Genomic DNA, 48,495 nt, shown 5'->3' on the forward strand with positions numbered 1-48,495 from the left:
ACGGCCGCCGCCACCGCGTGCGGCCAGGCCGCCCCCTCCGGGCCGACACCGGGGACGGCGGTCCAGACGGCCCGCGGCGAGCGGCCCTCGGCCAGCGCCGACAGGAACGACGCGCCCGTGGGGTAGCCGTCCCAGGCGCCGCCCCCGACGGCCTGCCGGTACAGCCCCCAGGACTCCGCGTCGGGGCCGTGGCGCACGGGCTCGTCGACCTCCTCCTCCGCTTCGCCGTCCGCGTCCGGGCCCGTCCCGGGCTCGGACTGGCGGGCGTCCGCACGGCGGACCAGGGAGCGCCCCTCGGCCTCCACGCGGGCGTGGCGGGGCGGCACGGCCAGGCGCAGGACGTCGGACATCGTCCCGGCGTACCGGTCGGCCACGGCCCGGGCCAGCCCGGCGATCTCCGGGGTGAGGACCGGCTCCGGCGAGACGACCCGGTCGAGGAACGCCAGCCGCCCCGTGTGCTCGCTCGCCTCGGCCCGCTCCAGCAGGAACCCGTCGGCGAGCTGGCCCGCGAAGCGGACCCGGACCCGGCAGCCGGGGACGGCCTCGGCGTCCATCGAGGCGGGCACGAGGTAGTCGAACGGGCGGTCGAGGTGGGGCAGCGGGGTGTCGACCACGACCCGGGCGACGGGCAGCCGCTCTGCGGCCTCCCGCGCCCCCCTGGCGGCGCGCGCCCGGGGACGGCCGGGAGCGGGCGCGGGGGCCTGCTCCGGCACCGGGAGGAGCGCCTCCTGCGGGTAGGGTGCGCTGGTCGGCTCGGTCACGTCTACGTCCTACCAGACCCGGCCGACCGCGAGGGCACGGGAACCGGTTGGCGGTGGACGGACGATGGACGGTCGAGGGAGATGACGGGCGACGAGGTGCCCGTCTGGCTGCGGGAGACCGAGGCGGAGGGACGGTGGACGGCCGCGGGCGCGGTCATCCTGGTGATCCTCATCCACATCTGGCTGCCGGACACGCTCGACGTCCAGCCGCCCTGGCTGATGCCGGTCCTGGAGTCCGCCCTGCTTGTCGGCCTGGTCGCGGCCAACCCGATCACGCTGACGCGGGAGAGCCGCCTCACCCGGGCGGCCAGCCTCACGCTCATCGGCGCGATCAGCGCGGCCAACGCCTGGATCATCCTCCGCGAGGTCGTCCGGCTCGTGGACGGGGTGGAGCACGACGCGATGCGGCTCCTCACCACGGGGGCGGCCGTGTGGGCGGTCAACGTGCTGCTGTTCGCGCTCTGGTACTGGGAGCTCGACCGGGGCGGCCCGGTCGCCAGGTCCAGGGGCGGGGCCACGGGAAGGGGGCTCTACCCCGCGTTCCTGTTCCCCCAGATGGACGAGCAGACCCTCGCCCGGCCGGGGTGGCGGGCGACCTTCGTCGACTACCTGTACCTGGCCTTCACGAACGCGACCGCCTTCAGCCCCACCGACGTGATGCCGCTCACCCGCTGGGCCAAGGTCATGATGATGCTGCAGTCGGCGCTGTCGCTGGTCGTCGTGGCCCTGGTGATCGCCCGGGCCGTCAACGTCCTCGGATAGACGCCGGCCCCCGGGAACGGCGGACGGCGCCCGCCGCGGGGGCGGGCGCCGTCAGGAGCCGCGAGGAGTGTCCCCGGCTCAGAGGCCAGCGGCCTGGCGCAGGGCGTCGGCCCGGTCCACCGACTCCCAGGAGAAGCCGTCGCGGCCGAAGTGGCCGTACGCGGCGGTCTCCGAGTAGATGGGCCGGAGCAGGTCGAGGTCGCGGATGATCGCGGCCGGCCGCAGGTCGAAGACCTGGAGCACGGCGTCCTGGATCTGCTCGATGGAGACCTTCTCGGTGCCGAAGGTCTCGACGAACAGGCCGACCGGCTGGGCCTTGCCGATGGCGTAGGCGACCTGGACCTCACAGCGGTCGGCGAGGCCGGCCGCGACGACGTTCTTGGCGACCCAGCGCATGGCGTAGGCGGCCGAGCGGTCCACCTTGGACGGGTCCTTGCCGGAGAAGGCGCCGCCGCCGTGGCGGGCCATGCCGCCGTACGTGTCGATGATGATCTTGCGGCCGGTGAGGCCGGCGTCGCCCATCGGGCCGCCGATCTCGAAGCGGCCGGTCGGGTTCACCAGCAGGCGGTAGCCGTCGGTGTCGATGGACAGCTCGGCCAGCACGGGCTCGACCACGTGCTCGCGGATGTCGGGGGTCAGCATCTCCTTGAGGTCGATCTCCGGAGCGTGCTGGGTCGAGACGACGACCGTGTCGAGGCGGACCGGCTGGTCGCCGTCGTACTCGATCGTGACCTGGGTCTTGCCGTCGGGGCGCAGGTACGGCACGGTGCCGTTCTTGCGGACCTCGCTCAGCCGCCGGGCCATGCGGTGCGCGAGCGTGATCGGCAGCGGCATCAGCTCGGGGGTCTCGCGGCAGGCGTACCCGAACATCAGGCCCTGGTCGCCCGCGCCCTGGCGGTCGAAGTCGTCGGCGCCTTCGCCCTCGCGGTGCTCGTAGGCGTCGTCCACGCCCTGGGCGATGTCCGGCGACTGCGCGCCGATCGAGACCGAGACGCCGCAGGAGGCGCCGTCGAAGCCCTTGTGCGAGGCGTCGTAGCCGATCTCCAGGATCTTCTCGCGGATCAGGGCGGGGATGTCGACGTAGGTCTCCGTCGTCACCTCGCCGGCGACGTGGACCTGGCCAGTGGTGATCAGCGTCTCGACGGCGACCCGGCTCTTCGGGTCGTCCTTGAGCATGGCGTCGAGAATCGCGTCACTGATCTGGTCGGCGATCTTGTCCGGGTGGCCCTCGGTGACCGACTCGGAGGTGAACAGGCGACGGGACAACTCAGGGCTCCTCATGCAGCGGCTGCTGACGTGTCGGGAGTGGCGGCGATATGCCCTATCGCGGCCACTCCCATGCTCAGGCGAGTGTAGCCTCACCGGCTGCGGCGGGGCGAAGCCGTCCGCATTGCGGCGCGACGTTGAGCAACCTGGGAGTGCGGCAATCGGGGATTGCGGACGCCCTCACAGGTCCGGTAAGGGGTCCCTCGGGAGGTCGCCCGGCGAGAACGCCTCCGCGTCGGCCGCGGCGATCACCGCGATGTACTCGTCGTCCACCTCGAACACCATCCCGCCGAGCTCGATCCGCGGCCCGGCGCCGAACTCGATCGGGCCCAGCCGCGTACGGCGGGGGTAGGTGGCCCAAACCCCGGACGGCTCGTCGCGCCGGAACATCTTCGTCGACAGCAGCGTGATCGAACGGTCGGTCACCACGACCAGGAACCCGATCGTCGCGGGGGGCGGCAGCGACAGGGCGGGGAAGACGTAGCGGATGTCCTCACCCGGGCCCAGCATCGCCCGGCAGCGCTCCCTGATCGCGGCGGACACCGGCATGGCGATCGCTCCCTCGCAAAAGCCCGACCCGTGATGGCCGGCGGCGGCTCGCCGAGAACCGTGCGGGGAGACGCGGGGGTCAGGCGAGGCGCTCGGCCACCAGGTCCCACACTACGTCGGCGAGATCCTCTTTGGGACCCCGCGGAACGTCCACGCTCCCGCCACCGGCCAGGAGCACCACGGCCGCGTTGTCGGGCGTGCCGAAGGCGAGCCCCTCGCCCACCTGGTTGACCACGAGCAGGTCGCAGCCCTTGCGCTCCAGCTTGGCCCGCCCGTTGGCGAGGACGTCGTCGGTCTCCGCCGCGAACCCCACGATCACCCGCGGGTACGGCCCGCTGTCCGCCGCCCGCCGCTCCCGGCGGACCTCGCCGAGCTCGGCCAGCACGTCGGGGTTCTTCGCCAGGCGGATGGGGTCGGGCTCGGCCGCCGACTTCTTGATCTTCGTGTCGCTCGTCCGCACGGGCCGGAAGTCGGCGACGGCGGCGGCCATCACCACCGCGTCGGCGTGGTCGGCCGCGGCCAGCACGGCGTCGCGCAGAGCACGGGCCGACTCGACCCTGACGACCTTCGCGCCCGCCGGGTCGGGCAGCGCGACGTTGGCCGACACGAGCGTCACCTCGGCGCCCCGGGCCACGGCGGTGCGGGCCAGGGCGTACCCCTGCAGGCCGGACGAGCGGTTGCCGATGAACCTGACCGGGTCGATCGCCTCGCGGGTGCCGCCCGCGGAGATCACCACGTGCCTGCCGGCGAGGTCGGCGGGACGCCCGGCGAGCACGCGACGGCAGACCTCGAAGATCTCGGCCGGGTCGGGCAGCCGTCCCGGGCCGGAGTCGGCGCCGGTGAGCCGGCCGACGGCGGGGTCGACGACGATAGCGCCGCGCTCGCGCAGCGTCGCGACGTTGGCGCGGGTGGCCGGGTGCTCCCACATCTCGGTGTGCATGGCCGGCGCGAACACGACCGGGCAGCGCGCCGTCAGCAGGGTGTTCGTGAGCAGGTCGTTCGCCAGGCCGTGGGCGGCCCGCGCGAGCACGTCGGCGGTGGCGGGCGCGACGACGACGAGGTCGGCGTGCTGCCCGATGCGCACGTGCGGGACCTCGTGGACCGACTCCCAGACCTCGGTGGTCACCGGGTTGCCGGACAGCGCCGCCCACGTGGGCTCGCCGACGAACCGCAGCGCGTCCCTGGTGGGCACCACGCGGACGTCGTGGCCGGACTCCGTGAACAGGCGCAGCAGCTCGCAGGACTTGTAGACCGCGATGCCCGCGCTGACCCCCAGCACGACGGACGTCATCGCAACGAATCCCTCACCGGTTCAGACGCGGCCCCGACCGGCCGTCTCCAACGAACGGGGTCAGCCCTCGATGGGCTCGGAGGTGAGCAGGCCCTCGGCCACCTCGCGCAGCGCGATGGACAGCGGCTTCTCCTGCGCGTGGGTCTCGACGAGCGGGCCGACGTACTCGAGCAGGCCCTCGCCGAGCTGGGAGTAGTAGGCGTTGATCTGGCGCGCCCGCTTCGCACCCATGATCACGAGGCTGTACTTGCTGTCGACGATGTCGAGAAGCGTGTCGATAGGCGGGTTGGTGATGCCTTCCGCGTAAGCGGAGCTGCTTGCCACGTCGTGATTCCCCTAGCTAGGTGAGTTTCCCATCAAGGTTATCAGCCGGCGGCACACGTCCTTGACGGAAGTGTTGACCAGGGTGAGGTCGAATTCCTTTTCCGCCGCCATCTCGTCGCGGCCGACCTCCAGCCGGCGGGCGATGACGTCGGGCGGCTCGGTGCCCCGGCCGCGCAGCCGCCGCTCCAGCTCCTCCCAGCTCGGGGGGGCCAGGAAGACGAGCAGCGCCTCGGGCATGGTGGCACGCACCTGCCGCGCGCCCTGGAGGTCGATCTCCAGCAGCGTCGGCGTCCCGGCGGCCAGCATCTCCAGCACCGGGCGGCGGGGAGTGCCGTACCGGTTGCCGGCGAACTCGGCCCACTCCAGAAGCTCTCCCGAGGAGATCAGCCGGTCGAACTCGGCGTCGTCGGCGAAGAAGTACTCCACGCCGTGCGTCTCCCCCGGGCGGGGCTTCCGGGTTGTCACCGAGACCGACAGCCACACCTCGGGGTGGGACCGCCGGAGCTCGGCGACGACCGTGGACTTCCCGACGCCCGACGGACCGGACAGGACCGTCAGGCGCCGGCTGGGGGGCGAGGGGTCACCGCCCGCCGCCCGGGATCCGCTGGTAGCGGCTGCCTCGTGGGCCCGATCGCCAGCGGACCAGGACGTGTCGGTCACTCTCTACCCCCGTGGAACGTTCGCGCGTTGCCGAGATCAGCTCTCGGCGCCGCCGAACTCGCGCTCCAGGGAGGCGCGCTGGTTGGCGCCGAGACCCCGCACACGGCGGGATTCGGCGATACCAAGGCGCTCCATGAGCTGCTTGGCGCGGACCTTGCCGACGCCAGGGAGCGACTCCAGCAGAGCCGAGACCTTCATCTTGCCGATGACGTCGTCGGTCTGCCCATCCTTCAGCACCTCAGCCAGAGAAACCGCGCCGTGCTTGAGCCGGTTCTTGACCTCGGCACGCTCCTTGCGTGCCTTGGCAGCCTTCTCAAGAGCTGCGGCGCGCTGCTCGGGGGTCAGGGGAGGAAGAGCCACGCCGGGTCACCTCGAATTTCTTGTCGATGTACTCGGACGGGAGGGGAAACTAGCTGGTCCATGCCCCGTCCGGCAACGTCAAGGCACGTTTCTCTGACTACAAAATTGATTTTACTACTTTTGGTAATGGAAAAGTCACTCGTTGTCGATCAAAACGGCCTCATCAGCGGCTCGACCACATGACGCTTGGTAACCGGCTGAGAGCGCGTCCCCGGCGGGTCAGGGGCTCACGCGCCGCAGGGCCGCGGCGATCCCGGCCGCGGCGGCGCCGGGATCGGGGGAGCCGGTGATCGGCCGGCCGATCACGAGAAGATCGGCCCCGTGCGCGATCGCCTCCTCCGGAGTCGCTACCCTTGCCTGGTCCTGGGAGTCGGCGCCGACCGGCCGCACGCCCGGGGTGATGAGCGTCACGCCGGGGCCCACCTCCGCCCGTACGGCGGCCACCTCGCGGGGCGAGCACACCAGCGCCTGCGCGCCCGCCCCCACGGCCACGGCGGCCATACGGCGCACCGCGTCGGCCGGGGGTCCCTGGATGCCGATCCCGGCGAGATCGGCCTCCGACAGCGACGTCAGGAGCGTCACGGCCGCGATTTTCGCGTTCGGGGCCGCGTCGACGGCCGCCCGTATCATCGCGGGACCGCCCGCGGCGTGCACGGTCAGGATCCCCGGCTTGAGCCGCGCCACCGCGCGGGCGGCGGCGGACACGGTGTTCGGGATGTCGTGGAGCTTCAGGTCGAGGAACACGTTCACGCCGCTGGCGCCGCGCACCGACGCGATCACGTCCGGCCCGTACCGGAGATAGAGCTCCAGCCCCACCTTGACCGTGGAGACGTGGGGCGTCACCAGGCCGGCCCACCGGGCCGCGGTCTCCAGGTCGGGCGCGTCCAGGGCGACGGCGATGGGAGCGGGCGTGGTCACAGGGAACTCTCCTCGAGATCGGTTCTGGTGCGCGGCTGCGCCCCCGCGGGCCTGTGAGCCAGTCCCACGGCGTCGGCGAGCCGGTCGAAGCCGCGCTCCTGCAGGAGCTCCTCGAGCTCCCTCAGGACGCGCTGGCACGCGTAGGGGTCGTGGAACAGGGCGGTGCCCACGGCGACGGCGCAGGCGCCCGCGAGGACGAGCTCCAGCGCGTCCCTGCCGGACGTCACGCCGCCCATGCCGACGAGGGGGACGCCGGGGAGGGCCGCGTGCACCTGCCACACGCAGCGGACCGCCAGGGGCCGCACGGCGGGCCCCGACAGGCCGCCGGTGCCGGCGGCGAGCGCGGGGCGCATCGTGTCCACGTCGATGCTCATCCCCACGGGGGTGTTGATCAGGGCGAGGGCGTCGGCGCCGCCGTCCACGCACGCCCGGGCGACCGCCACGACGTCGGCCACGTCCGGGGACAGCTTGGCGATCACCGGCACGTCGTACCGGGTGGCGGCACGCACGGACGCGACCACCTCCGCCGCGGCCGACCCCTCCCGGGCGAACACCCGGCCCCGGTCCTCGACGTTGGGGCAGGACAGGTTGACCTCGACGGCCGTGATGCCGGTCTCGGCGGCCAGGCGGCGGGCCAGCGCGGTGTACTCCGCGACCGTGCCGCCGCCGATCGACACGACGGTCCGCGCGCCGCGCTCGGCCAGCCAGGGCAGCTCCCGCTCCAGGAACGCCTCGATTCCGGGGCCCTGGAGCCCGACGGCGTTCAGCAGGCCGGAGGGCGTCTCGGCCATCCTGGGCGTGGGCCGGCCGGCCCGCGGCGCCATCGTGACGGACCGCGTGGTGAACGCGCCGAGCCGCGCCACGTCGGCGAACTGCGCGAGCTCCCGCCCGGTCCCCCCGCAGCCGCTCGCGGTCAGCACGGGGTTGGGCAGCTCCACGTGTGCCAGGTAGGTCCGGAGGTCGGCCGCTATCGCCGCTCACCCCGCTCAGGGTCAGGCATGCCGTCCCCCCGGCGCCCCGAAGGCGTCGAACGGGATCGTCCCGACGTCGTCGAACCGGACCCGCTCCCCCCGGAAGACCGGGCCCTCCACGCAGGCCCGGACCATCCGGGTCACGCCGTCGTCGCCGATCACGGGGACCACGCACGTCATGCAGACGCCGATCCCGCAGGCCATGGCCTCCTCGACCGCCACCTGCACCGGGATGCCGAACTCCGCGGCAACGGCGGTGACTCCGCGCAGCGTCGGCATCGGCCCGCACGCGTAGACCACGTCGGCCCGCGCGTCGGCGATCACCCCGGGCAGCACATCGGTCACCGTGCCGCGCATGCCCAGCGAGCCGTCCTCGGTGGTGAGCGTCGTGGTCTCGCCCATCCGGCGGGCGCGCAGCGCCCCGAACACGCGGTCGGCGCTCGGCGCGCCCAGCACGAAGTCGATCCGGCAGCCCCGCTGCTGCAGGGCGTCCGCCAGCGCGAACAGCGACGCGGAGCCGTACTCCCCGCCGACGAGCACGCAGGTGCAGGGGTCGCGCGGCAGCGGGAACGGCCGGCCGAGCGGGCCCACCAGGTCGAGCGTGTCCCGCGCGCGCAGGTCGGCCAGCCAGGCCGTGCCCCTGCCGCGCACGCCGAAGACCAGCTCCACCGTGCCACCGTAGTCGGGCTTGACGTCGTGCACGGCGAAGGCCCGCCGGGTGAGCATCGAGGTGGTCGGCCCCCCGACGGCGACCGTGACGAAGTGGCCGGGCCTGGACCGGTCGGCGATGGCCGGAGCCACGACGGTGAGCGCGTGGTAGGCGTCCACGCGGCGCGTCGTCAGCACCGTTCCCGTCACCTGAACCGGACTCCCGGCCACTCCCTTCCTCCTTGCTCGATGGCGCCCCGGCCGGCGGGCGCGCCGCCGGCGCGCCCGCCGACGCTCAGCTTCGCAGCATCCGGGCGTGTTCCTGGAGCGAACGTACGCCAATGTCGCCCCGGACGATGTGCTGGATGCCCTGGACGGCGGCGGCGAGCCCCTGGACGGTGGTGATGCAGGCGATGCCCCGCAGGACGGCGGCGGTGCGGATCTCGTACCCGTCGAGGCGCGGGCCCGACTGCCCGGGGCTGCCGAACGGCGTGTTCACGATGAGGTCCACCTCGCCGTCGAGGATGCGCCGCACGATCGTCGGCTCCCCGTCGGGACCGGCGCCGTCGCTGTGCTTGCGCACGATCTTGGCATGGACGCCGTTTCGGCGCAGCACCTCCGCCGTGCCCTCGGTGGCGAGGATCTCGAACCCGAGGTCGGCCAGCGCCTTGACCGGGAAGACGGCCGCCCGCTTGTCCTTGTTCGCGATCGACACGAACGCCCGGCCCTTGGTCGGCAGCGGGCCGTACGCCGCGGCCTGCGACTTGGCGTACGCGGTCCCGAAGAACTCGTCGATGCCCATCACCTCGCCGGTGGAGCGCATCTCCGGCCCGAGGACGGTGTCCACCCCCCGGAACCGGTTGAACGGCAGCACGGCCTCCTTGACCGCGATGGGCGCGTCCAATGGGAGCGTGCCGCCGTCGTAGTCCGCCGGCAGCATGCCCTCGGCCCGCAGCTCGGCGATCGTCGCGCCGAGCATGAGACGGGCCGCGGCCTTGGCCAGCGGCACCGCCGTCGCCTTGGACACGAACGGCACGGTGCGGCTGGCCCTGGGGTTGGCCTCCAGGACGTAGAGGACCCCGGCGGCCAGGGCGTACTGGACGTTGAGCAGGCCGCGCACGCCGACGCCCCGGGCGATGGCCTCGGTGGCCGCGCGGATCCGCTTGATGTCGAAGCCGCCCAGCGTGATCGGCGGCAGCGCGCACGCCGAGTCGCCGGAGTGGATGCCGGCCTCCTCGATGTGCTCCATGACGCCGCCGAGATAGAGCTCCTCCCCGTCGAACAGGGCGTCCACGTCGATCTCGATGGCGTCGTCGAGGAACCGGTCGACCAGGACCGGGTGCTCGGAAGCCGCCCTGGACATGTACGTGTCGAGGGTGTCCTCGTCGTACACGATGGCCATGCCGGCGCCGCCGAGGACGTACGACGGCCGGACGAGCACCGGGAAGCCGATCTCCGCGGCCACCGCGCGCGCCTCGGCGACGGTGCGGGCGGTGCCGTGCTTGGGCGCGGGCAGCCCGGCCTCGGCGAGGACCCGGCCGAACGCGCCGCGCTCCTCGGCGAGGTGGATCGACTCCGGCGAGGTGCCGACCACGGGAACCCCGGCGTCCTTGAGCGCCTGGGCGAGGCCGAGCGGCGTCTGGCCGCCGAGCTGCACGATCACCCCGACCACGGGGCCGGCCTGCTGCTCGGCGTGCACGACCTCAAGGACGTCCTCCAGCGTGAGCGGCTCGAAGTAGAGCCGGTCGGAGGTGTCGTAGTCGGTCGAGACGGTCTCCGGGTTGCAGTTGACCATGACCGTCTCGTAGCCGGCCCTGGCCAGCTCGAACGACGCGTGCACGCAGGCGTAGTCGAACTCGATGCCCTGGCCGATCCGGTTGGGCCCGCTGCCGAGGATGATCACCTTGGGCCGGTCGCCCGGCGGCACCTCGGTCTCCTCGTCGTAGGTCGAGTAGAGGTACGGCGTGCGGGCGGCGAACTCGGCGGCGCAGGTGTCCACGGTGTTGTAGACCGGCCGGACGCCGAGGGCGTGCCGCGCCTCGCGGACCCGGGCCTCGCCGACGCCGAGGATCTCGCCGATCTGGACGTCGCTGAACCCGTGCCGCTTGGCCGCCGCGAGGCTCGGCCCGTCGAGCGCCGTGATCGAGCGGGCGGCCTCGTCGATCGCGAACAGCTGGTCGACGAACCACGGGTCGATCGAGGTGGCCTCGTGGAGCTGCTCCGGCGTGGCCCCGGCACGGATCGCCTGCTGCATCGTGCGCAGCCGGCCGTCGTGCGGGGTGCGGCAGGCCCTGAGCAGCTCGGAGAGATCTCCCGGCTCCCCCGTCCACGTGAAGGAGGATTCCTTCTTCTCCATGGATCTGAGGGCCTTCTGGAGAGCCTCGGGGAACGACCGGCCGATGGCCATGGCCTCGCCGACCGACTTCATGTGCGTCGTCAGCGTGCGGTCGGCCCCGGCGAACTTCTCGAAGGCGAACCGAGGCACCTTGACCACGATGTAGTCGAGCGACGGCTCGAACGACGCCGGGGTCTCCTTCGTGATGTCGTTGGGGATCTCGTCGAGCGTGTACCCGATGGCGAGCTTGGCCGCGATCTTCGCGATCGGGAAGCCGGTGGCCTTCGACGCCAGGGCCGAGGACCGGGACACCCGCGGGTTCATCTCGATGACGACCATCCGGCCGGTCGCCGGGTCGACGGCGAACTGGATGTTGCAGCCGCCGGTGTCCACGCCCACCTCGCGGATCACCGCGATCGCGACGTCCCGCATGTTCTGGTACTCGCGGTCGGTCAGGGTCAGCGCGGGGGCCACGGTCACGCTGTCGCCCGTGTGGACGCCCATCGGGTCGATGTTCTCGATCGAGCAGACGATGACCACGTTGTCCGCCCGGTCCCGCATGACCTCGAGCTCGTACTCCTTCCAGCCGAGGATCGACTCCTCCAGGAGCACCTCGGTCGTGGGCGACGCGTCGAGCCCCGCGCCGGCGATGCGCCGCAGGCCCTCCTCGTCGTGGGCGAAGCCGGAGCCGGCGCCGCCCATCGTGAAGCTCGGCCGGACGACGAGCGGGTAGCCCAGCTCGCCGGCCGCGCGCAGGCACTCGTCCATCGTGTGGCAGATCACGCTGCGGGCCGACTCGGCGTTCAGGCCGCGCTCGGCGGCGACCTTGGTCACGATCTCCTTGAACCGCTCGCGGTTCTCGCCCGCCTGGATGGCGTCGATGTTCGCGCCGATCAGCTCCACGCCGTACCGGTCGAGCACGCCGGCCTCGTGCAGCGCGACCGCCGTGTTGAGCGCCGTCTGGCCGCCCAGCGTGGGCAGCAGCGCGTCGGGACGCTCCCTCGCGATGATCTTCTCGACGATGTCCGGGGTGATGGGCTCGACGTACGTGGCGTCGGCGAACTCCGGATCCGTCATGATCGTCGCCGGGTTGCTGTTGACCAGGATGACCCGGAAGCCCTCGCTGCGCAGGACGCGGCAGGCCTGGGTGCCGGAGTAGTCGAACTCGCACGCCTGCCCGATCACGATCGGGCCGGAGCCGATCACCATGACGGACCTGATGTCCGTACGCTTAGGCACCCTTCCCCCCCTTTGTCTCCATCAGCTCGCAGAACTCGTCGAACAGGTACGCCGCGTCGTGCGGGCCGGCCGCGGCCTCCGGGTGGTACTGGACGCTGAACGCCGGCCGGTCCAGCAGCCGCAGCCCCTCGACGCAGTCGTCGTTGAGGTTGACGTGGCTCACCTCGGCCCGGCCGTACGGCGTCTCGAACGGGCCGTCGAGCGGCGCCGCGACGGCGAAGCCGTGGTTGTGCGCGGAGATCTCGACCTTGCCGGTCCTGCGGTCCTGGACCGGCTGGTTGACCCCGCGGTGGCCGTACCGCAGCTTGTACGTGCCGAGGCCGAGCGCCCGCCCGAGGATCTGGTTGCCGAAGCAGATGCCGAAGAACGGGCGGCCCTCGGCGAGCACGCCGCGCAGGGCCTCCACCGCGTAGTCGGCCGTCGCCGGGTCGCCCGGGCCGTTCGAGAAGAACACGCCGTCCGGCTCGACCGCGAGGATGTCCGCCGCGGTCGCGCCGGCCGGCAGGACGTGCACCTCGCAGCCGCGCTCGGCCATCCGCTGCGGCGTCATGGCCTTGATGCCGAGGTCGACCGCCGCCACCGTGAAGCGCCTGCGGCCCACGGCCGGGACGACGTACGGCTCGGCCGTGCTCACCTCGCGCGCGAGGTCGGCGCCCTCCATCCCGGGCGAGCGGCGCACCCGCTCGACCAGGTCCTCCACCGGGCCGGCGGCGTCGCCGGAGAAGATCCCGGCCCGCATGGCGCCGCGCTCGCGCAGATGGCGGGTGAGCGCGCGGGTGCCGGGCATCGCGATGCCGACGACGCCCTGGTCGCGCAGGTAGTCGTCAAGCGTGCGGGTGGACCGCCAGTTGGAGGGGACGCGCGCGGGCTCGCGGACCACGTAGCCGGCGACCCACACGCGCCGCGACTCCGGGTCCTCCTCGTTGACGCCGGTGTTGCCGATGTGCGGCGCCGTCATCGCGACGATCTGGCGGTGGTACGAGGGGTCGGTGAGGGTCTCCTGGTAGCCGGTCATGCCGGTGTTGAAGACCATCTCGCCGAGCGTCTCGCCCACGGCGCCGTACGGCGTCCCCTCGAAGACGCGGCCGTCTTCGAGCACGAGCAGGGCTGTCATACGAGCTTCCCTTCCAGAACGGTGGGGCGGCCGCGCAGGAACGTGGCCACGACCCGGCCGGGCAGGGCCATCCCCTCGTACGGCGTGTTGCGACTGCGCGACGCCATCGAGGAGGGGTCCACCGGGAGCCGGACGGACGGGTCGTACAGGGTGATGTTGGCCGGGGCGCCGGGCTCGATCGGGCGGCCGTGCCCGGGGAGGCGCCCGATCGCCGCGGGCCTGGCGGACATCCGGTCGGCGACGCCGGCCCAGTCGAGCAGCCCGGTGTCGACCATGGCCTCCTGGACCACGGACAGCGCCGTCTCCAGCCCGATCATGCCCATCGCCGCGGCCGCCCACTCGGTCTCCTTGTCCTCGACCGGGTGGGGGGCGTGGTCGGTGGCCACGCAGTCGATCGTGCCGTCCGCGAGGGCCTCGCGCAGCGCGCGCACGTCCTCGGCGGTCCGCAGCGGCGGGTTGACCTTGTAGATCGGGTTGTACGGCCCGAGCGGCGAGCGCTCCGCGCAGGAGTCGGTCAGCAGCAGGTGGTGCGGGGTGACCTCGGCGGTGACGTCCCAGCCCTTCGACTTGGCCCAGCGGATGATCTCCACCGAGCCCGCGGTCGAGACGTGGCACACGTGCAGCCGGGAGCCGACGTGCGCCGCGAGCAGGCAGTCGCGCGCGATGATCGCCTCCTCGGCCACCGCCGGCCAGCCCGTGAGGCCGAGCCGCGCCGACACCTCGCCCTCGTTGAGCTGGGCGCCCTCGGTCAGCCGGGGCTCCTGGGCGTGCTGGGCCACCACGCCGTCGAACGCCTTGACGTACTCCAGCGCCCGGCGCATCAGCACCGCGTCGGACACGCACCTGCCGTCGTCGGAGAAGACCCGCACGCGGGCCGCGGAGTCGGCCATCGCCCCGAGCTCGGCGAGCTGCCTGCCCTCCAGCCCGGACGTCACCGCGCCGACCGGCTGCACGTCGCAGTGGCCGTACTCCTGGCCGAGCCGCCAGACCTGTTCGACCACGCCGGCGGTGTCGGCCACCGGGGAGGTGTTGGCCATCGCGTGGACGGCGGTGTATCCGCCCCGCGCCGCCGCCTGGGTGCCGGTCTCGACGGTCTCGGCGTCCTCCCGGCCGGGCTCGCGCAGGTGGGTGTGCAGGTCGACCAGGCCGGGCAGGGCGATCAGTCCGCCGGCCTCGACCGTCTGGCCGGCGGCCGTACCGGTCAGGTCGCCGACCTCGGCGACGACGCCGTCGCGGACGAGGATGTCGCGCGGCTCGCCCCCGAGGATCCGGGCGCCGGTGATGAGGATGGTCGTGCTCACAGCTCTCCCCCGGGGACGGTCTGGACGGCGGGGTCGGCGGCGCTCGTCCCGATCGCGGGCTCCGAGCCGCCGAGCAGCAGGTAGAGGACGGCCATCCGGACCGTCACGCCGTTGGCGACCTGCTCGGTGATGGTGGAGCGCGGCGAGTCGGCGACCTCCGCGGAGATCTCCATGCCGCGGTTCATCGGGCCGGGGTGCATGACGATGGCGTCGTCGTGCAGCCGGCCGAAGCGGTCGCGGTCGAGGCCGTACCGGCGGCTGTACTCGCGGGCCGACGGGAAGTAGGCCGCGTTCATCCGCTCCAGCTGGACGCGCAGCATCATCACCACGTCCGACTTCGGCAGCACGGCGTCGAGGTCGTACGACACCTGGCAGGGCCAGGTCTCGACGGCGACCGGCAGCAGGGTCGGCGGCGCGACCAGCGTGACCTCAGCGCCCAGCGTGCCGAGCAGCAGGACGTTGGACCGGGCGACCCGGCTGTGCAGCACGTCGCCGACGATGGCGACCTTCAGTCCGTCCAGCCTGCCGAGGCGCCGGCGCATGCTGAACGCGTCGAGCAGCGCCTGCGTGGGGTGCTCGTGGGTGCCGTCGCCGGCGTTCACCACGCTCCCCCGCACCCAGGTGGCGAGGCGGTGCGGCGCGCCCGAGGCGGCGTGCCGGATCACCACGGCGTCGGCGCCCATGGCCTCCAGGGTGAGCGCGGTGTCCTTGAGCGACTCGCCCTTGGACACGCTCGACCCCTTGGCCGAGAAGTTGATGACGTCCGCCGACAGGCGCTTGGCCGCCGCCTCGAACGAGATGCGGGTGCGCGTGGAGTCCTCGAAGAAGAGGTTGACCACGGTGCGTCCGCGCAGCGTGGGGAGCTTCTTGATGGATCGTTCCGAGACCCTCGCCAGCTCCTCGGCGGTGTCCAGGATGAGCAGGGCGTCGTCGCGGGACAGGTCGCCGGCCGAGATCAGGTGCCGCTTCACTGGGCGTCCTCCTTGATGAGCAGGACGGCGTCGCGCCCGTCGGTCTCCTGCAGGTAGACCTTGACCTTCTCGGTCTTCGCGGTCGGGAGGTTCTTGCCGACGTAGTCGGCGCGTATCGGCAGCTCGCGGTGGCCCCGGTCGACCAGCGTGGCGAGCTGGACGGCGCGGGGGCGGCCCACGTCGTTCAGCGCGTCGAGCGCCGCGCGGACGGTCCGGCCGGAGAAGAGCACGTCGTCGACCAGCACGACGGTGCGGCCGTCGACCCCCTCCGCGGGAAGCTCGGTGCGGCCGAGCGGGCGGGCGGGACGCAGGCGCAGGTCGTCGCGGTACATCGTGATGTCGATCGCGCCGACGGGGACCTCGACCCCCTCGAACTGCGCGATGCGCTCGGCGAGCCGGCGGGCGAGCGTGGCGCCGCGGGTGGGGATGCCGAGCAGGACGACGCTTTCCGCGCCCTTGGTGCGCTCGAGGATCTCGTGTGCGATCCGGGTCAGCGCCCGGTGGATGTCAGGGCCTTCCAGGACCGCGCGGGCCTGATTTCGGGCATCAGACATGGAAAAGTCACCACCTTTCCCGCCTCACGGGACGGGTCTTAAAAGGGTGTGCAGCCGCTCAAGCGTATCAGCAGGGCCGGGCACCCCCTCCCGCCAGCGGCGATGCCGGGGCGAGACCCCCGCGAGGGGTAGGGAAGCCGCATCCCAGGGGGTGTCGGTGATTTCGGGGAGAGCACTGTTTGACGCTCTTTTTTCCAATCAGCTTGACCTTTGGGAGTGACGGCTTTACCGTCACTGTCCGTAACCACAACACGCGACCTTCCTGGGTAAAACCCGACGCAGTGGTCACCGAAGGTGCCTGTCGGGGCGCCAACCCCGGTGTTCGGAACACTTAGGACAAGGACGCACAATCAGGTGAGAAGAGACATAGAAAGCCGGGGGCCACACGATGCCGTCTGACTACGCCAAGTCGCTGGGCGCACGCCTGCGCGCCATCCGGACCCAGCAGGGGCTGTCCCTGCACGGTGTCGAAGAGAAGTCGCGGGGCCGGTGGAAGGCCGTCGTCGTGGGCTCCTACGAGCGTGGCGACCGCGCCGTGACCGTGCAGAAGCTCGCCGAGCTGGCCGATTTCTACGGGGTGCCGGTGTCGGAGCTCCTCCCGGGCGGAGCCGCCCCCAGCCCGCTCGCCCCCGCCCCGAAGCTTGTCATCGACCTGGAGCGGCTGTCCCAGCTGCCCAAGGACAAGGCCGGCCCGCTGGCCCGCTACGCGGCCACCATCCAGAGCCAGCGCGGCGACTACAACGGCAAGGTGCTGTCGATCCGCCAGGAGGACCTGCGCTCCCTGGCCGTGATCTACGACAAGTCGCCGGTGGAGCTGACCGAGGAGTTCATCAGCTGGGGCGTGCTCGACGCGGAGGCCCGCCGCGCCGTCGAGTCCTTCTGATCCGGCCACGCCCTTCTCGCCCGCGTCCCGGTCCGTTCCCGGCTCGTTCCGCGTCCGTTCCGGGCTCGTCCCGTGTGCGCCTGGGCCGGGCTCGCCCCGTGTCCGCCCCGGGCCGGGCTCGCCCCGCCGCGCACGCGTCCCGGCGAGCCCGGCCCGGCCGGCGGTGAACGTGAGATCCGCGACTGAATCCTGCTTTGTGGGGATATGCAGGAGATGACGTTCTACGTGGGATCCGAGGTGGGCCGGCTTCGCCAGGTCCTGGTTCACGTCCCCGAGCTGGCGCTCAAGCGGCTCACCCCGAGCAACAAGGACGACCTGCTCTTCGACGACGTGCTGTGGGTGCACCGCGCGCTCGAGGAGCACCAGGAGTGGCGGCAGACCCTGGCCGCCCACGGGGTCCGGGTCCATCTGCTGGGCGACCTGCTGGAGGAGACGATCGCCGTCCCCGAGGCCAGGAAGCACATCCTCGACGGGACCGTCGACGAGCACTGGTTCGGCCCGGTGGCGGCCGACGCGATCAGGAACACCCTCGACTCGCTCGACGGCGCCGAGCTCGCCCCGTTGCTGACCGGCGGGGTCACAAAGCGCGAGATCATGGAGTTGGGCTGCGACCCCGACTCGGTCACCATGCACACGCTCGGCATGGACGACTTCGTCCTCCCCCCGCTGCCCAACCACCTGTACTCCCGCGACACCTCCTGCTGGGTGTACGACGGGGTGTCCATCAACGCGATGCGCAAGAAGGCCCGGCGGCGCGAGACCGTCAACTACGAGGCCGTCTACCGGTGGCACCCCCTCTTCGCCTCGGGGTACGACCGTCCCGGCGACGGAGGCTTCAACGTCTGGTACCGCGGCACGCAGATGGCCCCCGCCACGATCGAGGGCGGCGACGTCCTCGTCCTGGGGGGCGGCGCGGTCCTGGTCGGGATGAGCGAGCGCACCCAGCCGCAGGCCGTCGAGATGCTCGCGATGAACCTGTTCCGGGCCGGCTCCGCCACCCGGATCGTCGCGCTCGACATGCCGAAGGCCCGGGCGTTCATGCACCTCGACACGGTGATGACCAACGTCGACGTCGGGGTGTTCACCAAGTACGCCGGTCTCGGCATGCTGCCGTCGTACACGATCGAGCCCGGCGACACCGAGAAGGAGCTCAAGGTCACCGACCACCCGCCGGAGGACATGCACAAGGCCATCGCCCGTGCCCTGGACCTCGACGACATCAAGGTCCTCACCCCGACCCAGGACGTGCACGCGGCGGAGCGCGAGCAGTGGGACGACGGCTGCAACGTGCTGGCGCTGGAGCCCGGCGTCGTGATCGCCTACGAGCGCAACACGACGACCAACAACCACCTGCGGCGGCACGGGATCGAGGTCGTCACCGTGCGCGGGAGCGAGCTCGGGCGGGGCCGCGGCGGCCCCCGCTGCATGAGCTGCCCCCTCGAACGCGACCCCGTCTGATCCTCACGAGATCCCCCGCCCCCGGCGGGTGGCGGGCGGGACGCCTCCCCCGGCGGGCGTCCGGTAGGGTGCCGCTGTGGCGATCTTCCTCGTCGGGCTCACCCGTACCGGCCCGCTGTGGGACTCCTCCCGGCCGATGGAGGAGCAGGCGGACTGGACGGCGCACGCCTCGTTCATGGACGGGCTCGTCGACACCGGCTTCGTGATCCTGGGCGGCCCGCTGGCCGACGAGATCCGCGTCGTGCTCGCCGTGGAGGCCGGGTCGGCGGACGAGGTGCGCGCCACCTTGGGACGCGACCCCTGGAGCGGGACGCACCTGGTCGTCGACACGATCGAGCCCTGGACCATCCGCCTCGACGCCCGCGAGGCGCGCAGGTGAAGCCGAACGGCGATCGACCCGGGCGGCGGACGAGCCGGATGGCGGGCGGCGCGAGTGGCGGGAGCCGGCGCACGGGGCCTGACCACGGCCACTTCATGATTGGGGCGGCCGGAGCGTCGACCATGCCCGGCCTGATCCGGCCGGCGTGCGAGATCGGCGGTTCGGCCGGCGTCCGTCCGCTCTTGGCGGGACGCGGGGTGGGACCCGGCGCGCCTCCCGTAGGGCGGGCTGGTCCGGGGGGAGGGCGGCCTCAGCCGGCCATGGGAAGCGTCGGCTTTCCGGGGACGCCGAGGATGGACTCGACCTCGCCCACGAACTTGTCGGCCTCGGCGATCAGCTCCTCGGCGTCGGTGGGGGTGACGACGCGCACCATGCCGGCCTCGGCCGCCGCGCGCTTGGTCGCGCTGACCGCGAAGTAGGCCGCCCAGTCGGCCAGCTTCGGCTCGGCCTCGGGCAGCAACTCCCACGCGCTGCGCAGCCGGCGCCTGCGCCCGTCCATCGGACGCGGCCGGGCCGCGAGGATCCCGGCCGCCGCGCGAAGCGCCGCCAGATGGGCCGACACGTACCGGTCGGCGGGGGTCGGCCCCACCGACGCGTCCGCGAGGCACGCCCTGGCGTCCGCGAGATGCGCCAGGACCGTCTGCGAGAGCCGTGGCCCGTTCCGCTGCTCTCCGCTCTGTTCCGTCATGCCCGCCTCCTCGAGTCGTGGCATCCGGCGAGGCTCGCCGGTGACATCACAGTCGCAGACCCCACCGACAATTCCGCCGGACGGACGATCCCGTGGTGCCGGCGAGGGACCGCCCGATGCTTCAGGCTCCCGTGGGCGGCCGGACGAGGAGCTTCCCCTCTCCCCGTCCGGCCCACGCCGCGGGCCGTGCCGCGTTCGTCTCCGCCGACGACGAGGGCACGGTTCCAACGGGGTGGGCGCAGGCCGCGAGTCCCGCGCCCACTGCATCGAACATAGATTCGATCATGCCTCACTGTCAAGACTGTCAACGAACAAGGGTTCGAGGACCGGCCCCAAGAACGGTCCCGGAACAGCCGAAACCCCCGCACGACGGATCGTGCGGGGGTCTCACGACGACTCCCGGCAGAGGCGCCGGCGTTCTACGCCGCCCCGGGTTCGCGGCGCGGCCTCAGGCAGGCGGGGCTCCGTACCGCGGTCCCGGGATCGCCGGCGTCACGCACCGCGCCGGGGCGCACCTGGCGGAACACGGCGGCCTGGGCCGCCCCCGGCGCCGTACGGGTCAGCGGACGAACCGGCCGCGGACGTGGACGGGGACGCCGGTCCCGAGCAGGCCGGGCAGGATCTCCGCCACGTGCATCGGCAGCCGGACGCAGCCGTGCGACGCCGGGTAGAGCGGCACCGACAGGGCGCCGTGCAGGGCGATGCCGCCGTTGAAGAAGATCGGGTTGTAGAGCTGGCCCAGGTAGGACCGGTGCCAGCCGCTGACCCGCCAGGTGGTCGCGAAGTCGCCGGTGGGCGTGCGGGCGCTGCCGCTGAAGCGCTGCCGCTTGCCGTTCCACATCGCGTACTCGGTGTACGGGATGCCGCTGCCGCTGGAGATGTGGCTGATCAGCCGGGGCACGCCGTTCCGGTAGAGGACCATGACCTGCTTGGTCAGGTTCACCTCCACGCGGTCTGGCCTGCCGCGGGGGACCAGGACCGCGGGCGCCTTCGGGTTCTCCAGCGCCTTCCAGGTCCTCTTGGCCACGGTGCTCGTCGGCGTGATGCCCTGGATCTTCTGGAAGGCCCACACGGCCGTCAGCGTGGCGCCGCCGTACCGGCCGTCGATCGAGCCCGGGACGTATCCGAGCTGCTTCAGGCGGGTCTGCAGCGCCTTGACGGCCGAGCCCTTGGCGCCCAGCTTCAGCGTCTTGTACGGCGCGGTGAACGGCGGGTAGGCCGCCGCCGCGACGGCGGACGACACCGGGACGGCGCCCGTACGGACCTGCGTGCTCGCCTGCGCGGCCTCCGGGACCCCTGCCGTGGCGAGGGCTAGCGCCCCCGCCATCACGAGCGCGGCGACCGCCTGCCGTCGACCCCCCATCGTGACCAACCCCTCATTCTTCCCAAGCACGGACCAAAGGACCTTAGCGTACGGCCCTCGTGGTCAAGGAGAAGGCAATTGACCGGCCTCGTCCTCGCCATCCGTTTAGAGTGTCCGCGTGCCGGAAAAGTTGCATCCCAACATCGCCCGGGTGGAGGCGGCCCTGCGCGCGCAGGGCGTGACGGGCGAGATCGTCGTGCTCGACGAGGCCACGCCGACGGCGGCGACGGCGGCCGCGCGGCTCGGCTGCGAGATCGGGGCGATCGCCAACAGCCTGATCTTCGACGCCGACGGCGCCCCGCTGCTCGTGCTGACCAGCGGCGCCCACCGGGTGGACACGGCCCTGGTGGCGCGGCTCGTCGGCGTCGCGAAGGTCAGGCGCGCCACCCCGGAGTTCGTGCGCGAGCACACCGGCCAGCCCATCGGCGGCGTCGCCCCCGTGGGTCACCCCGCCCCGGTCCGGACATTGGTGGACGCCTGGCTCGGCAAGCACGAGGTCGTATGGGCGGCCGCGGGGCATCCGCACTCGGTCTTCCCCACCAGCTTCGACGAACTGGTGCGGATCACCGGCGGTACGCCGGCCGAGGTGGAGTGACCCTCCGGTGGCCGCCTCGCCTCCGGAACGCTTTGCTAGTCTCCGATGAGTGATCCAGCTGCGACGCGTGGGGCCAGACACGTTCATCACCGTCATCGACACGGTGCTGGACATCTACACCGAGGCCATGCGCCCGCCGACGGACCAGCTCACCGGCCGCCTGGCGATAATGCGCAACCACGCGACGTATCCCGACTTCGTCTGCCTGCTCGCGGAGTCGCCTGACATCGTCGGGTTCGCGTACGGCTTCCATGGCGCGCCCGGGCAGTGGTGGCACGACGTGGTCCGCCGCGCCCTGCAGGACCAGGCGGGGACGCGGGCAGCGCAGAGGTGGTTCGGCGACGCCCTGGAGATCGCCGAGGTCCACGTCCGGCCCGACTACCAGGGCAAGGGCATCGGGCGCAGCCTGATCCACGCCATCTGCGAGGGCCGCCCGGAGCGGACGGCCGTGCTGTCGACCCACGACGCCCCGACGGCGGCCCGCCACCTCTACGGGGACGTCGGGTTCGTCGACCTCCTGACGCGGTTCGTGTTCCCCGGCGGCTACGAGAACTACGTGATCGCGGGCGTCCCGCTGCCGCTGCCGCCGCAGCGGTGACCTTCCCGATCCTCGGGAGCACCCGCCCGCTGCCAGTGCAGCCACCTGCTCCGGCAACCCCCGTTGATCGTCACCCCACACCGGCATGAACGTGCTGCACATCGACGTGCCCCTGCATCCGTTCACCACGGCTCTTCGTTGTCCTGAGGACGCCGGCGGAACGGGTGGGGCAAGATGCGCTCATGGCTGTCCGACCCACCACTTCCAGCGCCCGCACGGCCCCCGGCGTCCACCGGATCAAGGTGACGCTGGCCGGATCACGGCCGCCGATCTGGCGGCGGCTGGAAGTCCCTTCCACCATCACGCTGCGCGAGCTGCATGAAGTCCTGCAGGCCGCCTTCGGCTGGGAGGACTACCACCTGTGGGTCTTCGAAAGCCCGCTGGGCCGCTACGGCGTCGCCGACCGCGAACTGCAGATCACCAGCGCCGCCGCCAAACGGCTCGGCCATGTCGTCCCCGCGCCGAAAGACCGGCTCGGCTACACCTACGACTTCGGTGACAACTGGGAGCACGCCATCCTCGTCGAGGCCGTCGCCGCGGCCGAGCCGGGCGTCGCCTATCCGCGCTGCCTCACCGGCCGACGCGCCTGCCCCCCTGAAGACTGCGGCGGCATCTGGGGCTACGAGTATCTGCTGGAGATCCTCGCCGACCCCATGCACGAAGAGCATGAGGATCGCCTGGAGTGGCTCGGCCTCGACTCAGCCGACCAATTCGACCCCGCCGCCTTTGACCTTGCCCAGACCAACGCCGCGCTCTCCCACCTGGCGACCGTCCTTGTCAAGGAGTGACGTAGCCCCACCGGTCAGCACGCACCCACAGGATCAACGCGATGCAGCACCAGGAGGCCTGCGGTCGTTTCAGGAGCCCGCGGGCGCCGGCGTCTGCTGCAGCGCCTGGAACACCTCGCGCGTCGCGCTCGACCGGTTGAACGTGATGAAGTGGATGCCGGGCGCGCCCTCCTCGAGGAGGGTGCGGCACATGTCCACGGCGTGCTCGATGCCCAGGCGCCGCACGGCGACGGGGTCGTCGGCGACCGCCTCGAAGCGGGCCGCGACCTCCGGCGGGAACGGCGCCCCCGACAGCTGCTCGGACCGGGCGATCGTGCTCATCTGGGTGACCGGCATGAGGCCCGGGATGATCGGGGTGTCGCAGCCCTTGGCCGCCACCCGGTCCCGCAGGCGCAGGTAGTCGTCCGCGCGGAAGAACATCTGGGTGATCGCGTAGTCGGCGCCCGCCCGGCACTTCTGCACGAAGAACTCGGTGTCCGACTCGATGGACGGCGAGCGGGGGTGCTTGTAGGGGAAGGCCGCGACCCCCACGCAGAAGTCGCCGGCCTGCCGGATGAGCCGCACCAGCTCCTCCGCGTACAGGACGCCCTCGGGGTGCTTGATCCAGTCGTCGAGCGGGTCGCCCCCGCGCGGGTCGCCGCGGACCGCGAGGATGTTGCGCACGCCGGCGTCGGCGAACCTGCCGACCAGATGGCGCAGTTCGCGGATCGAGTGGTCGACCGCGGTGAAGTGGGCGACCGGCGTGAGCGTCGTCTCGTGGGCGAGGCGCTCGACGATCTGGACGGTGCGGTCGCGGGTGGAACCGCCGGCGCCGTACGTGACGGAGACGAACGTCGGGCGCAGCGCCTCCAGCTCGCGGATGGCGCGCCAGAGCTGACGCTCGCCCTCGTCGGTCTTCGGCGGGAGGAACTCGAAGGAGAACGACCGCTCGCCCGCCGCCAGGAGCTCGCGAACGGTGGGGACGCGATCGGGGCGGCGTGAGGGCAGACCGAGAGCCATGGTTACAAGGGTACAGGGCCGATCCTTTTCGCCGAAGTCCGAGATCTCAACATGTGGACGTAAAGCGGTCCACATGGCGATCGCGAAGCTGGGGCCCCTTCCCCCATCGGCGGCGGGATCACCGCCCCGTAAGCTCAAGACATGACCACTTCCGTCGCCCCGCTCGACCTCGTCCGCCAGGAGGTGGACCGCTCGCTCCGGGAGTTCCTGGACCGGCAGCGCCCGATGTTCGGCGACCCCCACCTGGCCGCGCTGCTGTCGGCCGCGACGGACTTCCTGGCCGGCGGCAAACGGCTGCGTCCCGCCTTCTGCTACTGGGGCTGGCGCGCGGCGGGCGGCGGCGAGGAGCCGGGCCTGTACGCCGCGGCGGCCTCGCTCGAACTGCTGCAGGCGAGCGCGCTGGTCCACGACGACGTGATGGACGCGAGCGACGTGCGGCGCGGGATGCCCTCGGCGCACCGGCGGTTCGAGCGGATGCACGCCGACGCCGGCTGGCACGGGTCGGCCGGGCAGTTCGGCGAGGGCGCCGCGGTCCTGCTGGGCAACCTGCTGCTGGTGTGGTCGGGCCAGATGTGGCGCGGCAGCGGGCTCGACCCGCGGGCCCTGGCGGCGGCCCAGCCGGTGCACGACCACATGCTGACCGAGCTGATGTGCGGCCAGTACCTCGACCTGCTGGAGCAGGCGCGGGGTGAGAACACCTTCGACAGCGCCCTGCGGGTCGCCCTGTACAAGAGCGGGAAGTACTCGGTGGAGCAGCCGCTGCGGCTGGGGCTCGTCCTCGCCGCCCGCGGCCCCGACCCGTATATCGACCGGCTCTGCGCCCAGTACGGCCAGCAGGTGGGCATCGCCTTCCAGCTGCGCGACGACGTGCTGGGGGTGTTCGGCGACCCGGCCGAGACCGGCAAGCCGGCCGGGGACGACCTGCGCGAGGGCAAGCGCACCATGCTCATCGCCCGGACGCTCGCCGAGGCGTCGCCCGCCCAGGCCGCCGCCGTACGCGACCTGCTGGGCGACCCGGCCCTCGACGAGGAGGGGGTCGAGCGGCTCCGCACGGTCATCGAGGAGACGGGCGCGCTGGCGGCGTGCGAAGGAATGATCAAGCAGTACCTCGACGAGGCCCTGGCCGCCCTCGACCACGCCCCGATCGAGGAGACGGCCCGCGCGGCCCTGGCCGCCCTGGCCGTGGCCGCCACCGCCCGCCGCACCTGACCCGCGGGAAGGGGCGCGGCGCCTGACCCCGCGAGAGGGTCAGAGCGGGACGGCGGCCAGGCGGGCCGTGAGCTCGGCGGCGGCGGCGCCGGGGTCCGGCGCCTCGGTGATGGCGCGCACGACCACCACGCGGCGGGCGCCGTGCGCGACGACCTGGTCGAGCGTGCCGAGGTCGACGCCGCCGATGGCGAACCAGGGCCGTCCGGAGCCGAGGCGGGCGGCGTGCTCCAGCAGGGGCGTCCCGGGCGCGGGACGCCCGGGCTTGGTCGGCGTCGGCCAGACGGGACCGCAGCAGAAGTAGTCGACGCCCGGCTCCCTGGCAGCGGCCGTCGCCTCGGCCTCGGCATGCGTCGACCTGCCGATGAGCACGTCGGGGCCGAGGATCTCCCGGGCCACGGACACCGGGAGGTCGTCCTGCCCGAGGTGGAGGACGTCGGGGCGGGCCGCGTACGCCACGTCGGCCCGGTCGTTGACGGCCAGCAGGGCGCCGTGCCTGTCGCAGGCCGCGCGGAAGACCTCGAGGAGCTCCAGCTCCTCGCGGGCCTCCAGGCCCTTCTCCCGCAGCTGGACGATGTCCACACCGCCGGCGAGGACCGCGTCGAGGAACTTCTCCAGGTCGCCGCGGTCCCGCCTGCCGTCCGTGCAGAGGTAGAGCCTGGCACGCGCCAGTCGCTGTCGCCGGGTGTCGCTCACCCGACCACAATGCCATGCGCCCGCGGCTCAGAAGCCCAGGGCCTGCGCCCTGCGCTTGACCTCGGTGTGCCGACCGGCGGCGATGGCGTCGATCGGCGATCCGGGGAGCGAGTCGTCGGCCGTGAACAGCCAGCGGATCGACTCGACCTCGTCGTACCCGGCGTCCGCCAGGACGGTGAGCGTGCCGGGAAGCCCCTTCAGCACGTCGCCGCCGGCGATGAACACCGCGGGGATCTGGGGCTCGCCGCCGCCGCGGCGGACGCCGACGAGCTTCTTGTCCTTGAGGAGCTGCTTGACCCGCCCGATGCTGATCTCCAGCCTCTTGGCGGCCTCCGAGATGGGGAGCCATTCCCCTACGAGCTGGTCGGTGTCCCGGTCGATCTGCGCAACAGTAAGCGTCACGGAACCACCATTACCACAGGCGAGCAGCCGGGAAACACCTCGATTACGTCATAATGCAGTCGCGGAGCGGCACGGACGGGTCGGTCAGGCGGGCCGGGTCGAGCCGGTGCCCGGCCTCGACGATCCGCCGCCCCTGCACCACGTCGCGCGGCCGGTCGACGGTCAGGATGGCCGCGAGCCGGTCTCCGGCCGTGAGCCAGCAGGCCGCCCACTTCCCCTCGCCCCGCGGGTCGCCGCGCAGCAGCACCCGCTCCGCCGCCGGGTGGTGCCCCGCGAACTGGACCATGTGGCCGAACTGCTCCGACCAGAAGTACGGCACCGGGTCGTAGACGGCGTCCTCGCCCAGCAGGGCCGCGGCGGCCGTGTCGGGCGCCTGCAGGGCGGTGTCCCAGTGCTCGACCCGCAGCCGCGTGCCGAACCTGCGCGACCACCAGTTGGCGCAGTCGCCGACCGCCACGACGCCGGGCAGGCGGGTGCGCAGGTGCTCGTCGACCACGACCCCGTTGTCCACCTCGACGGCGGAGCCCTTCAGCCACTCGACCGCGGGCCGCACGCCGACGCCGGTGACCACGACGTCCGCCTTCACCCGGGCGCCGGACATGAGCGTGAGCCCGTCGGCGTCGATCGTGCCGACCTTCGCCCCGAGCCGCAGCTCCACGCCCGCCTGGGCGTACCAGGGGATGGTGTGCCCGCCGACCGCCCCCAGCGCGGCGGCCAGCGGGGTCTCGCCCGCCTCGACCACGGTGACCGCGCATCCGGCGCGGGCGGCCGCGGTGGCGACCTCGGCGCCGATCCAGCCCGCGCCGATCACGGCGACCCGGGCCCCGGGGACCAGCCGCTCGCGCAGCGCGAGCGCGTCGTCGATCGTGCGCAGCACGTGCTGGCGGCCCTCGCCGCGCAGCCGCACCGGCGTCGCGCCGGTCGCGATCACCAGGCCGTCGTACTCCAGCTCGCCCTCGGTCGTCTCCAGCACGCCCTCGCGCAGGCCCTTGGCGGCGGCGCCCAGGCACAGCCGTACGTCGAGGGCGTCGAGGTCGGAGTCGACCACGGTGGAGTCGGTCTCGCCGAGCAGCACCGCCTTCGACAGCGGCGGCCTGTCGTAGGGGCGATGACGTTCCTCGCCGATCAGCGTGATCCGGCCCGCGAAACCGTGGGCCCGCAGAGCCTCGACACTTCGCACGCCGGCCAGGCCGGCCCCCACCACCACGACGTGATCCACCACCTGACCATAGATTGCCCACCGGGCATGCCGCCAATGGAGGTGCCATAACGACTTGGGCAACTACTGCGCACACCGGCCGTGCCGCCCGTTGTGCGTGACGCAGGGCCGCAGGGCTAGGCTGAGGGGCGTAAGACGCGCGGGAGCCCGGCGGCCGGGCTGAGAGGAGAGCGGAGGCTCTCGACCGCCAGACGACCTGATCCGGGTAATGCCGGCGAAGGGAGCGCTGTGTCAGATCCGCACGGAGCCCGTGCCGACCTCGTCTGCGACGTCGTGGTCGTCGGCGGAGGGGTCGCGGGACTGTCCGCCGCCTGGCGGACGGCCAGGCAGGGCATGTCCGTGGTCGTCGTCGACCCGGCCCCCGGCACCGGCGCGACCCACGCCTCCGCGGGGATGCTGGCGCCGGTCAGCGAGGTGACCTACACCGAGGAGCCGCTGCTGCGGCTCGGCCTCGCCTCCCTCGCCGCCTGGCCCGGCTTCCGGGCCGAGCTCGACGACGAGAGCGGCGTGGAGGTCGACCACCGGCGCGAGGGCACACTGGAGATCGCCTACAGCGCCGACGACATGGCGTACTTCGACCGGCTCGCCGCGTTCGAGGAGACGCTCGGGCTGCGGGTCGAGCGGCTGACCGGGCGGGAGTGCCGTGCCCTGGAGCCGATGCTCTCCCCCGCGGTCAGGGGCGGCCTGCTCGCCCGCGACGACGCCTGGATCAACCCCCGCAGGCTGGTACGGGCCCTGCTGGCCGCCGTACAGCGTTGGGACGGCGAGATCCTGTACGACCGGGCGACCGAGATCGTCCCCCTGGGCGACGGCGGCGGCAGCGGTGTGGGCGGCGGCGTGGGCGTGCGGCTGGGCTCGGGCGAGCTCGTGAGCGCCGGGCACGTCGTCGTGGCGGCCGGCTCGTGGTCGCCGTCGCTGCTTCCCGGCCTGCCCGTACGGCCGGTCAAGGGGCAGATCCTCCGCCTGCGCGGGCCGCAGGGGTTCCTCACCCGGTGCGTGCGGGGCCTGGTCCACGGGTCGCCGGTGTACCTCGTCCCGCGCGGCGACGGCGAGATCACGCTGGGCGCGACCGTGGAGGAGCTGGCGTTCGACGCCCGGGTGACGGCCGGCGGCGTCTACGAGCTGCTGCGCGACGCCAGGGAGCTGGTGCCCGGCATCAGCGAGCTGGAGCTGGCCGAGACCACCGTGGGCTTCCGCCCGGGCACCCCCGACAACCTGCCGCTGATCGGCCCGGCCGGACCGCCCGGTGTGCTCGCGGCGACCGGTCACCACCGCGCGGGCGTCCTGCTGGCCCCTGTCACGGCCGAGGCCGTCGTCGCCCTCGTCACGGGCGCCGGCGCTCCGGAGGTCGTGAAGTCCTGTGATCCTGGGAGATTCAGCCGATGAAGGTTGTGATCAACGGCACGGCCGTCGAGCTGCCCGACGGCGCCACCGCCGGCCACGCCGTGCGCGCCCTCACGCCGCTCACGTCGGGCGTCGCGGTGGCGGTGAACGGCGAGGTGGTCAGCCGGGGCAGCTGGGAGTCGACCCCGCTGGCGGGCGGCGACACGGTCGAGGTGCTGACGGCGGTGCAGGGAGGATGACGATGAAGGACACCGCGGCGGCGCCGGACGACGACACGTTCCTGCTGGGCGGCGAGAAGTTCTCCTCGCGCCTGATCATGGGGACGGGCGGCGCGCCCTCCCTGGAGGTGCTCGACGAGGCCCTGGAGGCGTCGGGCACCGAGCTGACCACGGTCGCCATGCGCCGGCTCGACCCGTCCGCGGGCGGCTCGGTCCTCGACGTGCTGCGCCGCCGGGGCATCAGGGTGCTGCCGAACACGGCGGGCTGCTTCACGGCCGGCGAGGCGGTGCTGACGGCCCGGCTGGCCCGGGAGGCCCTGGAGACCGACTGGGTGAAGCTGGAGGTCATCGCCGACGAGCGGACGCTGCTGCCCGACCCCGTCGAGACGTTCGACGCGGCCGAGCGGCTGGTGGCGGACGGCTTCGTCGTCCTCCCCTACATCGGCGACGACCCGGCGCTGGCGCGGCGGCTCGAACAGGCCGGCTGCGCGGCCGTGATGCCGCTGGGCGCGCCCATCGGCTCCGGCCTCGGCATCCGCAACCCGCACAGCATCGAGCTGATCGTGGAGGCCGCCGGGGTCCCGGTCATCCTCGACGCCGGGCTGGGCACGGCCAGCGACGCCGCGCTCGCCATGGAGCTCGGCTGCGACGCGGTGCTGCTGGCCAGCGCGGTGACCCGCGCCCAGCGGCCCGGGCTGATGGCCGCCGCGATGCGGTCGGCCGTGACGGCGGGACGGCAGGCGCGGCTGGCCGGACGCATCCCGCGCCGCCGGTACGCCGAGGCGTCCTCCCCCGGCCGTCCGACCCCGGCGTGACCCCGGACGTCCGACCCCGGCGTGACCCCGGCCACCCGACCCCGGCCGCTGCGGTGGAGGCGGAACGGCGGCATCCGGTAGCTCCGGTTATCGGATTCCCCGGGGCTTTCCGATGGTACGGAAAGCTCCGCGAATAGGTCTCGGTTTGGGATTCCGTAACACTGCGGGTGGCAAATCACCCGTAAACTCGGGCGAGTGGACACGACGCTAACCGACCCGCTCGTAGGGCAGGTGCTCGACGGGCGCTATCGCGTCGAGTCCCGGATCGCCCGGGGCGGCATGGCCTCCGTCTACCTGGCTCTGGACGTCCGGCTCGACCGCACGGTCGCCGTCAAGGTGATGCACCGCTCGCTCGCCGAGGACCCGCAGTTCGTCCGGCGCTTCATCGGCGAGGCCAAGTCCGTGGCCAGCCTCTCCCACCCCAACATCGTCCATGTCTTCGACCAGGGCACCGACGGGGCGCACGTCTACCTCTCGATGGAGTACGTGCCGGGCAAGACCCTGCGGGACGTCCTGCGCCTGCGCGGCCGGCTCCCGGCCCGCGAGGCGCTGGAGATGGTCATCCCGGTGCTCGCCGCGCTCGGCGCGGCCCACCAGGCCGGGATGGTCCACCGGGACGTCAAGCCGGAGAACGTGCTGCTCACCGACGACGGCCGGGTCAAGGTCGTCGACTTCGGCCTGGCCAGGGCCGTCGAGGCCACCAACCAGACCAAGACCGGCATGATGATCGGCACGATCGGCTACATGTCGCCCGAGCAGGTCACGACCGGCACGGCCGACGTCCGCAGCGACGTCTACGCCACCGGCATCATGCTGTTCGAGCTGCTCACGGGGCGCCAGCCGTACGCGGGCGAGACCCCGATGTCGGTCGCGTACCGGCACGTGCACGAGACCGTCCCGGCGCCGTCCTCGGTCGTGCCGGACATCCCGCCGTCGATCGACGCGCTGGTGGCGGCGGCCACGGACAAGGACCCGGCCCGCCGCCCGGCCGACGCGACCGCCATGCTGGTCGCCGCCGTCGACGCCCACCGGTCGCTGCCGAGGACCGGGAACACCGGCTCCTACACCGGGCCGACCGGCCTGCAGCCCGGGTCGCTCAGCGGCCCCACCGCTCCCCCGCCGGCCGCCGCCGCCGGGACGGCCCCGCCGTACGGGACGGGGCAGTACCTGTCGCCGGGCGCGCAGCCGGGAGCGGCGCACACGATGATCCAGCCGCGGTCGGACCTGCCGATCGGGCACGACGGCGAGCCCGCGGCCCGGCGCCGCCGCTTCCGGCCCAACTGGCTGGTGCTCGGCCTCGCCCTCGTGATGGTGGCCGGCGTCGCCCTGACGGGGTGGTGGTTCTCCCAGGGCCGGTACGTGAAGGTGCCCGACCTGGTCGGCCGGAACATCAAGGTGGCCAGGCAGCAGGCGCAGCAGGCCGGGTTCGAGGTGCGGATCGGCAAGGCCCGCTTCGACGACAAGGCCGCGAAGGACACGGTGCTCGACACCGACCCCGGGGCGGGCGCCGAGATCGCCCGGGGGGCGGTGGTGACCCTGATCCCGTCGGCGGGCCCGGAGACCATCCCGGTGCCCAAGGTCGAGGGCCTCACCGAGGCCGACGCGCGGGCCCAGGTCGCCGCGGTCGGGCTGGTCGTCGGCCGGGTGAGCAAGAGCGCGAGCGACACGGTGCCGCGCGGCCAGGTCATCCGCACCAGCCCGATGGTGGGCAAGCGGATCAAGAAGGGCGGCACGGTCAACCTCGTCGTCAGCGCCGGCCTGCTCATGCCGGACGTGACGCAGATGATGCGCGACCAGGCCGAGAAGTTCCTGCGGGACAAGGGCTTCAACGTCCAGATCGACGAGACGGCCGACAACACCCCGCCCGGCACCGTCATCGCGCAGGACCCGTCGGGCGGCTCCGAGGTGGCGGCCGGCGCGGTCGTCCACCTGACCGTCTCGAAGGGGCCCGACACGGGCTGGCACTGGCCGTGGGAGAACGACAACTCCGAGGCCCCGCCGGACTTCGTGGTCGTCCCCGACGTCCGGTTCAAGGACGTGAACGACGCGGTCAGCGAGCTGAAGGCCGCGGGGTTCCAGGTCAAGGTCCGCAACCTGGTCGGGACCCGGCGGGTGGTCGGGGAGAACCCGCTCGGCCAGCAGCCCATGGGCACCCGCATCACCATCTGGCACTGAACCGTCCGGCACCGAACCGTCCGTGCGGGCCGGCGGGCCTACGAGCGGGCCGGGGCCGGGTCGCCCCGCGCCGCTCAGGTGGTGAGCCTGCCCAGGAGGCGCAGCCGGGCCATGCCGCCGTCCGGGTAGACGTCGAGCCGGGCGTGGGTGACCGTACGGTCCGAGTCGAGCCGGAACCGGTGCCGGGTGTCGGGCTGCAGGCGCGTCCGCGGCAGCAGCGGGAACCAGGCGTCCCGGTCGTCCGGCGACGCCTTCCTCGCGTCGACGCCGCTGACCGCGGCCCAGCCGGGGGCGTTGAACAGCAGGTTCGAGGTGTCCAGCTCCGCCACCGCCACCGTGCCCGGCCCGGCGAGGGCCACCACGAGCCAGTCGTTGCCGCCGCCGCGCCGCCGGGCGGTCTCCCAGCCCTCCGACTGGTTGCGGGCCGCCCCGGGAGCGATGACGTTGTTGGGCGAGGAGTAGAACTCGTCGGAGCACGCGACCACCAGCCCGCCGTTCTCCAGGGCGGCGAGATCGACGGTGAGCCCGTCCAGGAACGCCGGGTCGGGGACCACCTCCCCGTGGACGCGCAGCCGGGCCACGCCGCCGTCGGGGAAGATGTTGAGCCGCACGTGCGTGAACCGCCGCTCGCCGGTCACGGCGAACTCATGCGCCGCGTCCCCGGTGAGCGGGCTCCTCGGCACGATCTCCACCCAGCCGTCCAGCTCGCCCGGCGCCGGGTACCCCTCGGCCTCGCACGCCTCCACCGACGCGTACGGCGGGTAGTTGCCCCTGAACCACGCCGTGTCGACGACCACGCCCCGGATCACACCGGGCAGGCCCAGCCGCACGATCGCCCAGTCGTGGCCGGGCTCGCGCCGCCGCCGGGTCTCCCACCCGTCGTACACCTGGCCCTTCGCGCCGAACGTGTGCGGGCGGAACTCGGGGGGCCCGGGCCGGATGAGGGCCTCCCGCTCGGCGAACGACTCGTCGTTGGCCGCCACGACCGAGCCGCCGTACGCGCGCAGGGCCAGATCGGGCAGACGGGTGAACGCGCTCATCGGGACGCTCCTTCCAGCAGCCGCCCCCGTGGGGTGGCGAAGTCGACCGGGACGCCCCGCAGCCAGGTGCTCCGGACGACGCCGGTCAGGGCGTGCCCGTCGTACGGCGACACCGGGTTGCGGTGGTGCAGGGCGGCCACGTCGACGGTGAACCCGGCGTCCGGGTCGAAGGCCACCAGGTCGGCGTCGGCGCCCTCCCTGATCACCCCCTTGTACGGCAGGCCCGCCAGCCGGGCCGGGCCCGCCGCCATCCACCGCACCACGTCGGCCAGGCCGTGCCCGCGCTCCCGGGCGGCCGTCCAAACCGCCGGCAGCCCGAGCTGGAGCGAGGAGATCCCGCCCCAGGCCGCGGCGAAGTCGGGCACCTTGAGATCGGGCGTCGAGGGCGAGTGGTCGGAGACCACGCCGATGAGGACGCCCTCGGCCAGGGCCCCCCACAGGGCGTCGCGGTTGGCCGCCTCCCTGATCGGCGGGCAGCACTTGTACGCCGGGCCGCGCACCTCCTCCGCGCTCAGCGTGAGGTAGTGAGGGCAGGTCTCGGCCGTGACGCGCACCCCGTCGCGCTGGGCCCGCCGCAGCGGCTCCAGGCAGGCGGCGGCCGACACGTGCACGATGTGGGCGCGCGCGCCGGTCTCCGCGGCCAGCTCGACGACCTGCTCGACGGCCCGCCGCTCGGCGTCCTGCGGCCGGGACCGCAGGAAGTCGGCGTACGTCGGACCGGCGGGCTCGGCCAGCAGGCCCGGGTCCTCCGCGTGCGCGATCAGCAGGCCGTCGAACGAGGCCACCTCGGCCAGCGCCGCCCGCAGCCCCTCCCGGTCGAGCGCCGGGAACTCGTCCACCCCCGACGGCGACAGGAAGCACTTCACGCCGATCACACCGGCCTCGTGCAACGGGCGCAGGTCCGCCAGGTTGCCGGGGATCGCGCCGCCCCAGAACGCAACGTCGACGTGGCACCGGCCCTCGGCGGCCCGCCGCTTGGTCTCCAGCGCGGCGACCGAGACCGTCGGGGGCAGCGAGTTGAGCGGCATGTCCACGATCGCCGTCACGCCGCCGGCCGCCGCCGCCCGGGTGGCCGAGGCGAACCCCTCCCAGTGGGTGCGGCCCGGCTCGTTCACGTGGACGTGGGTGTCCACCAGGCCCGGCAGCAGCGGGAGGTCGCCGAGGTCGGCGGTCTCCCGGGCGGGCAGGGCGTCGTCGTACGCGCCGACCTCCGCGATCCTCCCGTCCCGCACGGCCACGGCCGCCGGCCGCTCACCCTCGGGCGTCACCGCACGCCGCGACCGCACCACCAGGTCGTAGACGTCACTCATGCCACCTCCTCGCCTGACGGCTCGGAGCCGCATTCGCGAAACGCGCTGTGCCCACTGATTCGCTCGCTCCGCTCGCTCATGCCACCTCCTCGCCTGACGGCTCGGAGCCGCATTCGCGAATCGCGCTGTGCCCACTGATTCGCTCGCTCCGCTCGCTCATGCGCGACCGCCGGGTGCGGGGGGCGGCAGGTGCGCGGCGGCGACCCGGCGGGCGAGCCGTTCGAGCAGCGGCCCGGCCTCCGCCATGCATCGCCGGGCGTCGGGCTCGATGTCGGTCAACGCGTACGCCGCCTCGATCCCGGCCGCCCGCAGATCGTCGTCGCCGATCGCACGCCGCCCGCACACCGCGACCACCGGCACGCCGTGCTTGGCCGCCGCCGTCGCCACCCCGACCGGGGTCTTGCCGCGCAGGGACTGCTCGTCGAGCGACCCCTCCCCCGTGATCACCAGCCGGGCGCCCTCGGCGTGCCGGTCGAAGTCCTGCAGCTCAAGGAGGTACTCGATGCCCGAGCGGATCTCGGCGTGGAGGAAGGCGAGCGCGGCGAAGCCCACGCCGCCCGCCGCGCCGGCTCCCGGCGTCCCGGCGACGCCCATGCTCCGGACCACCCCGTCGTGCTCGGCCGCCCCGGCCAGGCCGTGGGTGTGCGCCGCGACCGCGGCCAGCCGGGCCAGCCCCGCCTCCAGCACCGCCACGTCGCCGGGGGCCGCGCCCTTCTGCGGGCCGTACACGGCCGCCGCGCCGTACGGCCCGAGCAGCGGGTTGTCCACGTCGCTCGCGACGATCACCTCGGCCCCCCGCAGCATGCCCGAGGCGTCGATCCTGTCGAGCGCGCGCAGGGCGGCGCCGCCGTGCGGCACGTCGGCCCCGCCGGCGTCGAGCAGCCGCGCCCCGAGGGCCTGGACCATGCCGGCGCCGCCGTCGGTGCAGGCGCTGCCGCCGAGCCCCAGGACGACCCGGGTGGCCCCGTGCCGTACGGCGTGGGCGATCAGCTCTCCGGTGCCGTAGCTGGTCGCCGTGAGCGGGGACGGCCCCTCGCCCTCCGGCAGCCTCCGCAGCCCGGACGCCTCGGCCAGCTCGACCACGGCCACGCGCCCGCCGCCCGGCTCGTCGCGCACCGCGTACGAGGCGTGGACCGGCCGGCCCGTCGGCCCGGTGACTTCGACCTCCACCCGGGTGAAGCCGCAGGCGACGACCGCGTCGACGGTGCCGTCGCCGCCGTCGGCCACCGGGAGCCGCACGACCGGGACGTCCCCCAGCCCGGCGGCCACGTGCTCGGCCACCTCCGGCGAGGTGAGCGAGCCGCGGAACTTGTCCGGCGCGATGACCACATGCCCGGTCACATGCCCGGTCACCCGCCCGGCAGCGTGCCCCGCCGCCTGCTCGGACGCGTGGCCGGCCGCCTCCCTGGCCCCGTGATCGGACGCCTGCCCGGCAGCGTGCCCGCTCATGCCCGCTCCCCGCCCGGCCGTAGGGCGCCGCGTCCGCGCGTCGCCCCCCGCCTCGTCATGGGCTGCCTGTCCATGTCCCGTCCCTCCGTGCCGCGACCACGACCCTGTCGTCTAGAAATGATCGCTGGCCAGGAGACGGCGGTGGGCACGGGCCCCCGCTTCGGCTGCGGCCTGGTCGGAGACGGTGCGCAGCTCGCCGTCCGCGACGACCGTGCGGCCGCCGACGAGCAGCCGGGCCAGCGGCGGGGTCTGGCCGTAGGCGAACGCGACGACCGGGTCGTCGACGCCGTCGTAGTAGCCGCCGAGCCGCCACAGGGCGACGTCGGCCAGCTTCCCCGGCTCCAGCGAGCCGATCTCTTCGGCGCGTCCGAGGCAGCGGGCGCCGCCGAGGGTGGCCATCTCCAGGGCCTGGCGGGCCGTGAGAGCGCGGGGGCCGTACCGGGCGCGCTGCATGAGCATCGCCATCCGGATCTCCCCGGCGAGCGGGGTCATCTCGCTGGAGGCGGCGCCGTCCACGCCGAGCCCGACCGGCGCCCCCGCCCTCAGCAGGTCGCTGACGCGAGCGATGCCGGCGCCGAGGCGGCCGTTGGACGAGGGGCAGTGGGCGGTCCCGGTCCCGGTGTCCGCGAAGCGGCGCACGTCCTTGTCAGTCAGATGCACGCAGTGGGCGAGCCACACGTCGGGGCCGAGCCAGCCGAGCCGGTCCATGTATTCCACGGGGAGCATGCCGAACTGCTCCCGGCAGTGCTCGTCCTCGTCGGCCGTCTCGGCGACGTGCGTGTGCAGGCGGACGCCGAGAGACCGGGCCAGCTCCGCCGACCTGACCATCAGGTCTCCCGTGACCGAGAACGGCGAGCACGGCGCCACCGCGATCCGCAGCATCGACCCGAACGACGGGTCGTGATATTTCCGGACGGCTTCCTCGGTGGCCCGGAGGATCTCGTCGGCCTCCTCCACCACCTCGTCGGGCGGGAGGCCGCCCCCCGAACGGCCCCGGTCCATCGACCCCCGGCAGGGGTGGAACCGCAGGCCCACCTGCCGGGCCGCCTCGATCTCCGCCTCGAACAGGTCGCCCCTGCCCTTCGGGAAGACGTAGTGGTGGTCGGTCGAGGTCGTGCAGCCGGAGCGGGCCAGCCAGGCGAGCCCGGCGGTGGCGGCGCCCCCGACGACCTCGGCGTCCATCCGCGCCCACAGCCGGTAGCTGGCCACCAGCCACTCGAACAGCGTGCCGTCCGGGGTCACCCCCTGAGAGGCCCACTGGTAGAGGTGGTGGTGGGTGTTGACGAGCCCGGGGGTGGCCAGGCAGCCGGCGCCGTCGACCCGCTCCGCGCCCTCCGGTGCGGACGGCGCGGGCCCGGGGCCGACCGCGGTGATCCGGTCCCCCTCGATCACGATGTGCCCGGACGGGATCTCCTCCCCCGCCACAGGCACGATGTAGGCGTTCTCGATCACCACGGGCTCGATCACCACGGGCTCGATCACCACGGGCCGGGTCGTCGCATCAGGCACGGAAGCCTCCGGAGCGGGCGCGGGCGGCCGCAATGCGGGAGCGGGCGGCCGGGGTGCGGGGGCGGGCGTTCACGCCGACTGCCCGGGGGACGGCGTGGCCGTGCGGCGGTTCCCCGTTCACGCCGACTGCCCGGGGGACGAGGCGGCCGTGCGGGCGGCGGCCAGGCGCACAGCGTCGAGGATCTTCTCGTATCCGGTGCAGCGGCAGAGGTTGCCCGCGAGGGCCTCGCGGATCTCGGCGTCGCCCGGGACCCCGTCCGCAGCGGCGATCAGCGCGTGCGCCTGGACGACGAGGCCCGGCGTGCAGAACCCGCACTGCACGGCCCCCGCCTCCACGAACGCCCGCTGCACCTCGTCGAGGTCGTCCCCGGACGCCAGGCCCTCGACCGTGACGACCTCCCGGCCCTCGGCCTGCCCGGCCGCGACGAGACAGGCGCACACCGGGGTGCCGTCCAGGTAGACCGTGCAGGAGCCGCACTCGCCCTGCTCGCAGGCGTTCTTCGCGCCGGGCAGGCCGAGCCGCTCCCGCAGGACGTAGAGCAGGCTCTCCCCCTCCCAGACGTCGTCGGCCGCGGCCGGGCGGCCGTTGACCGTGAGGCTCACCCTCATGCCGCTGCCCTCCCCGTGTAGTCGTTCCAGGCCCAGCCGAGCGTCCGGCGGGCCATGACGGCCAGGGCGTGCAGGCGGTAGTCCGCCCGGCCCCGGACGTCGTCGATGGGCGACGCGGCCCCGGCCACGAGCTCGCCGAAGCGGCGGGCGAGGCCGGGGTCGAGCGGCCCGCGGCCCTCCCAGTCGAGCCCTCCGGCCAGCAGCTCCTCGGCCTCGGCGGCCCGCCGGGGCGTGGGCGCGGCCGAGCCGATGCCGGTCCCCGCCCGCCGCTCCCCCGGGTGCAGCGCGACCGCGAACGAGCACACCGCGATCACCATCGCGTTCCTCGTGCCGATCTTGGAGAAGTACTGCGGGCCGGCGGCGACGGGGACGCGCACCGCGCGGATCAGCTCGTCGGGGGCCAGCGCGTTGCGCTTCACACCGGTGTAGAACGCGTCGATCGGGATCGTGCGCGTGCCGCGGACCGACGCCGCCTCGACGACGGCGCCGGAGGCGAGCAGCGGCGGGTGGCTGTCCCCGGCCGGGCTGGCCGCCCCGAGGTTGCCGGCGACGGTGCCGCGGTTGCGGATCTGCGGCGAGCCCACGGTGCGGGACGCCTGCGCCAGCCCCGGCAGCTCGGCCCCCAGCTCGGCGATCAGCCGCGCGTACGTGAGCCCGGCGCCGAGGCGCACCTCGCCGCCCTCCCGGGTCCAGCCGTCCAGGCCGGCCACGGCGGTGAGGTCGAGCAGCGCGGCGGGCCGCCCCTTGTCGAGGTTGATCTCCACCATGACGTCGGTGCCGCCCTGGATGGGCGTCGCGTCGGGCCGCTCGGCCTTGAACGCGAGCGCCTCGTCCCAGGTGCGGGGGCGGAGGAAGTCCATGGTCACTCCCAGGCCGGTCCGGCGTCGGGCGCGTCCTCGCGCAGCACGGTCCCCTCGATGAGCCCGTACGGCCGGTCGGCGGCGAAGTAGACCTCGCCGTCGTTGTCGAGGCCGAAGGGCGTCAGGTCCACCACGAAGTGGTGCTTGTTGGGCAGCGAGAGCCGCACCTCGCAGACGCCGGGACAGTCCCCGAGCACCCGGCTGCCCATGGCGTACAGGGTCTGCTGCAGCGAGAGGCTGTAGGTCTCGGCGAAGGCGGCGAGCAGGGCCTGCCTGGCCCTGTCGTACGCCTTGTCCCAGTCGCCCGAGGGCCACGCCTCGGACGGGCCGGCGGGGGCGGCGTGCCGCCAGGACACGTTGACGGCGGTGGCGAGCATGCGGTCGCGGGTCTCGGGCAGCGTCGTGTACTCGTCCTTGATGTAGCCCCAGAACTCCGAGTTCGTGGTGTTGAGCACCACGAGGTCGCGCAGCCCGGAGACCACGTGCGCCCGTTCGCCGTCGTAGTGGGCGACGCACGTGCGCACCTCCCCTCCCGCGCGGACGAACGAGTGCCCGGACGCGCCGTTGCGCTCCCAGGCGTACTCCTCGATCGCCACCCTGGCGTGGCGGACGGTGGGCTGGGAGTCCGCGAAGTGGCGGGCGAGCAGCAGCGCGAAGTCCTCGATCGCCCCGATCCCGTGCCGTTTGGCCAGCGCGTAGACCGCGTTCTTCTGACTGTCGGTGGGGAGCACCGCGGAGTTGTCGCCGCTGAGGTGGACCTCGTCCATGTCCCCGGACAGCGCCGTGCTGACGTTGAGGTCCTTCACGCGATGGGCGTCCCCGTGCCGGGTGACGCGGACGATCCTGGTCTCGGCCTTGCCGTATCTGTTGGGTCCGAGGACGACCACTGCTAGCTCCCCCGGTAGGTCGAGTAGGCGAACGGGCTCAGCAACAGGGGCACGTGGTGGTGCTCCCCCGCCGCGCGGACGGTGAAGACGACGCTGACCTCGGGGAAGAACGCCTCGTCCCCGAGGTAGCCGGCGGTGTCGAAGACGAGCCGGTAGGTGCCCGGGCGCGGGTCCTCCTCCGCGATCCACTCCCGGCCCAGCGGCGTCCAGGCGCGGATGCGGCCGTCGTCGTCGGTGCGTCCCTCGGCCACCGGCACGAAGCCGTGCGCGGCCCGGCGCGACAGGCGGACGAACACGTCCGGGGCGGGCCGTCCCGCCGCGGTGTCCAGCACGTGCGTCGACAGGCTCACCGGCCCTCCCACAGCTTGGCCAGGCGCAGCGCCACGATCTTCGCGAGCTCCTCGCGGACGACCCCGCGCTCGGTCTCGTCGTCGTTGTCCAGCCGGGCGCGAAGCAGCGCGAGCATCTCCCCGGCGCCGCGCCCGGTGGCGCACACGAGGTAGACGTGGCCGAACCGCGCCTCGTAGGCGGCGTTGCCCTCGCGGATCGCGTCGAGGACGGCGGTGCCGGCCCCGGCGGCGCCGGACTGCTCCGACCGCGACCAGGCGCCCTCCCTGCCGCCGCCCGCCGGCCGCTCGCCGATGCGGGGGTGCGCCGCAAGGGCCTCCTCCACGTCGGCCCAGCCGAGCCCCGCGAGCGCCGTCCGCCCCGCGTCCAGCAGCGCGCCGAGGTCCGGGTACGGCCCCCGCGCGGCCACCGCGTCCGCCCAGGCGGCGGACGCGCAGCAGGCGCGCAGGTCCTCCCGGCCGAGTTCTCGCATGCCCGCCAGTCAACCCCCGGCCGTACGGCGAGGTCTATCAGCGCGAGGTCCGAACCGCGCGCGTCCGGCGCCGCGCCGGTTTGTACGTTGGCACAAAGGGCGGCCAACTACTCTGGAGGTCACCATGACTCCTTCCACTCTCGTCGGCGGCCACGTGTTCGTCGCGGGCGGCCTGGCCAAGGGCGGCCTGAAGTACGCCGGGGACATCGGCGCCGAGGTGATCCAGGTCTTCGTGACCAACCCGCGGGGCTGGGCGCTCAGCGCGGGCGACCCGTCCGAGGACGCGAAGCTGCGGGAGTCGGGCGTGCCGGTCTTCCTGCACGCCCCTTATCTGGTGAACTTCGGGTCGCCCACGGCGGCCACGCTGGACAACTCGGTGGCCGTCGTCCGCCACACGCTACGGCGCGGCGTGGAGACCGGGGCGCGCGGGGTCGTCGTCCACACCGGCTCGGCCGTGAGCCAGCCCCGGGAGGACGCGCTGCGTCAGGTGCGGGAGCACGTGCTGCCGCTGCTCGACGAGCTTCCCGGCGACGGGCCCGACCTGCTGCTGGAGCCGATGGCCGGGCAGGGCCAGATGCTGTGCGCGACCGTCCAGGACCTCGGCCCGTACCTGGAGGCGCTGGAGGGTCATCCGAAGGTCGGCGTGTGCCTGGACACCTGCCACGCCTTCTCCGCCGGGCACGACCTCGCGTCGCCGGAGGGTGTGCGGGAGACGTTCGACGCGCTGGGCGAGCTCGCGCCGGGCCGGCTGAAGCTGATCCACGCCAACGACTCGAAGGACGCGTGCGGCTCGAAGAAGGACCGGCACGAGAACATCGGCTCCGGCCACATCGGCGCCCAGGCGTTCGGCGAGATCATGCGGCACCCGGTCGCGGCCGGGGTGCCGGTCTGCATCGAGACGCCCGGCAAGGTGGAGGCCCACCGCCAGGACATCGAGACCCTCAAGAAGCTGCGCGGCGCCTGAGGCCGGCGCCCGGGTCACCCGGACCGCCTGGGACGCCGGGGGTCCGCGGCGATCCGGCGCCCCCGTTCGGCCGGATCGCTCCGCGGACTCCCCCGTCACGCGGGGCGGGGCCCTTCCCCCCCGAGAGGGCCCCGCCCCGGTAACCCTGAGGTGAGACTGTGCTCACCTTCGAGGCTACCCCGCGTGTCTTTCGACGGGCCAAACACTACGAGGAGTAATCGCGGGGGCGGATGGGGCTTCGGACGAGCGGTCCCTAGTTAGCGCCATGCGGACCGCTCCGGCGCGACGAGCGGAGCGTGGACGCCGACGAACGGTCGCCCGGGGGGCACACCGGCCCGCGGGGGCGGTTCCCGCGGGCGGTCCGGGCGCGCCGCACGCCCGTCCGGCGGCGGGCATCCGGCCCGTCCTGTGATCACGAAGAGTGACCACCCGGCGCCTCGTACGGCTCCTGGGCGGCCGTCGCCTCCCGCCCGCCCCGAGGAGCCGGTCCGGCCCTTCCGTCGCCGCAGCGGCGCGTACAGCGTGCGCCACGGGTCCCGTGGCATGACGCGGCGAACCGCCGGCCGCCGGATCGCCCGCAGGCGCGCGGGTTCAAGGCGGGAAGGGGGCCCGGAACGGGGGTCAGGCGCCCGGGGCGCGGAACTGGCGCACCAGCTGCTCGCGCACCTGCCGGGTGTGCCGGCGGCTCACCGGCAGCGTCTCGGTCCCGACCTGGAGGACGACGCGACCGGCGTCGAACCTGAGCTCGCTCACGTGGCGGGCGTTCACGAGCGTGCTGCGGTGTGCGCGGATGAAGCCCGAGCCGCCCCAGCGGCGCTCCAGCGCGGCCAGGGACATCCGCACGAGGTAGGCGGCGTCGACCGTGTGCAGCCGGACGTAGTCGCCCTGGGCCTCGGCGTACCGGACGTCCTGCTGGGCCACGAACTTCGTGCGGCCCCCCAGCTCGACCGGGATGACGTCCTCGTCCTCCTCGGCGGGGGCGGGGGCGACGGCCGCGGAGAGCCTGCGCACGGCCTCGGCGAGGCGTTCGGGACGGACGGGCTTGAGCAGGTAGTCGACCGCCTCCAGCTCGAACGCCTGGACCGCGCAGTCGTGCGCGCTGACGAAGACGAGCCGGGGCGGCGCGGGGAAGCCGCCGATGAGCCGGGCGAGGTCGAGCCCGTCGAGCCCGGGCATCCGGATGTCGAGGAACACCCCGTCGAGCCGCTCGCCGTCGGCGATCATCTGCACCATGTCGTGCAGGGCGGCCCCGCCGTCCGAGGCCGTGCCGACATGCTCGACGCGGGAGTCCTGCCGCAGCAGATAGGCGAGCTCGGACAGGGCGGGGACCTCGTCGTCGACGGCAAGGACGCGCAGCATGGTCACCACCGTGCCGCGCGTCCCCCCGGCGGCGCAAGAGCCAGGCCCACGAAGAGTGCCCGATCAGGCACCGACGGTCACATGGGATCGGGCTCGGGACGGACCTTCGGCACGCGGAGGCGGATCCGGGTGCCCTTGCCCGGCGCGGTCTCCACGGCGAGCCCGTAGGCCTGCCCGTACAGGTGGCGCATCCGCATGTCGACGTTGCTCAGCCCGATCCCCGCCTTGGGCTCCTCGCCCAGGACGGCCCTGAGGTGATCGGGGTCCATGCCGATCCCGTCGTCCTCGACCGAGATGTGCGCCTCGGGCCCGGCGTCCTGGATGACCACCCGCACCTCTCCCGGCATGCCGTGCTTGATCGCGTTCTCGACCAGCGGCTGCAGGCACAGGAACGGCACGTTCACCCGCAGGACCTCCGGCGCGACCTGCACGGTGAACCGCAGCCGGTCGCCGAACCGCGCCCGCTCCAGCAGCAGGTAGCGGTCGACGCAGCTCAGCTCGTCGGCCAGGGTCGTGAAGTCGCGGGCCCTGCGCAGGGCGTAGCGGGTGTAGTCGGCGAAGTCGAGCAGCAGCTCGCGGGCCCGCTCGGGGTCGGTCCGGACGAACGACGCGATCGTGGTGAGCGAGTTGTAGACGAAGTGGGGGGAGATCTGCGCCCGCAGGGCCCGCGTCTCCGCCTCCAGGGTGCGCCTGCGGGAGGAGTCCAGCTCGGCGAGCTCCAGCTGCCCGGAGACCCAGCGGCCCACCTCGGCCGCCGTCCGCACCCGGGACGCGCTGACCTCCGGGTCGTACGCCGCGAGCGTGCCGACGACGCGGCCGTCGACGGTCAGCGGGACGATCACGCCGCCGGGCTCGCCGGCCACGAGGTGGGTCCGGCCGCCCGACATCACGGGCCGCACCTGGCCGAGGAGGGCCTCCTCCCCCGGGAGTCCGTCGCCGTCCCGGGCCAGGACCCGGTCGGCGGAGGTGACGGCCAGCCCGGACGTGCCGAGCAGCGTCCGCAGGTGCCGGACGGCCCGGCGGGCGGAGTCCCTGGTCAGGCCCGCACGCAGGGAGGGCGCGGCGAGACCCGCGATGTGCAGGGCGAGGTAGGTCGTCTCACCCGGCGGCGCGCCCCGGCAGGGCCGCGTCCGGCGGGCCAGCGCGTACCCCAGGGCTCCGCAGAGCCCGCAGAGCGTCACCCATACGGCTGCAGACACGCCGGAAACCGTAGCCGCTGCGCGGCCTCACGGCGGGCCGTCGCCGGGGTCCTCCTGATATGAGTAGCGCTGCTCCTTCCAGGGGTCGGCGACGTTGTGGTAGCCGCGCTCCTCCCAGAAGCCGCGCCGGTCCTCCAGCATGTACTCCACGCCGCGGACCCACTTCACGCTCTTCCACGCGTACAGGTGGGGGACGACGAGCCGGAGGGGGTGGCCGCGCTCGGGCGACAGCGGCTTGTCGTCGAGGTGCGTGGCGAACAGCGTCGTGGGCCGGTCGAAGTCGCCGATCCGCAGGTTGGCGCTGTAGCCGTACTCGGCGTAGATCATGACGTGCCGCACGCCGGGGGCGGGCGGGACCCGGTCGAGCAGCGCCGCGGCCGGCACGCCCTCCCATTCGTTGCCCATGATGGAGAACTTGGTGACGCAGTGGAAGTCGGCGACGACGGTGCTGCGGGGCAGCCCGGAGAACTCCTCCCACCCGAACTCCTCGTCCCGCCCGGAGGCGGTGGCGCCGAACACCTGGAACCGCCAGGTCTGGGGGCGGAACGCCGGCACCCTGCCGTAATGGATGATGGGCCGTCCTCGCGGGATGTACTGCCCGGGGGGCAGGCGGTTCTCCTCCTCAGGAATCTCCGGCACGCCGCCATCCTGCCACCCGCCGCGCGGCCGGCACTCACCGGTACCCGGAGCCGGTGGTGCCCGCGATGCGCTATATTTCGGACCATGCGCACCGCGTACGTGTTTTGGTATGGCGACGGACCCGTGAGGACCGTTCGCCTCCACGCGCTGCGCTGACAGCCACGGCGAACGAAGGCCCCGGGTCCACACGGACCCGGGGCCTTCGTCGTTTCCGGGGCCGGCCGCCGGCGGGGCGGCCGGCCAGCGAAGGAGTTGACATGGTCATCGTCATGGCCCCGGAGGCCACGCAGGACGACGTCGAGGCGATCGTCGACCTCGTCGCGACGGCGGGCGGGGAGGCGTTCGCCAGCCGCGGCGTGAGCCGCACGATCATCGGACTGATCGGCGACGTGGAGCAGTTCGCCGCGCTCAACCTGCGCGGCATGCGCGGGGTGGCGGACGTGGTGCGCGTGTCGACGCCGTACAAGCTCGTGAGCCGGGACAACCATCCCGAGCGGTCCACGGTGACGGTGCGCGGGGTGCCGATCGGGCCGGACACGGTGACGCTGATCGCCGGGCCGTGCGCCGTCGAGACGCCCCGGCAGACGCTGGAGGCGGCCGAGATGGCGAAGGCCGCCGGGGCCACCCTGCTGCGGGGCGGCGCCTACAAGCCGCGCACCTCGCCGTACGCGTTCCAGGGGCTGGGCGAGGAGGGGCTGCGCATCCTCGCGGACGTGCGCGAGCAGACCGGGCTGCCGGTCGTGACCGAGGTGGTGGACGCCCACGACGTGGCGCTCGTCGCGTCGTACGCCGACATGCTCCAGGTGGGCACCCGCAACGCGCAGAACTTCGCGCTGCTGCAGGCCGTCGGCGCCGCGGGCAAGCCGGTCATGCTCAAGCGCGGCATGACCGCCACGATCGAGGAGTGGCTGATGGCGGCCGAGTACATCGCGCAGCGCGGCAACCTCGACATCGTCCTGTGCGAGCGCGGCATCCGGACCTACGAGACCGCCACCAGGAACACGCTGGACATCTCCGCCGTGCCGGTCGCGCAGCGGCTGTCGCATCTCCCGGTGATCGTCGACCCCTCGCACTCCGGCGGCCGGCGGGACCTGGTCCTCCCGCTGAGCCGGGCGGCGGTCGCCGCCGGCGCCGACGGCGTGATCGTCGACGTGCACCCCAACCCGGAGCAGGCCCTGTGCGACGGGCCGCAGGCGCTCGTGGACGGCGACCTCGAGGCGCTGGCCGCCGTCATGCGGGACTTCCCTCCGCTGCTCGGCCGCACGCTCACCCGGCCCGCCCCGGCCGCCCTAGCCTGATCGCGCCGTACGGCCCGGGGTCCGGCCCGGACTCGGCACGGTTCGGCACGGTTCGGCACGGCCGCGCGTGCGTCGCGCGGCTGTGCCGGGATCAGGCGTCGAGCTTGTACGGGCGGATCGAGTCGGCGAGCTGGGCCGCCAGGTCCTCCGCGTCGAGCCGCCGTTCGATCTGCTTGAGGTCCTCGATCTTCGCGCGGGTCTCGGCCGACCGGGGGGCGAGGAGCGTGCAGCAGTCCTCGTCCGGGAGCTCGGAGATCTCCAGCGTGCCGATCCGGCGGGCCTCGGCGATGATCTCGGTCTTGTCCAGGCCGATCAGCGGGCGCAGGACCGGCAGGTCCACGGCGTGGTCCTGCGCGGTGATGTTGGTGAGCGTCTGGGACGACACCTGGCCCAGCGAGTCGCCGGTGACGAGCGCCTCGGCGTGGATCCGGTGCGCGACCTCCTCGGCGGTCTTCAGCATGAGCCGCCGCTGGGCGATGACCGCGAGCCGGTCCTGGCCGGAGTTCCTGATCGACTGCTGGGCCTTGCCGAACGGCACGACCCACAGCCGCGACTTGCCCTGGAACCGGTCGAGGTTGCGGACCAGCGCGTACGCCTTGTAGATCGACTCGGAGGTGGTGTACGGGATGCCGGAGAAGTGGAGGAAGTCGACGCGCAGGCCGCGCCGCATCATCCGGTAGGCCGCGACCGGGGAGTCGATGCCGCCCGACAGCAGGGCCAGCGCCCGGCCGCTCGACCCGACCGGCAGCCCGCCCTGGCCCGGCCGCCCGCCGGTGAACAGGAACGCCTCGTCCTTGTCGATCTCGATGTTCACGGTCAGCTCGGGACGGCTGAGGTCGACCGGCAGGCCGTAGGTGTCGTTGATGGCGCCGCCCACGAGGCGGTCGAGCTCGTTCGAGCGCAGGGGGAAGCGCTTGTCCCTGCGCCGCGACCGGACCGCGAAGCGGGCCCCGCGGGCCACCTCCGGGGTGTCCTTGACGAGCTCGACGGCGGCCTTGGTGATCGTCTCCGGGTCCTTGGGCACCCGCCACGCCAGGTGGACCAGCACCAGGCCCGGCACGTCGGCCACCCGCGCGGCGATCACCTCGGCCTCGTCGACCGTGGTGCCCGCGGGCAGGAACAGGGCGATCACGCCGTGCCGCTGGCGGATGTCGACCCGGTGGTCCTTGAGCGCGCTCTTGATGTTGGCCCGCAGCCGCATCTCGAAGACCTCGCGGTTCCTGCCCTTCAGGACCACCTCGCCTAACTTGAGCAGCACGCAGGGCTCGCCGAGGGCGGTCATGGTCATCGGTGGAACCTCCGGAAGCGGACACGGGGCTGCGTCGCGCGGCTGGGCCGCCGCGTCGCCGCGCCACCACGAACAGAACGCGCGGGCGCGGCGCGAACTTCCCCACTGTAGTCCCGCCGCCGCCGTCCCGGCGCTGCGGTCCCGCCGCCGCCGTCCCCCCGCCGCTGTCCTCCCGCGGCCGTCCCGCCGCTGCGGTCGCGCCGCCGTTCCACCGCCGCGGTTCCGCCTCTGCGGTCCCGCGCCTGGACGGGAAGGCGCTCGCCTCCGCCCTCGTCGTCAGTCGAGCTCGGCGAGGCCGTTCTCGATCGCGTACCGCACCAGCTCGACCCGGTTGTGCAGCTGGAGTTTGCTCAGCGTGTTCTGCACGTGGTTCTGGACAGTCCGGTGCGACAGCACGAGCCGCTCGGCGATCTGACGGTAGGTCAGTCCCTTGGCGACCATCCGCAGCACCTCCGTCTCCCGCTCGGTCAGGCGCGGCCCGTCGCCGGGAGCCTCCGGCGTCCGCTGGGCGAGCCTGCGGTACTCCCCCAGCACGAGACCGGCCAGGCCCGGCGTGAAGACCGCGTCGCCCTCGGCCGTCCGCCGTACGGCGTCGAGGAACTCCTCGCGGCTCGCCGACTTGACCAGGTAACCGGAGGCGCCGGCCTTGACCGCCTCCAGCACGTCGTCCTCCTCGGCGCTGGCGGACAACACGAGGACGCGCGGCGGGCTGCCGGACGCGCCCAGTCCCCGGGCCACCTCGACCCCGGCCAGGTCGGGCAGCCGCAGGTCCAGCACGACGACGTCCGGGCGCACGGCGGCGGCGATCCTGAGGGCCTGCCGGCCCTCGCCGGTGGTCGCCACCACGTCGTACCCGGCGTCCGCGAGGTCCCGGGCGACCCCGTCCCGCCACATCGGGTGGTCGTCCACCACCATCACCCGCACGCCGCCGACGTCCCCGGGGGCACCCACCGGCTCCCGGTCCGATCCGCCCGCCGCCTCGTGGCCGCTCATCGCGCCCTCCTCCCGGCCGCCGGTCCCGGGACCGGCACGGCCATCTCGACCTCCGTGCCGGTGCCCGACGAGGTGATCGTCACCGTGCCGCCGAGCTCGGCCACCCTCCCCCTGATCGACCGGGCCACGCCCATCCGGCCGACGGCCGCGGCCTCCTCCAGCCGCCCTTCGGGGATGCCCGGGCCGTCGTCGCGCACCGTCACGATCACCCTCCCGTCGTCCTCCTCCACGAGGATCCACGCCCGCGCCCCGTCCGGGCAGTGCCGGGCCACGTTGTCGAGGGCCGCGCCGACGGCCGCCCGGACCTCCCCCGCCGTCCCCGGAGGCAGCGGCAGCGGCGTCGCGGGGACGGAGAGGGTGACCCGGGCGCCGCCGTACGGCCGGAGCAGCTCGCGCAGGTCGACGGGCGGCTCGGGCGCGC

At 73.5% G+C, this 48,495-nt stretch carries 49 protein-coding genes, 1 pseudogene and 1 riboswitch; of the genes and pseudogenes, 14 read left to right on the forward strand and 36 right to left on the reverse strand.

All coding sequences use genetic code 11. The features are described from left to right. A pseudogene (locus tag MPTA5024_RS41980) lies at positions 1-761 on the reverse strand (hypothetical protein); the annotation flags it as partial. A gap of 81 nt (positions 762-842) precedes the next feature. Between MPTA5024_RS41980 and MPTA5024_RS09160 the strand changes: the two are divergent. Next, positions 843-1,523: a DUF1345 domain-containing protein gene (locus tag MPTA5024_RS09160; RefSeq protein ID WP_036321510.1), complete on the forward strand. Its 681-nt coding sequence runs from the start codon at positions 843-845 to the stop codon at positions 1,521-1,523. Between the two features lie 78 nt (positions 1,524-1,601). On the opposite strand, the gene metK is transcribed toward MPTA5024_RS09160, so the two are convergent. From metK to pyrR, 14 genes are all read right to left on the reverse strand, one after another. Next, the gene (metK, locus tag MPTA5024_RS09165) at positions 1,602-2,789 is read right to left on the reverse strand and encodes a methionine adenosyltransferase (protein ID WP_036321513.1); all 1,188 of its coding nucleotides are present in this window, start codon (positions 2,787-2,789) and stop codon (positions 1,602-1,604) included. A 180-nt stretch (positions 2,790-2,969) separates the two neighbouring features. Further along, on the reverse strand, positions 2,970-3,338 hold the full coding sequence (locus MPTA5024_RS09170; protein ID WP_036321516.1) for a hypothetical protein: 369 nt from the start codon (positions 3,336-3,338) through the stop codon (positions 2,970-2,972). Between the two features lie 79 nt (positions 3,339-3,417). Continuing rightward, entirely contained in the window at positions 3,418-4,629 is a 1,212-nt protein-coding gene (gene coaBC, locus MPTA5024_RS09175; RefSeq protein ID WP_036321519.1) for a bifunctional phosphopantothenoylcysteine decarboxylase/phosphopantothenate--cysteine ligase CoaBC, read from the reverse strand. 60 nt (positions 4,630-4,689) lie between these two features. Beyond that, the gene (gene rpoZ / locus MPTA5024_RS09180; RefSeq protein ID WP_036321521.1) at positions 4,690-4,953 is read right to left on the reverse strand and encodes a DNA-directed RNA polymerase subunit omega; all 264 of its coding nucleotides are present in this window, start codon (positions 4,951-4,953) and stop codon (positions 4,690-4,692) included. Positions 4,954-4,965: 12 nt separating this feature from the next. Continuing rightward, positions 4,966-5,511, reverse strand: a complete 546-nt coding sequence (gene gmk / locus MPTA5024_RS09185; RefSeq protein ID WP_051458076.1) for a guanylate kinase — start codon at positions 5,509-5,511, stop codon at positions 4,966-4,968. A gap of 138 nt (positions 5,512-5,649) precedes the next feature. After that, on the reverse strand, positions 5,650-5,973 hold the full coding sequence (mihF, locus tag MPTA5024_RS09190) for an integration host factor, actinobacterial type (RefSeq protein ID WP_030450375.1): 324 nt from the start codon (positions 5,971-5,973) through the stop codon (positions 5,650-5,652). A gap of 219 nt (positions 5,974-6,192) precedes the next feature. Beyond that, positions 6,193-6,891: an orotidine-5'-phosphate decarboxylase gene (gene pyrF / locus MPTA5024_RS09195; RefSeq protein WP_036321532.1), complete on the reverse strand. Its 699-nt coding sequence runs from the start codon at positions 6,889-6,891 to the stop codon at positions 6,193-6,195. Further along, the gene (locus MPTA5024_RS09200) at positions 6,888-7,862 is read right to left on the reverse strand and encodes a dihydroorotate dehydrogenase (protein ID WP_036321534.1); all 975 of its coding nucleotides are present in this window, start codon (positions 7,860-7,862) and stop codon (positions 6,888-6,890) included. The genes pyrF and MPTA5024_RS09200 overlap by 4 nt, the downstream gene beginning before the upstream one ends. A gap of 21 nt (positions 7,863-7,883) precedes the next feature. Then, entirely contained in the window at positions 7,884-8,741 is an 858-nt protein-coding gene (locus tag MPTA5024_RS09205; RefSeq protein WP_036321537.1) for a dihydroorotate dehydrogenase electron transfer subunit, read from the reverse strand. A gap of 64 nt (positions 8,742-8,805) precedes the next feature. Next, positions 8,806-12,084 (reverse strand): carbamoyl-phosphate synthase large subunit, encoded by a 3,279-nt coding sequence (gene carB / locus MPTA5024_RS09210; RefSeq protein ID WP_036321540.1) that lies wholly within the window; start codon positions 12,082-12,084, stop codon positions 8,806-8,808. Next, a complete protein-coding gene (gene carA / locus MPTA5024_RS09215; protein WP_036321543.1) occupies positions 12,077-13,198 on the reverse strand; it encodes a glutamine-hydrolyzing carbamoyl-phosphate synthase small subunit in 1,122 nt (373 codons plus the stop codon). Before carA ends, carB begins: the two co-directional genes overlap by 8 nt. Next, entirely contained in the window at positions 13,195-14,499 is a 1,305-nt protein-coding gene (locus MPTA5024_RS09220) for a dihydroorotase (protein ID WP_051457867.1), read from the reverse strand. The genes carA and MPTA5024_RS09220 overlap by 4 nt, the downstream gene beginning before the upstream one ends. Then, positions 14,496-15,470 carry an aspartate carbamoyltransferase catalytic subunit gene (locus tag MPTA5024_RS09225; protein ID WP_036321546.1) on the reverse strand — a complete coding sequence of 325 codons (975 nt, stop codon included), beginning with the start codon at positions 15,468-15,470 and terminating at the stop codon, positions 14,496-14,498. The genes MPTA5024_RS09220 and MPTA5024_RS09225 overlap by 4 nt, the downstream gene beginning before the upstream one ends. Beyond that, positions 15,467-16,024, reverse strand: a complete 558-nt coding sequence (gene pyrR / locus MPTA5024_RS09230) for a bifunctional pyr operon transcriptional regulator/uracil phosphoribosyltransferase PyrR (protein ID WP_036321549.1) — start codon at positions 16,022-16,024, stop codon at positions 15,467-15,469. Before pyrR ends, MPTA5024_RS09225 begins: the two co-directional genes overlap by 4 nt. A 388-nt stretch (positions 16,025-16,412) precedes the next feature. Between pyrR and bldD the strand changes: the two genes are divergently transcribed. The 3 genes from bldD to MPTA5024_RS09245 all read left to right on the forward strand — a co-directional run bounded on the left by bldD (position 16,413) and on the right by MPTA5024_RS09245 (position 18,744). After that, positions 16,413-16,907 carry a transcriptional regulator BldD gene (gene bldD, locus MPTA5024_RS09235; RefSeq protein ID WP_036321552.1) on the forward strand — a complete coding sequence of 165 codons (495 nt, stop codon included), beginning with the start codon at positions 16,413-16,415 and terminating at the stop codon, positions 16,905-16,907. 213 nt (positions 16,908-17,120) lie between these two features. Next, positions 17,121-18,365 (forward strand): arginine deiminase, encoded by a 1,245-nt coding sequence (locus MPTA5024_RS09240; protein WP_036323796.1) that lies wholly within the window; start codon positions 17,121-17,123, stop codon positions 18,363-18,365. Between the two features lie 76 nt (positions 18,366-18,441). Then, positions 18,442-18,744 carry a hypothetical protein gene (locus MPTA5024_RS09245; protein ID WP_036321555.1) on the forward strand — a complete coding sequence of 101 codons (303 nt, stop codon included), beginning with the start codon at positions 18,442-18,444 and terminating at the stop codon, positions 18,742-18,744. Positions 18,745-18,994: 250 nt separating this feature from the next. On the opposite strand, the gene MPTA5024_RS09250 is transcribed toward MPTA5024_RS09245, so the two are convergent. Both MPTA5024_RS09250 and MPTA5024_RS09255 read right to left on the reverse strand, forming a co-directional pair. After that, entirely contained in the window at positions 18,995-19,432 is a 438-nt protein-coding gene (locus MPTA5024_RS09250) for an SAV_6107 family HEPN domain-containing protein (protein ID WP_036321558.1), read from the reverse strand. Positions 19,433-19,991: 559 nt separating this feature from the next. Then, positions 19,992-20,795, reverse strand: coding sequence for a L,D-transpeptidase family protein (locus tag MPTA5024_RS09255; RefSeq protein ID WP_036321561.1), 804 nt, complete (start codon positions 20,793-20,795; stop codon positions 19,992-19,994). 118 nt (positions 20,796-20,913) lie between these two features. Here MPTA5024_RS09255 and MPTA5024_RS09260 point away from each other — a divergent pair, with 118 nt between their 5' ends. From MPTA5024_RS09260 to MPTA5024_RS09270, 3 genes are all read left to right on the forward strand, one after another. Continuing rightward, positions 20,914-21,390 carry a YbaK/EbsC family protein gene (locus tag MPTA5024_RS09260; RefSeq protein ID WP_036321564.1) on the forward strand — a complete coding sequence of 159 codons (477 nt, stop codon included), beginning with the start codon at positions 20,914-20,916 and terminating at the stop codon, positions 21,388-21,390. Between the two features lie 49 nt (positions 21,391-21,439). Beyond that, a complete protein-coding gene (locus tag MPTA5024_RS09265; protein ID WP_232326324.1) occupies positions 21,440-21,988 on the forward strand; it encodes a GNAT family N-acetyltransferase in 549 nt (182 codons plus the stop codon). A gap of 182 nt (positions 21,989-22,170) precedes the next feature. Beyond that, entirely contained in the window at positions 22,171-22,776 is a 606-nt protein-coding gene (locus tag MPTA5024_RS09270; RefSeq protein ID WP_051457868.1) for a plasmid pRiA4b ORF-3 family protein, read from the forward strand. Between the two features lie 69 nt (positions 22,777-22,845). Here MPTA5024_RS09270 and metF read toward each other — a convergent pair whose 3' ends face one another. Next, positions 22,846-23,775: a methylenetetrahydrofolate reductase [NAD(P)H] gene (metF, locus tag MPTA5024_RS09275; RefSeq protein ID WP_036321567.1), complete on the reverse strand. Its 930-nt coding sequence runs from the start codon at positions 23,773-23,775 to the stop codon at positions 22,846-22,848. Positions 23,776-23,916: 141 nt separating this feature from the next. Here metF and MPTA5024_RS09280 point away from each other — a divergent pair, with 141 nt between their 5' ends. Continuing rightward, positions 23,917-24,984: a polyprenyl synthetase family protein gene (locus MPTA5024_RS09280; protein ID WP_036321570.1), complete on the forward strand. Its 1,068-nt coding sequence runs from the start codon at positions 23,917-23,919 to the stop codon at positions 24,982-24,984. Between the two features lie 39 nt (positions 24,985-25,023). Here the strand turns inward: MPTA5024_RS09280 and thiE are convergent, their stop codons facing one another. The 3 genes from thiE to MPTA5024_RS09295 are packed head-to-tail and all read right to left on the reverse strand — an operon-like array spanning position 25,024 to position 27,298. Beyond that, positions 25,024-25,677, reverse strand: a complete 654-nt coding sequence (gene thiE / locus MPTA5024_RS09285; RefSeq protein WP_036321573.1) for a thiamine phosphate synthase — start codon at positions 25,675-25,677, stop codon at positions 25,024-25,026. A gap of 27 nt (positions 25,678-25,704) precedes the next feature. Next, positions 25,705-26,079, reverse strand: a complete 375-nt coding sequence (locus tag MPTA5024_RS09290) for an Rv2175c family DNA-binding protein (RefSeq protein ID WP_036321575.1) — start codon at positions 26,077-26,079, stop codon at positions 25,705-25,707. Between the two features lie 43 nt (positions 26,080-26,122). After that, on the reverse strand, positions 26,123-27,298 hold the full coding sequence (locus MPTA5024_RS09295) for an NAD(P)/FAD-dependent oxidoreductase (protein WP_036321577.1): 1,176 nt from the start codon (positions 27,296-27,298) through the stop codon (positions 26,123-26,125). Positions 27,299-27,427: 129 nt separating this feature from the next. Then, positions 27,428-27,538: riboswitch (TPP riboswitch) on the forward strand. Here MPTA5024_RS09295 and thiO point away from each other — a divergent pair. The 4 genes from thiO (at position 27,527) to pknB (ending at position 31,850) form a co-directional block, all read left to right on the forward strand. Then, positions 27,527-28,684: a glycine oxidase ThiO gene (thiO, locus tag MPTA5024_RS09300; protein ID WP_051457869.1), complete on the forward strand. Its 1,158-nt coding sequence runs from the start codon at positions 27,527-27,529 to the stop codon at positions 28,682-28,684. (Overlaps the previous riboswitch by 12 nt.) Continuing rightward, positions 28,681-28,881 carry a sulfur carrier protein ThiS gene (gene thiS / locus MPTA5024_RS09305; RefSeq protein ID WP_036321579.1) on the forward strand — a complete coding sequence of 67 codons (201 nt, stop codon included), beginning with the start codon at positions 28,681-28,683 and terminating at the stop codon, positions 28,879-28,881. The genes thiO and thiS overlap by 4 nt, the downstream gene beginning before the upstream one ends. A 2-nt stretch (positions 28,882-28,883) precedes the next feature. Beyond that, entirely contained in the window at positions 28,884-29,675 is a 792-nt protein-coding gene (locus MPTA5024_RS09310) for a thiazole synthase (RefSeq protein ID WP_036321582.1), read from the forward strand. Between the two features lie 195 nt (positions 29,676-29,870). Next, the gene (gene pknB / locus MPTA5024_RS09315) at positions 29,871-31,850 is read left to right on the forward strand and encodes a Stk1 family PASTA domain-containing Ser/Thr kinase (RefSeq protein ID WP_036321585.1); all 1,980 of its coding nucleotides are present in this window, start codon (positions 29,871-29,873) and stop codon (positions 31,848-31,850) included. A 74-nt stretch (positions 31,851-31,924) separates the two neighbouring features. Here the strand turns inward: pknB and alc are convergent, their stop codons facing one another. From alc to uraD, 9 genes are all read right to left on the reverse strand, one after another. Continuing rightward, a complete protein-coding gene (gene alc, locus MPTA5024_RS09320) occupies positions 31,925-32,890 on the reverse strand; it encodes an allantoicase (RefSeq protein ID WP_036321588.1) in 966 nt (321 codons plus the stop codon). Next, positions 32,887-34,200 carry an allantoinase AllB gene (gene allB / locus MPTA5024_RS09325; RefSeq protein ID WP_036321590.1) on the reverse strand — a complete coding sequence of 438 codons (1,314 nt, stop codon included), beginning with the start codon at positions 34,198-34,200 and terminating at the stop codon, positions 32,887-32,889. The genes alc and allB overlap by 4 nt, the downstream gene beginning before the upstream one ends. A gap of 156 nt (positions 34,201-34,356) precedes the next feature. Beyond that, on the reverse strand, positions 34,357-35,649 hold the full coding sequence (locus MPTA5024_RS09330) for a glycerate kinase (RefSeq protein WP_084369524.1): 1,293 nt from the start codon (positions 35,647-35,649) through the stop codon (positions 34,357-34,359). Between the two features lie 111 nt (positions 35,650-35,760). Further along, entirely contained in the window at positions 35,761-37,158 is a 1,398-nt protein-coding gene (locus tag MPTA5024_RS09335) for an 8-oxoguanine deaminase (protein WP_232326327.1), read from the reverse strand. Positions 37,159-37,275: 117 nt separating this feature from the next. Then, on the reverse strand, positions 37,276-37,767 hold the full coding sequence (locus MPTA5024_RS09340) for a (2Fe-2S)-binding protein (protein ID WP_036321593.1): 492 nt from the start codon (positions 37,765-37,767) through the stop codon (positions 37,276-37,278). Next, complete coding sequence (locus tag MPTA5024_RS09345; RefSeq protein WP_036321596.1) at positions 37,764-38,627, reverse strand: FAD binding domain-containing protein; 864 nt, start codon at positions 38,625-38,627, stop codon at positions 37,764-37,766. The genes MPTA5024_RS09340 and MPTA5024_RS09345 overlap by 4 nt, the downstream gene beginning before the upstream one ends. A 2-nt stretch (positions 38,628-38,629) precedes the next feature. Further along, entirely contained in the window at positions 38,630-39,514 is an 885-nt protein-coding gene (gene pucL, locus MPTA5024_RS09350) for a factor-independent urate hydroxylase (RefSeq protein ID WP_036321599.1), read from the reverse strand. Between the two features lie 2 nt (positions 39,515-39,516). After that, complete coding sequence (uraH, locus tag MPTA5024_RS09355) at positions 39,517-39,864, reverse strand: hydroxyisourate hydrolase (RefSeq protein ID WP_036321601.1); 348 nt, start codon at positions 39,862-39,864, stop codon at positions 39,517-39,519. After that, entirely contained in the window at positions 39,861-40,334 is a 474-nt protein-coding gene (uraD, locus tag MPTA5024_RS09360) for a 2-oxo-4-hydroxy-4-carboxy-5-ureidoimidazoline decarboxylase (RefSeq protein ID WP_036321604.1), read from the reverse strand. The genes uraH and uraD overlap by 4 nt, the downstream gene beginning before the upstream one ends. A gap of 124 nt (positions 40,335-40,458) precedes the next feature. On the opposite strand from uraD, the gene MPTA5024_RS09365 reads away from it, so the two are divergent. Beyond that, positions 40,459-41,298: a deoxyribonuclease IV gene (locus MPTA5024_RS09365; protein WP_036321607.1), complete on the forward strand. Its 840-nt coding sequence runs from the start codon at positions 40,459-40,461 to the stop codon at positions 41,296-41,298. A 621-nt stretch (positions 41,299-41,919) separates the two neighbouring features. Here the strand turns inward: MPTA5024_RS09365 and MPTA5024_RS09370 are convergent. The 3 genes from MPTA5024_RS09370 to MPTA5024_RS09380 all read right to left on the reverse strand — a co-directional run bounded on the left by MPTA5024_RS09370 (position 41,920) and on the right by MPTA5024_RS09380 (position 44,495). Continuing rightward, entirely contained in the window at positions 41,920-42,657 is a 738-nt protein-coding gene (locus MPTA5024_RS09370; RefSeq protein ID WP_036323807.1) for a LytR/AlgR family response regulator transcription factor, read from the reverse strand. 77 nt (positions 42,658-42,734) lie between these two features. Continuing rightward, positions 42,735-43,856, reverse strand: a complete 1,122-nt coding sequence (locus tag MPTA5024_RS09375; RefSeq protein ID WP_036321609.1) for a sensor histidine kinase — start codon at positions 43,854-43,856, stop codon at positions 42,735-42,737. 27 nt (positions 43,857-43,883) lie between these two features. Beyond that, complete coding sequence (locus tag MPTA5024_RS09380; protein WP_036321612.1) at positions 43,884-44,495, reverse strand: sulfite oxidase-like oxidoreductase; 612 nt, start codon at positions 44,493-44,495, stop codon at positions 43,884-43,886. Between the two features lie 257 nt (positions 44,496-44,752). Between MPTA5024_RS09380 and aroF the strand changes: the two genes are divergently transcribed. Further along, positions 44,753-45,793 carry a 3-deoxy-7-phosphoheptulonate synthase gene (gene aroF / locus MPTA5024_RS09385; RefSeq protein ID WP_036321615.1) on the forward strand — a complete coding sequence of 347 codons (1,041 nt, stop codon included), beginning with the start codon at positions 44,753-44,755 and terminating at the stop codon, positions 45,791-45,793. Between the two features lie 91 nt (positions 45,794-45,884). Here aroF and thiI read toward each other — a convergent pair whose 3' ends face one another. The 3 genes from thiI to MPTA5024_RS09400 form a co-directional block, all read right to left on the reverse strand. Beyond that, complete coding sequence (thiI, locus tag MPTA5024_RS09390) at positions 45,885-47,081, reverse strand: tRNA uracil 4-sulfurtransferase ThiI (RefSeq protein WP_036321617.1); 1,197 nt, start codon at positions 47,079-47,081, stop codon at positions 45,885-45,887. 276 nt (positions 47,082-47,357) lie between these two features. Continuing rightward, positions 47,358-47,996 carry a response regulator gene (locus tag MPTA5024_RS09395; RefSeq protein ID WP_036323808.1) on the reverse strand — a complete coding sequence of 213 codons (639 nt, stop codon included), beginning with the start codon at positions 47,994-47,996 and terminating at the stop codon, positions 47,358-47,360. A gap of 74 nt (positions 47,997-48,070) precedes the next feature. After that, a partial coding sequence (locus MPTA5024_RS09400; protein ID WP_232326328.1) for a sensor histidine kinase occupies positions 48,071-48,495 on the reverse strand: 425 nt, incomplete at its 5' end.

It is taken from the genome of Microbispora sp. ATCC PTA-5024 (assembly GCF_000511135.2).
GTDB classification, from domain to species: Bacteria; Actinomycetota; Actinomycetes; order Streptosporangiales; family Streptosporangiaceae; genus Microbispora; species Microbispora corallina.

Coding starts and splice junctions, on each gene's coding strand:
- MPTA5024_RS09160 (WP_036321510.1), top strand. CDS start 843: ATGACGGGCGACGAGGTGCCCGTCTGGCTGCGGGAGACCGAGGCGGAG.
- MPTA5024_RS09170 (WP_036321516.1), bottom strand. CDS start 3,338: ATGCCGGTGTCCGCCGCGATCAGGGAGCGCTGCCGGGCGATGCTGGGC.
- coaBC (WP_036321519.1), bottom strand. CDS start 4,629: ATGACGTCCGTCGTGCTGGGGGTCAGCGCGGGCATCGCGGTCTACAAG.
- carA (WP_036321543.1), bottom strand. CDS start 13,198: ATGACAGCCCTGCTCGTGCTCGAAGACGGCCGCGTCTTCGAGGGGACG.
- pyrR (WP_036321549.1), bottom strand. CDS start 16,024: ATGTCTGATGCCCGAAATCAGGCCCGCGCGGTCCTGGAAGGCCCTGAC.
- bldD (WP_036321552.1), top strand. CDS start 16,413: ATGCCGTCTGACTACGCCAAGTCGCTGGGCGCACGCCTGCGCGCCATC.
- MPTA5024_RS09240 (WP_036323796.1), top strand. CDS start 17,121: ATGACGTTCTACGTGGGATCCGAGGTGGGCCGGCTTCGCCAGGTCCTG.
- MPTA5024_RS09250 (WP_036321558.1), bottom strand. CDS start 19,432: ATGACGGAACAGAGCGGAGAGCAGCGGAACGGGCCACGGCTCTCGCAG.
- MPTA5024_RS09255 (WP_036321561.1), bottom strand. CDS start 20,795: ATGGGGGGTCGACGGCAGGCGGTCGCCGCGCTCGTGATGGCGGGGGCG.
- MPTA5024_RS09270 (WP_051457868.1), top strand. CDS start 22,171: ATGGCTGTCCGACCCACCACTTCCAGCGCCCGCACGGCCCCCGGCGTC.
- metF (WP_036321567.1), bottom strand. CDS start 23,775: ATGGCTCTCGGTCTGCCCTCACGCCGCCCCGATCGCGTCCCCACCGTT.
- MPTA5024_RS09280 (WP_036321570.1), top strand. CDS start 23,917: ATGACCACTTCCGTCGCCCCGCTCGACCTCGTCCGCCAGGAGGTGGAC.
- thiS (WP_036321579.1), top strand. CDS start 28,681: ATGAAGGTTGTGATCAACGGCACGGCCGTCGAGCTGCCCGACGGCGCC.
- MPTA5024_RS09310 (WP_036321582.1), top strand. CDS start 28,884: ATGAAGGACACCGCGGCGGCGCCGGACGACGACACGTTCCTGCTGGGC.
- alc (WP_036321588.1), bottom strand. CDS start 32,890: ATGAGCGCGTTCACCCGTCTGCCCGATCTGGCCCTGCGCGCGTACGGC.
- allB (WP_036321590.1), bottom strand. CDS start 34,200: ATGAGTGACGTCTACGACCTGGTGGTGCGGTCGCGGCGTGCGGTGACG.
- MPTA5024_RS09330 (WP_084369524.1), bottom strand. CDS start 35,649: ATGAGCGGGCACGCTGCCGGGCAGGCGTCCGATCACGGGGCCAGGGAG.
- MPTA5024_RS09340 (WP_036321593.1), bottom strand. CDS start 37,767: ATGAGGGTGAGCCTCACGGTCAACGGCCGCCCGGCCGCGGCCGACGAC.
- MPTA5024_RS09345 (WP_036321596.1), bottom strand. CDS start 38,627: ATGGACTTCCTCCGCCCCCGCACCTGGGACGAGGCGCTCGCGTTCAAG.
- uraD (WP_036321604.1), bottom strand. CDS start 40,334: ATGCGAGAACTCGGCCGGGAGGACCTGCGCGCCTGCTGCGCGTCCGCC.
- MPTA5024_RS09365 (WP_036321607.1), top strand. CDS start 40,459: ATGACTCCTTCCACTCTCGTCGGCGGCCACGTGTTCGTCGCGGGCGGC.
- MPTA5024_RS09370 (WP_036323807.1), bottom strand. CDS start 42,657: ATGCTGCGCGTCCTTGCCGTCGACGACGAGGTCCCCGCCCTGTCCGAG.
- aroF (WP_036321615.1), top strand. CDS start 44,753: ATGGTCATCGTCATGGCCCCGGAGGCCACGCAGGACGACGTCGAGGCG.
- thiI (WP_036321617.1), bottom strand. CDS start 47,081: ATGACCATGACCGCCCTCGGCGAGCCCTGCGTGCTGCTCAAGTTAGGC.
- MPTA5024_RS09395 (WP_036323808.1), bottom strand. CDS start 47,996: ATGGTGGTGGACGACCACCCGATGTGGCGGGACGGGGTCGCCCGGGAC.